The 56,588-nt window shown below is 62.3% G+C and carries 50 protein-coding genes and 1 pseudogene; 32 read left to right on the forward strand and 19 right to left on the reverse strand.

Annotated features, from left to right (window positions below; all coding sequences use genetic code 11):
• On the reverse strand, positions 1–1,379 hold a 1,379-nt coding region (locus B7L72_RS11500), incomplete at its 3' end, for an AbgT family transporter (protein ID WP_081194819.1).
• Between the two features lie 51 nt (positions 1,380–1,430).
• Complete coding sequence (locus tag B7L72_RS11505) at positions 1,431–2,600, reverse strand: M20 metallopeptidase family protein (protein ID WP_081194446.1); 1,170 nt, start codon at positions 2,598–2,600, stop codon at positions 1,431–1,433.
• 430 nt (positions 2,601–3,030) lie between these two features.
• On the opposite strand from B7L72_RS11505, the gene B7L72_RS11510 reads away from it, so the two are divergent.
• Positions 3,031–3,846, forward strand: a complete 816-nt coding sequence (locus B7L72_RS11510; protein ID WP_081194448.1) for an alpha/beta fold hydrolase — start codon at positions 3,031–3,033, stop codon at positions 3,844–3,846.
• A gap of 24 nt (positions 3,847–3,870) precedes the next feature.
• Here the strand turns inward: B7L72_RS11510 and speB are convergent, their stop codons facing one another.
• Entirely contained in the window at positions 3,871–4,776 is a 906-nt protein-coding gene (gene speB / locus B7L72_RS11515; RefSeq protein ID WP_081136031.1) for an agmatinase, read from the reverse strand.
• A 157-nt stretch (positions 4,777–4,933) separates the two neighbouring features.
• On the opposite strand from speB, the gene B7L72_RS11520 reads away from it, so the two are divergent.
• The 9 genes from B7L72_RS11520 to B7L72_RS11555 all read left to right on the forward strand — a co-directional run bounded on the left by B7L72_RS11520 (position 4,934) and on the right by B7L72_RS11555 (position 16,245).
• The gene (locus B7L72_RS11520; RefSeq protein ID WP_081194450.1) at positions 4,934–5,854 is read left to right on the forward strand and encodes a LysR family transcriptional regulator; all 921 of its coding nucleotides are present in this window, start codon (positions 4,934–4,936) and stop codon (positions 5,852–5,854) included.
• 197 nt (positions 5,855–6,051) lie between these two features.
• Positions 6,052–7,623 carry a Re/Si-specific NAD(P)(+) transhydrogenase subunit alpha gene (locus B7L72_RS11525; protein ID WP_081194452.1) on the forward strand — a complete coding sequence of 524 codons (1,572 nt, stop codon included), beginning with the start codon at positions 6,052–6,054 and terminating at the stop codon, positions 7,621–7,623.
• Between the two features lie 16 nt (positions 7,624–7,639).
• Positions 7,640–9,085: an NAD(P)(+) transhydrogenase (Re/Si-specific) subunit beta gene (locus B7L72_RS11530; RefSeq protein WP_081194454.1), complete on the forward strand. Its 1,446-nt coding sequence runs from the start codon at positions 7,640–7,642 to the stop codon at positions 9,083–9,085.
• A 336-nt stretch (positions 9,086–9,421) separates the two neighbouring features.
• Positions 9,422–11,575, forward strand: a complete 2,154-nt coding sequence (katG, locus tag B7L72_RS11535) for a catalase/peroxidase HPI (protein ID WP_081194456.1) — start codon at positions 9,422–9,424, stop codon at positions 11,573–11,575.
• A 260-nt stretch (positions 11,576–11,835) separates the two neighbouring features.
• The gene (locus B7L72_RS11540) at positions 11,836–12,084 is read left to right on the forward strand and encodes a helix-turn-helix domain-containing protein (protein WP_016915307.1); all 249 of its coding nucleotides are present in this window, start codon (positions 11,836–11,838) and stop codon (positions 12,082–12,084) included.
• A 3-nt stretch (positions 12,085–12,087) separates the two neighbouring features.
• A complete protein-coding gene (locus tag B7L72_RS18290; RefSeq protein ID WP_254893806.1) occupies positions 12,088–12,246 on the forward strand; it encodes a HipA N-terminal domain-containing protein in 159 nt (52 codons plus the stop codon).
• 101 nt (positions 12,247–12,347) lie between these two features.
• Positions 12,348–13,493, forward strand: a complete 1,146-nt coding sequence (locus B7L72_RS11545) for an RNA-guided endonuclease TnpB family protein (protein ID WP_081194458.1) — start codon at positions 12,348–12,350, stop codon at positions 13,491–13,493.
• 1 nt (position 13,494) lies between these two features.
• Complete coding sequence (locus B7L72_RS11550) at positions 13,495–13,902, forward strand: HipA N-terminal domain-containing protein (RefSeq protein ID WP_446718568.1); 408 nt, start codon at positions 13,495–13,497, stop codon at positions 13,900–13,902.
• 321 nt (positions 13,903–14,223) lie between these two features.
• Complete coding sequence (locus tag B7L72_RS11555) at positions 14,224–16,245, forward strand: PhoX family protein (RefSeq protein WP_081194460.1); 2,022 nt, start codon at positions 14,224–14,226, stop codon at positions 16,243–16,245.
• Between the two features lie 18 nt (positions 16,246–16,263).
• Here B7L72_RS11555 and B7L72_RS11560 read toward each other — a convergent pair whose 3' ends face one another.
• The 3 genes from B7L72_RS11560 to B7L72_RS11570 are packed head-to-tail and all read right to left on the reverse strand — an operon-like array spanning position 16,264 to position 18,658.
• Positions 16,264–17,208, reverse strand: a complete 945-nt coding sequence (locus B7L72_RS11560) for a 5-oxoprolinase subunit C family protein (RefSeq protein WP_081194462.1) — start codon at positions 17,206–17,208, stop codon at positions 16,264–16,266.
• Positions 17,205–17,909: a 5-oxoprolinase subunit PxpB gene (gene pxpB, locus B7L72_RS11565; protein WP_081194464.1), complete on the reverse strand. Its 705-nt coding sequence runs from the start codon at positions 17,907–17,909 to the stop codon at positions 17,205–17,207. The genes B7L72_RS11560 and pxpB overlap by 4 nt, the downstream gene beginning before the upstream one ends.
• Positions 17,906–18,658 (reverse strand): 5-oxoprolinase subunit PxpA, encoded by a 753-nt coding sequence (locus B7L72_RS11570; RefSeq protein ID WP_081194466.1) that lies wholly within the window; start codon positions 18,656–18,658, stop codon positions 17,906–17,908. The genes pxpB and B7L72_RS11570 overlap by 4 nt, the downstream gene beginning before the upstream one ends.
• Positions 18,659–19,070: 412 nt before the next feature.
• Between B7L72_RS11570 and B7L72_RS11575 the strand changes: the two genes are divergently transcribed.
• From B7L72_RS11575 to B7L72_RS11590, 4 genes are all read left to right on the forward strand, one after another.
• Positions 19,071–20,060, forward strand: coding sequence for a LysR family transcriptional regulator (locus B7L72_RS11575; RefSeq protein WP_081194468.1), 990 nt, complete (start codon positions 19,071–19,073; stop codon positions 20,058–20,060).
• Positions 20,061–20,077: 17 nt separating this feature from the next.
• Entirely contained in the window at positions 20,078–21,067 is a 990-nt protein-coding gene (locus B7L72_RS11580) for a TRAP transporter substrate-binding protein (protein WP_081194470.1), read from the forward strand.
• A gap of 64 nt (positions 21,068–21,131) precedes the next feature.
• Entirely contained in the window at positions 21,132–21,695 is a 564-nt protein-coding gene (locus B7L72_RS11585; RefSeq protein ID WP_081194472.1) for a TRAP transporter small permease, read from the forward strand.
• Between the two features lie 23 nt (positions 21,696–21,718).
• Entirely contained in the window at positions 21,719–23,023 is a 1,305-nt protein-coding gene (locus B7L72_RS11590; protein ID WP_081194474.1) for a TRAP transporter large permease, read from the forward strand.
• Here B7L72_RS11590 and B7L72_RS11595 read toward each other — a convergent pair.
• Positions 23,020–24,564: a diguanylate cyclase gene (locus B7L72_RS11595; protein ID WP_081194476.1), complete on the reverse strand. Its 1,545-nt coding sequence runs from the start codon at positions 24,562–24,564 to the stop codon at positions 23,020–23,022. The two genes, B7L72_RS11590 and B7L72_RS11595, sit on opposite strands and share 4 nt — an antisense overlap.
• Before the next feature lie 244 nt (positions 24,565–24,808).
• Between B7L72_RS11595 and B7L72_RS11600 the strand changes: the two are divergent.
• From B7L72_RS11600 to B7L72_RS11610, 3 genes and pseudogenes are all read left to right on the forward strand, one after another.
• Positions 24,809–27,481, forward strand: a pseudogene (locus B7L72_RS11600) (bifunctional diguanylate cyclase/phosphodiesterase).
• Between the two features lie 72 nt (positions 27,482–27,553).
• Positions 27,554–28,243 (forward strand): HAD family hydrolase, encoded by a 690-nt coding sequence (locus B7L72_RS11605; protein WP_081194478.1) that lies wholly within the window; start codon positions 27,554–27,556, stop codon positions 28,241–28,243.
• Between the two features lie 106 nt (positions 28,244–28,349).
• Positions 28,350–29,243 (forward strand): EamA family transporter, encoded by an 894-nt coding sequence (locus B7L72_RS11610; protein WP_081194480.1) that lies wholly within the window; start codon positions 28,350–28,352, stop codon positions 29,241–29,243.
• A gap of 9 nt (positions 29,244–29,252) precedes the next feature.
• On the opposite strand, the gene B7L72_RS11615 is transcribed toward B7L72_RS11610, so the two are convergent.
• From B7L72_RS11615 to B7L72_RS11630, 4 genes are all read right to left on the reverse strand, one after another.
• A complete protein-coding gene (locus tag B7L72_RS11615) occupies positions 29,253–29,996 on the reverse strand; it encodes a sulfite exporter TauE/SafE family protein (protein WP_026001876.1) in 744 nt (247 codons plus the stop codon).
• Between the two features lie 74 nt (positions 29,997–30,070).
• Complete coding sequence (gene mgtE / locus B7L72_RS11620; protein ID WP_081194482.1) at positions 30,071–31,429, reverse strand: magnesium transporter; 1,359 nt, start codon at positions 31,427–31,429, stop codon at positions 30,071–30,073.
• Between the two features lie 149 nt (positions 31,430–31,578).
• Entirely contained in the window at positions 31,579–31,917 is a 339-nt protein-coding gene (locus B7L72_RS11625) for a DUF6482 family protein (protein WP_081194484.1), read from the reverse strand.
• A 150-nt stretch (positions 31,918–32,067) separates the two neighbouring features.
• A complete protein-coding gene (locus B7L72_RS11630) occupies positions 32,068–33,084 on the reverse strand; it encodes a 1-aminocyclopropane-1-carboxylate deaminase (RefSeq protein ID WP_016915254.1) in 1,017 nt (338 codons plus the stop codon).
• 207 nt (positions 33,085–33,291) lie between these two features.
• Here B7L72_RS11630 and B7L72_RS11635 point away from each other — a divergent pair, with 207 nt between their 5' ends.
• Entirely contained in the window at positions 33,292–33,798 is a 507-nt protein-coding gene (locus B7L72_RS11635; RefSeq protein WP_081194486.1) for an Lrp/AsnC family transcriptional regulator, read from the forward strand.
• A gap of 69 nt (positions 33,799–33,867) precedes the next feature.
• On the opposite strand, the gene B7L72_RS11640 is transcribed toward B7L72_RS11635, so the two are convergent.
• The 7 genes from B7L72_RS11640 to B7L72_RS11670 form a co-directional block, all read right to left on the reverse strand.
• Positions 33,868–34,614 carry an ATP-binding cassette domain-containing protein gene (locus B7L72_RS11640; protein ID WP_081194488.1) on the reverse strand — a complete coding sequence of 249 codons (747 nt, stop codon included), beginning with the start codon at positions 34,612–34,614 and terminating at the stop codon, positions 33,868–33,870.
• Entirely contained in the window at positions 34,608–35,603 is a 996-nt protein-coding gene (locus B7L72_RS11645) for a FecCD family ABC transporter permease (protein WP_081194490.1), read from the reverse strand. Before B7L72_RS11645 ends, B7L72_RS11640 begins: the two co-directional genes overlap by 7 nt.
• A 47-nt stretch (positions 35,604–35,650) precedes the next feature.
• Positions 35,651–36,541 carry a heme/hemin ABC transporter substrate-binding protein gene (locus B7L72_RS11650; RefSeq protein ID WP_081194492.1) on the reverse strand — a complete coding sequence of 297 codons (891 nt, stop codon included), beginning with the start codon at positions 36,539–36,541 and terminating at the stop codon, positions 35,651–35,653.
• The gene (locus B7L72_RS11655) at positions 36,538–37,590 is read right to left on the reverse strand and encodes a ChuX/HutX family heme-like substrate-binding protein (RefSeq protein ID WP_081194494.1); all 1,053 of its coding nucleotides are present in this window, start codon (positions 37,588–37,590) and stop codon (positions 36,538–36,540) included. Before B7L72_RS11655 ends, B7L72_RS11650 begins: the two co-directional genes overlap by 4 nt.
• 14 nt (positions 37,591–37,604) lie before the next feature.
• Complete coding sequence (locus B7L72_RS11660) at positions 37,605–39,578, reverse strand: TonB-dependent receptor domain-containing protein (protein ID WP_081194496.1); 1,974 nt, start codon at positions 39,576–39,578, stop codon at positions 37,605–37,607.
• 85 nt (positions 39,579–39,663) lie between these two features.
• Positions 39,664–39,831, reverse strand: coding sequence for a hemin uptake protein HemP (gene hemP, locus B7L72_RS11665; RefSeq protein ID WP_016915235.1), 168 nt, complete (start codon positions 39,829–39,831; stop codon positions 39,664–39,666).
• Positions 39,832–39,895: 64 nt separating this feature from the next.
• A complete protein-coding gene (locus tag B7L72_RS11670; protein ID WP_039175059.1) occupies positions 39,896–40,930 on the reverse strand; it encodes a LacI family DNA-binding transcriptional regulator in 1,035 nt (344 codons plus the stop codon).
• Between the two features lie 186 nt (positions 40,931–41,116).
• Here B7L72_RS11670 and ltnD point away from each other — a divergent pair, with 186 nt between their 5' ends.
• The 10 genes from ltnD to B7L72_RS11720 all read left to right on the forward strand — a co-directional run bounded on the left by ltnD (position 41,117) and on the right by B7L72_RS11720 (position 51,400).
• Positions 41,117–42,055: an L-threonate dehydrogenase gene (gene ltnD / locus B7L72_RS11675; RefSeq protein WP_081194498.1), complete on the forward strand. Its 939-nt coding sequence runs from the start codon at positions 41,117–41,119 to the stop codon at positions 42,053–42,055.
• Entirely contained in the window at positions 42,052–43,347 is a 1,296-nt protein-coding gene (gene otnK / locus B7L72_RS11680) for a 3-oxo-tetronate kinase (RefSeq protein WP_081194500.1), read from the forward strand. The genes ltnD and otnK overlap by 4 nt, the downstream gene beginning before the upstream one ends.
• A complete protein-coding gene (gene otnC, locus B7L72_RS11685) occupies positions 43,344–44,003 on the forward strand; it encodes a 3-oxo-tetronate 4-phosphate decarboxylase (protein ID WP_081194502.1) in 660 nt (219 codons plus the stop codon). Before otnK ends, otnC begins: the two co-directional genes overlap by 4 nt.
• Positions 44,004–44,055: 52 nt before the next feature.
• Positions 44,056–44,853, forward strand: coding sequence for a 2-oxo-tetronate isomerase (gene otnI / locus B7L72_RS11690; protein ID WP_081194504.1), 798 nt, complete (start codon positions 44,056–44,058; stop codon positions 44,851–44,853).
• 46 nt (positions 44,854–44,899) lie between these two features.
• A complete protein-coding gene (gene denD / locus B7L72_RS11695) occupies positions 44,900–45,874 on the forward strand; it encodes a D-erythronate dehydrogenase (protein ID WP_081194506.1) in 975 nt (324 codons plus the stop codon).
• 103 nt (positions 45,875–45,977) lie between these two features.
• Positions 45,978–46,976 carry a TRAP transporter substrate-binding protein gene (locus B7L72_RS11700; RefSeq protein WP_081194508.1) on the forward strand — a complete coding sequence of 333 codons (999 nt, stop codon included), beginning with the start codon at positions 45,978–45,980 and terminating at the stop codon, positions 46,974–46,976.
• 99 nt (positions 46,977–47,075) lie between these two features.
• Positions 47,076–47,669 carry a TRAP transporter small permease gene (locus B7L72_RS11705; protein WP_081194510.1) on the forward strand — a complete coding sequence of 198 codons (594 nt, stop codon included), beginning with the start codon at positions 47,076–47,078 and terminating at the stop codon, positions 47,667–47,669.
• Positions 47,666–48,943, forward strand: a complete 1,278-nt coding sequence (locus B7L72_RS11710; RefSeq protein WP_081194512.1) for a TRAP transporter large permease — start codon at positions 47,666–47,668, stop codon at positions 48,941–48,943. The genes B7L72_RS11705 and B7L72_RS11710 overlap by 4 nt, the downstream gene beginning before the upstream one ends.
• Positions 48,944–49,046: 103 nt before the next feature.
• Positions 49,047–50,504, forward strand: a complete 1,458-nt coding sequence (locus B7L72_RS11715) for an aldehyde dehydrogenase family protein (protein WP_081194514.1) — start codon at positions 49,047–49,049, stop codon at positions 50,502–50,504.
• A gap of 23 nt (positions 50,505–50,527) precedes the next feature.
• Positions 50,528–51,400: an NAD(P)-dependent oxidoreductase gene (locus B7L72_RS11720; RefSeq protein WP_081194516.1), complete on the forward strand. Its 873-nt coding sequence runs from the start codon at positions 50,528–50,530 to the stop codon at positions 51,398–51,400.
• A gap of 18 nt (positions 51,401–51,418) precedes the next feature.
• Here the strand turns inward: B7L72_RS11720 and B7L72_RS11725 are convergent, their stop codons facing one another.
• Complete coding sequence (locus B7L72_RS11725; protein ID WP_081194518.1) at positions 51,419–52,072, reverse strand: TetR/AcrR family transcriptional regulator; 654 nt, start codon at positions 52,070–52,072, stop codon at positions 51,419–51,421.
• Between the two features lie 106 nt (positions 52,073–52,178).
• Between B7L72_RS11725 and B7L72_RS11730 the strand changes: the two genes are divergently transcribed.
• The 4 genes from B7L72_RS11730 (at position 52,179) to B7L72_RS18950 (ending at position 56,328) form a co-directional block, all read left to right on the forward strand.
• Positions 52,179–53,171: an efflux RND transporter periplasmic adaptor subunit gene (locus B7L72_RS11730; RefSeq protein WP_254893807.1), complete on the forward strand. Its 993-nt coding sequence runs from the start codon at positions 52,179–52,181 to the stop codon at positions 53,169–53,171.
• A 180-nt stretch (positions 53,172–53,351) separates the two neighbouring features.
• A complete protein-coding gene (locus B7L72_RS18940) occupies positions 53,352–53,936 on the forward strand; it encodes an efflux RND transporter permease subunit (RefSeq protein WP_254893808.1) in 585 nt (194 codons plus the stop codon).
• Positions 53,857–55,035, forward strand: coding sequence for an efflux RND transporter permease subunit (locus B7L72_RS18945; protein WP_254893818.1), 1,179 nt, complete (start codon positions 53,857–53,859; stop codon positions 55,033–55,035). The genes B7L72_RS18940 and B7L72_RS18945 overlap by 80 nt, the downstream gene beginning before the upstream one ends.
• A 30-nt stretch (positions 55,036–55,065) precedes the next feature.
• The gene (locus tag B7L72_RS18950) at positions 55,066–56,328 is read left to right on the forward strand and encodes an efflux RND transporter permease subunit (RefSeq protein WP_254893809.1); all 1,263 of its coding nucleotides are present in this window, start codon (positions 55,066–55,068) and stop codon (positions 56,326–56,328) included.
• The last annotated feature ends 260 nt before the right edge of the window (positions 56,329–56,588 follow it).

Consider the following 56,588-nt stretch of genomic DNA (forward strand, 5'->3'; position numbering starts at 1 on the left):
AGCCCCATGTCCGGTTTGTAACGCTGCATGTACACCAGTGCCACCGAAAAGTAGGGGCTCATGGGCGAGATGATGTTGGTGCTGGAGTCGCCGATGCGGAACATCGCCAGCACGAAGGCTGGGTCGAAGTCGATCATCATCAGCATGGGCACGAACACCGGTGCCATCAACGCCCATTGGGCCGAGCCGCTGGTCATGAAGATGTTGAGGGTGGCGCTCATGACGATGAACGCGCCCACCAGCGGTAGCCCGGTGAAGCCCGTGCTCTGGAGAATGTTGGAGCCCTCGATGGCGATATACTGCCCCAGTGCCGACCAGCCGAAATAGGCGATGAACTGGGAAATGGCAAAGAACAGCACCAGCGTGGGGGCCAGGTCGCTGGCAGATTCGGCCATGCGCTGCGGGACGTCGCGACTGCTGGTGATCTTGCCCGTGGTGATGCCATACACCAGGCCAATCGTCACGAAGTAGAGAAACATCAGCGGCACGAGAGAGCTCAAAAACGGCGAGGGAATCAAACCGCCGTCATCGTTGCGCAGCGGCGAGGCCTCCGGCAGCACGGCCAGTAACACCAGCGCGATGTACGCCAGTGTTGCCAGCCCCACGCGCTTGAGCCCCCGGCGTTCCGAAGCGGTCAACTCAGGCGTTACCACGTCGGTCTTGAAGTCCTTGCTCATGGGCAGCGTGCGCTGCAGGCGGGGCTCCACGACCTTGTCGATCAACAAGGTGCCGACCATCGCCAGCACGAAGACCGAACAGGCAACGAAGTAGTAGTTGTCGACGGGCGAGACATACGCCTCTGGGTCGACCAGCCGCGCTGCTTCCGTGGTGATGCCCGCGAACAGCGCATCCCCGACGGTGATGAACAGGCTGGCATCGAAGCCGGCCCCGGCGGCGGCATAGGCCGCCGCGGCTCCGGCCACCGGGTGGCGGCCAACGGAGTAATAGACCATGGCCGCCAAGGGGATCAAAATCAGGTAGTTGGCATCTGATGCAATGCTGCCGCAAATGCCGGCCATGAAGACACAAAACGTCAACAGCGATGGGGGAGCCTTGGCCACGCTGACCTGCATGAGCGTCGACATCAAGCCCACCTTGTCGGCCAGGCCGATACCGAACATCACCACCAGAATCAGCCCCAGCGGCGGGAAGTTCACGAAGTTGCTGACCACGCTGGTCAGCATGAACTCGACCCCCTCGGCCGATAGCAGGCTGCGCACGACGACCTCATCGCCGGTTTGGGGGTTGATGGCCGAGACGCCCAGTACCGACAGCAGGGCCGAGACCACGACCACCAGAGCGGCGAGCACCGTAAACAGAATAAAGGGGTGCGGCAGCTTGTTGCCCACCCGTTCAATGGAAGTCAGAACACCTTGCATGATTGAATCCTAATTGAGACGTTGTTATTGCAATCGTGTTGGGAGTGCCGCTCAGCGGCGCTGGAGCAGTGAACGGGCCAGCGCTACGAACATCCCGGCGGCCACCGGCAAGATGGCATCGTTGAAGTCGTAATGTTCGTTGTGGAGGTACGCGCTGTCGCCATTGCCCACGAAGAAGAAGCAGCCAGGCACCTCTTGCAGGTAGAAGGCAAAATCTTCGGCGCCCATGGTGGGCATGTAATCGAGCTGTTGGATGTCTGGGCTTACCCCCTGCTCGGTAGCGATGGCCAGCACCTGCCGTGACCACTCGGCGTCGTTGACCAGCGGCGGAATCTGGTGCTGATGCTCCATCGAGAAGCGGGCGCCGTGGGCGGCACACACCCCGGCCACCACTTGTTCCAGTTTGCCCACTAGGGCGTTGCGCGAGCTTTCACGGTCGCTGCGAATATTGACCAGCAGCTCTGCCGTGCCCGGAATGACATTGGCGGCATCGCCCGCATGAAAGGCGGCCACGGTGATCACGCCAGCTTCCAACGGTGATTTGTGGCGGCCCACCAGCCCTTGCAACTGCTGCACCAGCGACGCCCCCACATAAATGGGGTCGACCGCCAGATGCGGCATGGCAGCGTGGCCCGATACGCCCGACAAGGTGATCTTGAAGGTATCGTTACCGCCCATGGCCGGGCCGGGTTTGACGAACAGCTGCCCTGCGGGAAAGCCTGGGCGGTTGTGGTAGCCAAAAATGGCCTCTACCTGCGGGTGCTGGAGCACGCCGGCCTTGACCATTTTATCTGCACCGTTGCCGCCTTCTTCACCCGGTTGAAACAGCAGCTTGATGTAGCCGCAAAGCTGGTCGCGCTGGGCGATGATGGCTTCTGCGGCCAGCAGCAGCGTGGCGGTGTGCCCGTCGTGGCCGCAGGCATGCATTAGCCCATCGCGCTGGGAGCGGTGCTCGAACGCGTTGGCTTCCCTGATGGGCAGGGCATCCATATCAGCCCGAAAGGCGATCACGGGACCGGGGCGGCCGGTATCCAGCTCGGCCATGACGCCGGTGGTCGCCAGGCCTTCGGTCACGTGATACCCCAGGTCGCGCAAGCGCTGGGCCACGAGGCGGGCGGTCTGCGTTTCCTCGAACTTCAGCTCTGGGTGTTGGTGCAACTGGTGCCGGATGGCAACCGCTGCGTCGACCTGTGCGTCATCGAAAAAGGGGGTATAAGGCATTTCCTGTCCTCTGGTGCCGTTGTCAGTGTCGTTATGGGCATCTATCACGCTAAGCGACTTGGCGGGCAGGAACGAGTACCAGAAAACGTTGGGATTGTTGCTTGTGGAGCAACACTCGGCGTTACCGAGCAGGCTGGCTGCCAGCCGCTCGCTTCATTAGGCTGCGGATGTGCGTCGTTCAGGAACGTGTTTTTGGTACTGCCGTCCCGCGAAACCGCTTGGGGAGTTTCGATGAAAGGTGTCGCGATCTTAGTGGGCAGCTGGAGCAGGCGAGAAACAATCGTTCACGATTTCGGAGTGTCCACCGCCATTTCGTTATGTAACGATGGCATGGACAAGGTATGAAGGGTGGCGGGCATGACCGGCAGGTGGGGGGGCAGGCCCTGAAGTGACCATCGAGATGGCGCGGTGTGCCAACAAGCGAGGACCTATGCTGACCAAAGAGCGGGTGATGTTTCGTAATAACGTCAAAGTCATGGGCAGCGGCGACACCACGCTGATCCTGGCCCATGGGTTTGGCTGCGATCAGAACATGTGGCAGTACCTGGTGCCCAGGTTGAAAGACACCTATACCCTGGTACTGTTCGACTACGTCGGGTCGGGGGATTCGCTGAAATCCGACTTCAACGAGGTGCGCTATAGCACGCTGGATGGCTATGCCCGAGATGTCATCGAAGTGTGTGAAGCGCTGGAATTGACCGATGCGGTGTTTGTCGGCCACTCCGTCAGCAGCAATATCGGTTTGTTGGCTGCCGCACAGGCGCCTGAACGGATTACCCGGCAGGTGATGGTGTGCCCTTCGCCGTGCTTTTTGAACATGCCCCCCGACTATTTCGGTGGGTTCGAAAAGGCCGACCTGGATGCACTGATCGACTTGATGGAGAGCAGCCATACCGGCTGGGCCGAGTACCTGGCGCCTATCGTGGTGGGGGAAGAGGGCACCGAAGACCTCGTCGGCGAGCTGTCGGAGAGTTTCTGCTCCTCCGACCCGACCGTGGCCAAGACCTTTGCCGTGGCAACGTTCTTTTCCGATTATCGTTACCTGCTGCCCATCTCGGAACACCCGACGCTGATCCTGCAAAGCGAGGATGACAAGCTGGCCAGCGTGGCCGTGGGTGAGTTCGTGCATCAGCTGATGCCCAACAGCCTGCTCAGCGTCATGCCTACCAAAGGGCATTGCATTCACATGACCCACCCGGACGCCGTCGCCGAGCAGGTCATTAGCTGGCTTCACAAAGCTGCCTGAGCGATGGCCCAGGCGGCTTTGCCATCACTTGACGGGCTTGGAAGCCGCCAGCGTGTAGAGGAATTCCAGCCCTAACGTGGCGGCAGCCAGCGAGGTGATGTCGCCGTGATCATAGGCCGGATTGACTTCCACCAAATCCATGCCCACCAGCTCCATGCCGACCATGCCGCGCACCACCTTGAGCATCAGGTCCGTGGAGAGACCACCGCATACGGGGGTGCCGGTGCCGGGCGCAAAGGCCGGGTCGAGGCCGTCGATATCCAGCGTCACGTAGGCGGGGTGATGACCAACCCGCGCGCGAATGCGCTCCAGCACTGCCGCCGGGCCGTGGTCGTTCACCCAGTCGGCGTCCAGCACCTCGTAAGGGTGGTTGTGGCGGTCGTAGCTGGTACGAATACCAATCTGCAGTGAATGCTCCGGGACGACCAGGCCTTCCTTCAGTGCATGATGGAAGATGGTGCCGTGATCATAGCGTGTGCCTTGCTCGTAAGTATCGGTGTGAGCATCGAAATGAATCAGCGCCAGCGGGCCGTGTTCACGGGCATGGGCACGCAGCAGCGGCAGGCTGATGTAGTGGTCGCCGCCCAGCGTCAGCATCTTTTTGCCCGCTTTCAGCCAGCGCATGGCGTGGCTTTCCAGGTTGTCGATCAGGCTATCCGGTTCGCCGTAGGCGTAGTCCAGGTTGCCGGCATCGCAGACCCGCAAGCGCTCTTCCAACGCAAAATCCCACGGCCAGCGCTTGCCTTCCCAAATCAGGTTCGCCGTGCTTTGGCGAATCGCATTAGGCCCCATGCGCGTGCCCGAGCGTCCGGAGCAGGCCAGATCAAACGGCACACCGCTGACCACGACTTCGGCGTCGGTAGCGCTTGGGTCGGTGGCTTTGGGTACCCCCATGAAGGTGGAGATGACGTCACCAAACAGGCTCGGCATGATCTGCCATGGGTTCACCTAATGTGTTCTCCTATCAGCGTGCAGCGGGGGAAACGTGGGTTCGCGAGGCGAGAAAGCGCGACGATAAGGAATTTTTGGCGATGAATGAAATGAATGTTTAGAATGAAATTATTCATCTTGTGGATAGTGAGCCCTCATGCGTTCGTTACGCCATTTTGACCTGAATTTGCTGCTCGTCTTCGAGATGCTGATGCGCGAGCGCCATGTCACCCGTGCGGCGGAAAAGCTCCATTTGAGCCAGCCCGCCCTGAGTCATGCGCTCAAGCGCCTGCGTGAAGCGCTGGATGACCCGCTGCTGGTGCGTTCCGGGCAAGGGCTGCAGCCGACCCCCCGTGCCTTGGCACTGTTGCCGGTCGTGCAGCAATCCCTGGCCGCCCTGCAGGCGGGTCTGGCGCCCCCCGCGACCTTTGCGGCCGCCACCAGTACGCGGCACTTCACCCTGGCCACCACGGATTATTTCGAGGAGGTCATGTACCCGGCGTTTTTGAGCCAGCTGCTGCGCAGTGCGCCCGGTCTCAGTTTTTCGATAGAGCTGATTACCCCCGACGTGCTGAACGAGGCGCTGGAGCAGCGCCAGGTGGATATGGTGGTGGGGCTGGATCGCCAATCGTCGTTGCCTAGCGGAGTCGTGCAAACGCCCTGGCTGCATGAGCAGCTGGTGTGCCTTGCGGCGCAGCACAACCCCCACGTGGGAGATGCGCTGACGCTGGAAGCGTTTGCTCAGCTGGCGCACGTCGAGTTGGCCGACATCAGTGGCTTGCTGCCCAGCCCCATCGAGAACTGCCTGGCTCAGCACGGGCTGACGCGCCGTGTCATCTCCAGAAACTTGAACTACATTGCCGCTGCCCGCGTGGTCGCCCTCACCGATGCCATCATGACCCTGCCACGCCAGATGGCCGAGCGCTTCGTGGCCATGCTGCCGGTACGCATGGTGACACCTCCCGCCGCGCTGCCCGCCCTCAACATGACGCTGATCCAACATCAGCTTTACCTCAATGCCCCAGCCAACGTGTGGCTCACCGATCAACTGATGGCCTTTGCCAGCAGCACCCGCTAGCAGTGCCCCGAGATGTCGTCGCTCTACAACCGGGTTGAATCGAAGGTTGAATGGCCACTGGCGGGCCTGGCGTTAGATCCTAAACTGCTAACGAGCAACGCCATGGCGTTGCCATGACACGACGGCGTACCCGCTTCTGAGGTTGGCAATACACGGGGAGAGGCGTGCGCAGGGCGGGCTAACCAGGGAGAACGCGTGTGAAAATAGGCGCACCAAAAGAGAGTGCTAAAGGCGAGGCGCGGGTCGCGCTGACGCCGGACAGCGCACAGCAGCTCCACAAGCTGGGCCATGAGTGCCTGGTAGAAGCGGGTGCGGGGGCAGGGGCCGGGTTCAGTGATGAGGCGTACCGGGCGGCTGGCGTCACCGTGGTCGAACGCGCCGAGGCGCTATGGCAAGAAGCCGACGTGGTCGTCAAGGTACGTGAGCCCTCCGAGCAAGAGGCGCAGTGGCTGCGCGAAGGCCAAACGCTGATCGCGTTCTTCTGGCCAGCCCAACACGCGGCGCTGCTGGAAACCTGCAAAGCTCAGGGCGCCACCGTGATTGCCATGGACATGGTGCCGCGTATTTCTCGGGCCCAGAAGATGGATGCGCTCTCTTCCATGGCCAACATTGCGGGCTATCGGGCGGTGATCGAGGCGGGCAACAATTTTGGCCGCTTCTTTACTGGCCAGGTGACCGCTGCGGGCAAGGTGCCCCCTGCCAAGGTGCTGGTGATCGGGGCGGGCGTGGCGGGGTTGGCGGCAATCGGTACCGCTACCAGCCTGGGGGCTGTGGTGCGCGCCTTCGATGTACGCCCGGAAGTTTCCGAGCAGATCGAGTCCATGGGCGCCGAGTTTCTGTTCCTCGATTTCGAAGACGCCCAGGACGGCGCGGAAAGCGGTGGCTATGCCTCGCCCTCCAGCCCTGAGTTTCGGGAAAAGCAGCTGGCATGTTTCCGCGCGCAGGCGCCCGAGGTGGACATCGTCATCACCACGGCACTGATTCCTGGCAAACCCGCGCCCAAACTGTGGTTGGACGACATGGTGGCGGCCATGAAACCCGGCTCGGTGATCGTCGATCTGGCCGCCGAAAAGGGCGGCAACTGCGACCTCACCCAGCCCGATGCGCGCGTGGTGAGCGATAACGGCGTAGTGGTGATTGGCTATACCGACTTCCCCTCACGCATGGCCACCCAGGCGTCGTTGCTGTATGCCACCAACATTCGCCATATGCTCAGTGACTTGACGCCGGAGAAGGATGGCGTGCTCCACCACAATATGGATGACGACGTGATTCGTGGGGCCACGGTGACCCACCAGGGGGAAATCACCTTTCCTCCACCTCCGCCCAAGGTCAAAGCCATTGGCGCGGCCAAGCCGAAGAAGAAAGAGAAGCAGCCCTCGCCGGAAGAGAGGAAGGCCACCGAACAGGCGGCTTTCAAAGCACAGACCAAACGCCAGGTCGGCCTGTTGGCGGCAGGCGGTGCCGTGATGCTGCTGCTGGGGCAAGTCGCGCCAGCGTCGTTCATGCAGCATTTTATCGTCTTCGTGCTGGCTTGCTTCATTGGCTTCCAGGTGATCTGGAACGTGAGCCACTCGCTGCATACGCCGCTCATGGCGGTGACCAATGCCATTTCCGGGATCATCATCCTGGGGGCCATCCTGCAGATGGGGTCGGGGAGCGGTGTGGTGAGCGTGCTGGCGGCGATTTCGGTACTGATCGCGTCTATCAATATCGTGGGTGGCTTCCAGGTGACACGCCGGATGCTGGCCATGTTCCAGAAATCCTGAGCGGCGGAGAAACGATATGCTAGGACAAGGGTTCGTATCTGCCGCGGCCATTGCGGCCAGCGTGCTGTTCATTCTTTCGTTGGGTGGGCTGAGCAACCAGGAAAAGGCCAAACGTGCCGTATGGTACGGCATCGTCGGGATGGCGGTGGCGGTGCTGTTCACCGCCTTCGGCCCCGGTATTGGCGGCTATGGGTGGCTGATCCCGATGATGGTGATCGGCGCCGGGATAGGGATTTACGTGGCGGGCAAGGTCGAGATGACCGAAATGCCTCAACTGGTCGCGGCGCTGCACAGCTTTGTCGGGTTGGCGGCGGTGTTCGTGGCCTGGAGTGCCGACCTGGAGCGTCGCCGAGTGATGACCGCGCGGGCTGCCGATGGCGTGATGCAGGAGTTTTCTGCGTTTGCTGCGCTGGTGGCCACCAAGGCACCGGACGAGCTGACCTTTCTGCAGATCGAGGTCGTGTTCGCCATCTTCATCGGCGCGGTGACCTTTACCGGCTCCGTGGTGGCCTTTGGCAAACTGGCAGGCAAGGTGGACGGCAAACCTCGCCAACTGCCCGGTGGACATAGGCTCAATGCCGGAGCGGCGGCGCTGTCGCTCTTGCTGGCGATCCTGTACCTCAATGGCGCGGGCTTCTGGACACTGCTCCTGCTGGCGGCACTGGCGTTCTTCATTGGCTACCACCTGATCATGGGCATCGGCGGGGCGGACATGCCCGTGGTGGTGTCGATGCTCAACAGCTACTCCGGCTGGGCGGCGGCGGCGGTGGGCTTCACCCTCTCCAATGACCTGTTGATCGTGACCGGGGCCCTGGTGGGTTCCTCCGGTGCCATTCTCTCCTACATCATGTGCAAGGCGATGAACCGCAACTTCATCAGCGTGATTCTGGGGGGCTTTGGGGGCACTCAGGGGCCTGCCGCCGAGATCGAAGGCGAGCAGGTGGCCATCGATGCCAGCGGCGTTGCCTCGGCCTTGAACGACGCCGACAGTGTCATCATCGTGCCCGGGTACGGTATGGCCGTGGCGCAGGCGCAGGCGGCGGTCAGCGACCTGGTACGCAAGTTGCGCGCTGCGGGTAAAACCGTGCGCTTTGCGATTCATCCGGTGGCTGGGCGTTTGCCGGGGCACATGAACGTGCTGCTGGCGGAAGCCAAGGTGCCCTACGATATCGTGCTGGAAATGGACGAAATCAACGACGACTTCGCCACCACCGACGTGGTTATCGTCATCGGCTCCAATGACATCGTGAACCCTGCCGCCGAAGAGGACCCCAACAGCCCCATCGCGGGCATGCCGGTACTCAAGGTGTGGGAAGCCAAGCAGGTGTTCGTCAGCAAGCGTGGCCAGGGCACCGGCTACTCGGGCATCGAGAACCCGCTGTTCTTCAAGGAGAACACGCGAATGTTCTACGGCGATGCACGGGATAGCGTGAATGCCCTGCTACCGCTGGTCGAAGGATGAGTGACGCCAAAAGATGAACTCGGGGAGCCCATGGGCTCCCCGATTTGTTGGCGGGTGTTGATGAAGATCGTGACATGCACTTGATAGTGGCTATCTTGGAAAGAGATGATGGAGCGCGTTCGATGCCCAAGGCATTGGCACGCTTGGGATGATTTTCAATAGTCGAGAGCTATTGGTCTGGTCGTAAAATGCAAATTGTGGCTATTAGCAAGGTGCTATAAAACTGTGACACATCAATAATGCATCCGAGGCGTCAGCAATCATCGTCTTCAGCGCAGATGCACTGTACTTGTTCCCTTGGTCATTCCAAGGCATAGAGCAATAAGGGAGAGAGCTATGAGCGGTAAATGTCCTGTCATGCATGGCGGCAACACATCGACTGGTACTTCCAATAAGGATTGGTGGCCGGAAGGTCTGAATCTGGATATCTTGCATCAGCAAGACCGTAAATCGAACCCGATGGACGCAGACTTCAATTACCGTGAAGAAGTGCGCAAGCTCGACTTCGACGCACTGAAAAAAGACGTTCATGCGCTGATGACCGATAGCCAGGAGTGGTGGCCCGCTGATTGGGGACACTACGGCGGCTTGATGATTCGCATGGCGTGGCACTCTGCAGGCACCTACCGCATCGCCGATGGCCGTGGGGGCGGTGGCACTGGCAGCCAGCGTTTTGCGCCGCTCAACTCCTGGCCGGACAACGTCAGCCTGGATAAGGCGCGTCGTCTGCTGTGGCCGATCAAGAAAAAGTACGGCAACAAGATCAGCTGGGCCGACCTGATGATCCTGGCAGGTACCGTGGCCTATGAGTCCATGGGCCTGCCCGCCTACGGCTTCTCGTTTGGCCGTGCGGATATCTGGGAGCCGGAAAAAGATATCTATTGGGGCGACGAAAAAGAGTGGCTGGCGCCCTCCGACGAGCGCTACGGCGATGTCGAAAAGCCCGAGACCATGGAAAACCCGCTGGCGGCCGTTCAGATGGGGCTTATCTATGTGAACCCGGAAGGCGTGAATGGCCAGCCCGACCCGCTGAAAACCGCTCAGCAAGTGCGCGAAACCTTTGCTCGCATGGCGATGAACGACGAAGAAACGGCCGCGCTGACGGCGGGTGGTCACACCGTCGGTAAATGTCATGGTAACGGCGATGCCGGTGCGCTGGGTGCCGAGCCAGAAGCGTCCGATGTCGAAAACCAGGGCTTTGGCTGGAATAACCCGCACATGGACGGTAAAGCCAGCAAGGCGGTCACGTCGGGCATCGAAGGGGCGTGGACGACCAACCCCACCAAGTTCGACATGGGCTACTTCGACTTGCTGTTCGGCTACGAGTGGGAGCTGAGAAAAAGCCCCGCCGGTGCCCACCAGTGGGAGCCGATCGATATCAAAGAAGAAGACAAGCCGGTCGATGCCACCGACCCCTCCATTCGCCATAACCCGATCATGACCGATGCGGACATGGCGATGAAGGTGGATCCGACGTATCGCGCCATCTGTGAAAAATTCATGGCGGACCCGGAGTACTTCAAGCAGACCTTCGCGAAGGCCTGGTTCAAGCTGACCCACCGCGACCTGGGCCCGAAAGCGCGCTACATCGGCCCGGAAGTACCGGCGGAAGACCTGATCTGGCAAGACCCGGTGCCCGCAGGCAGCACCGACTACTGTGAAGAAGTCGTCAAGCAGAAGATTGCGGCCAGCGGTTTGTCCATCGGCGAGATGGTCGCGACGGCCTGGGACAGTGCCCGTACCTATCGTGGTTCCGACATGCGCGGTGGCGCCAACGGCGCGCGTATTCGTCTGGCACCGCAAAAGGATTGGCAGGGCAACGAGCCCGAGCGTTTGGCCAAAGTGCTCAGCGTTTACGAGCAGATTTCAGCCGACACCGGTGCCAGCGTGGCGGATATCATCGTGCTGGCGGGTAGCGTCGGTATCGAGCAAGCTGCCAAGGCGGCGGGCTACGATATCCGTGTGCCCTTCCTGAAAGGCCGTGGCGACACCACTGACGAGCTGACCGATGCGGACTCCTTCGCACCGCTGGAGCCGCTGGCCGATGGCTTCCGCAACTGGCAGAAGAAAGAGTACATCGTGAAGCCGGAAGAGATGTTGCTCGACCGTGCGCAGCTGATGGGCCTGACAGGCCCGGAAATGACCGTGCTGCTGGGTGGCATGCGTGTGCTGGGCACCAACTACGGTGGCACCAAGCACGGCGTCTTCACGGACCGTGAAGGCCAGTTGACCAACGACTTCTTCGTCAACCTGACCGACATGGCCAACACCTGGAAGCCGGTGGGCAGCAACGCCTACGAAATTCGCGACCGCAAGACCGGTGCCGTGAAATGGACCGCCTCGCGGGTGGATCTGGTGTTTGGCTCCAACTCGCTGCTGCGCTCCTACGCCGAAGTGTATGCCCAGGACGATAACGCCGAGAAATTCGTCAAGGATTTCGTGTCCGCCTGGACGAAGGTGATGAATGCGGATCGCTTTGACGTCGCGTAATCACTATTAGTGCCAGCAAAAACCCCGCATCTCAAGATGCGGGGTTTTTGTATCTGCAGCCCTCGAGTCTTTACGTGCCAAAGTCCTTTCTGAGGTGCTCTGAACATGCTACGGCCAACAGGCATATCAAGAAATCCTCTACAGCGGATAATTGCGAAAAATCCTTTACAGAGGATAAAATGCGTCTTATCCGCTAAAAGGGATAGATCCAAGGGGCCGTCCTGAGGAATCGTTCTGAGACATCGTTCTGAGACATAGCCATGAAAATTACCTCACCCGATATGCTGGCCAAGGCCTTGAAAGAAGCCCGCTCCCATAATGGCATGAGCCAGAAAGATGCCGCCGAACAGGTCGGCATCAAACAAGCCACCGTCTCCGCTTTCGAGAATCACCCGGAAAAAAGCCGCGTTGAAACGCTCTTCAAACTGATGGCTGCCCTCGGGCTAGAATTACATGTGGCAAAGAGAGAGAGTAAGCAAAGTGAACAGGTGTGGGATGAGGAGTGGTAACCAGTGGCTAACCTGACGGTAGCACTCAACGGTATCGAGGTAGGCCGACTCAGCCTCGGCCGTTCCGGCGCCATGGCTTTCCGCTATCTGCCTGAATGGCTAGACCGCCCCGGCGCACGCGCTATTTCATCAGTCTTTGCGCGAGAAACCCCGCACTTCTAGTGCGGGGAGGGATAGCGCGTCGTCCGTCAGGACGACCCTGTTCTCGCTGCCTCCCTCTCTGGTGGTTGCCATCTTACAGCTAATGGCATATTTTGTGAGGCATGACGAAACGCGCCTACAAATACCGCTTCTACCCGACGCCTGAGCAGGAACAGCTCCTGGCTCGGACGTTTGGGTGTGTGCGCTTCGTCTACAACGCAGTGCTTCGCTATCGCACCGATGCGTTCTACGCGCGCAAGGAAAAGGTCGGCTACGTAGCGGCGAACGCCGAGTTGTCGCGCATGAAGAAGGCTGACGATACCGCGTTTCTCAACGAGGTCAGCTCGGTCCCGCTTCAACAGTGCCTTCGCCACCAGCAGACGGCCTTCAAGAACTTCTTCGAGGGCCGAGCCAGGTACCCGAGCTTCAAGAGCAAGCGGCACCGCCAGTCGGCGGAGTTCACTCGCTCGGCCTTCAAGTACCGCGACGGCAAGTTGTTTCTTGCCAAGTGCAAGGAACCGCTGGCGATCCGCTGGAGCCGTGAATTGCCCAGCGAACCGACCACCGTCACCGTATCCAAGGACGCCGCAGGGCGCTACTTCGTCAGCTGCCTCTGCGAGTTCTCGCCCGAGACGCTGCCCGTGACCCCGAAAATGGTGGGCATCGACCTCGGCCTGAAAGACCTGTTCGTCACCAGCGACGGGCATCGAATCGGCAATCCCCGCCATACGGCGAAATACGCGACCCGGCTGGCCAGGGCACAGCGTCGGCTGAGTAAGAAGCAGCGCGGCTCGAAGAACCGTGCCAAGGCCAGGCAGAAAGTCGCCCGCCTTCACGCCAGGATCTCCGATTGCCGGATGGACAACTTGCACAAGCTGTCCCGCCAGATCGTCAACGAGAACCAAGTGATCTGCGTCGAGTCCCTCAAGGTGAAGAACATGCTGCGCAATCGCTCGCTGGCCAAGTCGATCAGCGATGCGGGCTGGGGCGAATTCGTCCGGCAGCTGGCGTATAAGGCCGACTGGGCGGGCCGGCAACTGTCGGCCATCGACCAGTGGTATCCCTCCAGCAAACGCTGTTCTGGCTGCGGGCATGTGATGCCCGAGATGCCGTTGCAGGTTCGGACCTGGACGTGCCCCGAGTGCGCCGCCGATAACGACCGCGACATCAATGCCGCGCTTAACATTAAAGCCGCCGGGCTGGCGGTGTTAGCCCTTGGAGAGAATGTAAGCGGCATGGAGCCAGTCTCCGTGTCCGATTCTCGTTGAATTGGGAATCCTCGTCCTTCAGGGCGAGGAGCAGTCAATATCCATGCCGTTATCTTCGGCAAGCTATCGTGGCGCGGTGGTTTACAACTTCTTCGATAACCTGCTGCCCGACTCCGAGGCGATTCGCGCCAGAATGCAGGCAAAATTTCAGCTGGCGACCGGACACCCCTTTGACCTTCTCGCCGCCGTAGGCCGTGATTGTATCGGCGCTATTCAGCTGTATCCCGAGACAGACACCATACCCAATGTTCGACAGATCACAGCAGAGCCGCTGGATGAGACGGATATCGCGACATTGCTCAGCGGCTACCAAGAGTTGCCGCTTGGCATGCATCGTGATGGAGACTTCAGAATCTCGCTCGCCGGGGCGCAGGAAAAAATGGCTCTGCTTTGGCACAGGGAACGCTGACCATCATACAGAGCATACTCGCACAGGCTGACGTAGCCATGAGCCGGGTAGCGGCGCTGCTGCCGGATGATTTTCCTGACACCGTGAGTGCCCCCATCATGGAAGGACTGGGTCGACAGCTCAAGAGACTGGAAAAGGATATAAACCAATGACACCTGCTCCCTGTTCAGGTGCTATTCAGGCTTCGTCAAACCTTCACTCAACTGTCACGAGCATGACATGTTGCGCGCCGATGCTGCTGAGCAAGCCATATTGGCTGTTTCTCATATAAGCCAGCAAATGGTTAAGCCAGCAGTGGGCCGCTCATCAGGGAGATGTATCATGACGAAGAAAACCGTGGCAGGCAGTGTCGATAGCGTAATGGCTCAGGGGGATGAGCCGCTCAGCAACCGTTCCAGCAATGCCTATTTTGGCGATATTCTGGAGCGTCGCTTGAGCCGCCGAGGCGTCCTCAAAGGGGGGCTGGCAACGGTGATCGCGGGCCTGATGGCGACCAGGCTGCCGTTGACGCAAGCGCTGGCCGCCAATGCGGGCGCGGGTTCACCCACCATGGGATTCAACCCGGTAGGTATCAGCGCTGCTGATAACGTCGTGGTGCCTGCGGGCTATCGCGTGCAAAGCTTCATCCCCTGGGGAACGCCCATCACGGGCGATATGCCCGCGTTCAGCCTGGAAGCTTCCGGGGAGCAGCAGGCGCATCAGGTGGGCAGCCATCACGACGGCATGCACTTCTTTGCGCTGAACGGCAGCTCCACCGACGGCCTGTTGGTGCTCAACCATGAATACGTGGAACCACGCTTCTTGCACGCAGCGGCCAGTGGCCTGGCGCTGGACCGCAATGGCTTTCCTCAGCATGACGATGGCAGCCGCGATGCCGATCAGGTGATCAAGGAGATGAATGCCCACGGCGTGAGTGTCGTGCGCGTTCGTGCCAATGAGCAAGGCGAGTGGGAAGTGGTGCAGGATGCCCTGAACCGCCGCATTACTGCCCAAACGCCCATGCAGCTCTCGGGCCCGGTGGCGGGCACGGAGCACCTGATTACCCAGTACAGCCCGGAAGGCCTGATGACGCGTGGCACCTTGAACAACTGTGCCCACGGGGTCACGCCCTGGAACACCTACCTGGCAGCCGAAGAGAACTGGGCGGGCTATTTTGCTAACACGGATACCGACATCGATCGTCGCCAGGCGCGCTACGGGATCGAAACCCGCGACACCGGTCGTTATCAGTGGCACCGTGCCGATCAGCAGAGCGATCAGTTCAGCCGCTTCGATGCCAGTAGCCGAGGAGCCAGCCCGGCAGAGGACTTCCGTAACGAACCTCATACGTTTGGCTGGATGGTCGAAATCGACCCGATGAACCCCGATTCCGTGCCGGTCAAGCGTACCCACCTGGGGCGCTTTGCCCATGAAGGCGTCATCTTTGCCCCTGCGGTGGAAGGGCAGCCCGTGGTGGCGTACTCCGGGGACGACTCGCGCTTCGAGTACATCTACAAGTTCGTTTCACGGCGCCCCTTCGACGCCGCGACGGCGGACGGCAGCCTGTTGGATGAAGGCACGCTTTATGTGGCCAGGTTCAACGATGATGGCAGCGGCGAGTGGTTGGCGCTGGCCCCCGGCCAGAACGGCCTGACGCCCGAGAATGGCTTTGCGGACCTGGCGGATATCCTGGTCAATACGCGCAGTGCCGCCGACCATGTGGGCGCCACCAGGATGGATCGCCCGGAGTGGGGCGCCGTCGACCCGCAAACCGGCGACGTCTACTTCACGCTGACCAACAATACGCGCCGCGCAGAGGGCGACGAGCACCCCGCCAACCCGCGCGCCAACAACAGCTTTGGCCATATCATCCGCTGGCAGGAAGAGGGCACTCACGCAGGCGAGCGCTTTGTCTGGGACCTGTTCGTGCTGGCAGGCGACCAGGACGATAGCCGCGACCTGGCGGGCAATGCGCTGGTAGAAGACAACATCTTTGCCAGCCCCGACGGCCTGTGGATCGATGCCGACCGCCGAGTATGGATACAGACCGACATCAGCGAATCCGAAATGAACACCGGTATCTACGAAGTCTTCGGCAACAACCAGATGCTGGTCGCCAACCCGGAAACCGGCGAGATCAAGCGCTTCCTGACCGGGCCTGTGGGCCAGGAAATCACCGGCGTGGTGACTACTCCAGACCAGCGCACCATGTTCGTCAACGTCCAGCACCCTGGCGCCACCACCACCGAAGACGCCTTTGCCGAAGGCCGCTTCACCAGCCATTGGCCGGAGGGCGGCAGCGCCATCCCGCGTTCCGCCACGCTGGTCATCACCCGTGAAGATGGCGGCATTATCGGCGCGTGAGTAGTGCTCTCAACGCCCTCACAACCAGGCATCCAGCAGGCGGCGATACGCCGCCTGCGCCTGGGTTGCGCTGATGGGTTGCAAGCGCACCTTAGTGCCCGGTAAACACTGCGCAAGGCGGGCGCAGGCCATGGGCGTGAGGGCGCCTAAACGCGGGTAGCCCCCAATGGTTTGGCGGTCGTTCATCAGGATGATCGGCTGGCCATCGGGGGGGATCTGCACGGCCCCTAAAGGAATCCCTTCCGAGACGATGCCGCCCAGGCGGCTGTTCAGCGCTTTGCCGGTGAGCCGAATGCCCATGCGGTCGGCGCGCTGGTCGACCGTCCAGGGCTGGTTGAAGGCATCGAACAGGCTGCGCCCGGCAAAGTGGGCGGCCTGGGAGCCCAGAACCATATCGAGTCGTAGCGTTTGCGGCGTGCTAGAAATCGCAGCCGTTGGCAGCTCAGCGTGGGCGGGCAGCGTGTGCACCGCTGCCGAAATGCCTTTCCAGGTTAGCCTATCGCCCGCCTTGAGCGGCTGGCCATCTTCATGCAGCCCGCCGATCTGCTCTCGGGCGGTGCATGCTCGGCTGCCCAGCACAGCGGGTGCATCGAGCCCGCCAGGGAAGGCGAGATACGCGCGCAGGCCTTGCTTTGGCTGACGAAAAACCAGCGTTTGGCCCGCCTGCATCAGGAAGCTGGCGTTGGGGGCAAGGGGCTGGCCGTCCAGTGTGGTGGCCAAGTCGGCCCCGGTCAAAGCGAGGCGTACGTCCTGGTTGGCCACCAGGGTCAGGTTGCCGCCCATGACGATTTCCAGCGCGGCGCTCTCCAGCGGGTTGCCCAGCAGCCAGTTGGCCCAGCGGAAGGCGATCCAGTCGGCGGCACCGCCCTGGGTAACGCCCAGGTGGCCAACGCCGAAGCGGCCTGCATCCTGAATCAGCGCCAGCGGCCCGGCTTGCTTGACGGTCAACATGGGCTGGCTCATGGGCGCTCCTCCAGCGGGGTGGTGTCGCCGCCGGCCGCTTCGAACTCGGTTTTTGAGATCGCTTTGAAGCGCACTTTATCGCCTGGGCGCAGCAGCGGTTCGCCGCGTTTGGCGTGCTCGAACAGCGGCACGGCGGTTCTACCCAGAATGTTCCAGCCGCCCGGGGAAAGCAGCGGGTAGATGGCCGTTTGTCGGTCGGCAATGCCGACGCTGCCCGCCGCGACGCGGCGGCGGGGCGTTTTCAATCGTGGCGTGGCAATGGCCTCGTCCACCAGGCCCATGAAGCCGTAGCCAGGCGCAAAGCCCAGCGCAAACACGCAGTAATCGTGGCTGCAGTGGCGCTCGATCAAGGCATCGACGCTGAGCCCGGCGCGCTTTGCTACCGATGGCAATTCGGGGCCAACGCTTTCGTCGTACCACACGGGAATCTCGTGCAGCTGTCCCTGCTGGGTGTCGGCAGGGGTGAGATCGTGCAGCGCGCTGCGCACCAGCGTCGTGGCCTGGCTAAAGGTGAGCTTCTGGCAATCGTAGTGCACCAGCAGAGTGGTGTACGAAGGAATCAGGTCGATCAGCGCATGAGCAAAAGCGCGGCGTAGTGCATCGTCGGCGGCCATGATCCAGGCCATATTACGTTCATCGATGGCGTCGAACAGGCGCACCGTCAAGGCGTCCATGGCGGCGGTTTCCAGGCGGAGTTTCACGCGGACTCCAGCGCCGTAAAGGCCTCGCGAATGGCGCGCACGGCAGCCACGGATTCGGGGTTGTCGCCATGCACGCAGAGCGTGTCGCAGGGCAACTGCAAGGCGCTGCCATCCCGGGCGGTGAGGGCTTCCCCTTTGGCCAGCGCAACCGCTTGGGCGACGATGGTGGTCTGGTCGTGGTGCACGGCCCCCGCCAGGCGACGAGAGGTCAGATGACCGTTGGCCTCATACGCGCGGTCAGCGAAGGTCTCGAACCACAGCGTGACGCCCATTTTTTCCGCTAGCTGACGGTGCGGTGCTGGGTCGGCAGTGGCCATCACCATCAGCGGCAGGCGGGCATCGAAGGCTTTCACGGCGCGCATGGCGCCTTCCAGCAGCGCCAGGTTGGCGGCCATGTCGTTGTACATGGCCCCGTGGGGTTTGACGTAGCTCAGCGCGGAGCCTTCCGCCTGGCAAATGCCCGCCAGCGCGCCGATCTGGTAGAGCATCATGTCTTCCACTTCATCCGCTGTGCAGGCCATGGAGCGGCGGCCAAAGCCCATGAGATCCGGATAGCCCGGGTGCGCTCCGATCTTCACGCCGTGCTGCACGGCCAGCGCCACCGTCTTGCGCATCACATGGGGGTCGGAGGCGTGGTAGCCGCAGGCAATGTTGGCGCAGTCGACGTAGGGCATGACCTCCGCATCCAGGCCAATCGACCAGTTGCCGAAACTTTCGCCCATGTCGCAGTTGAGAAGGGGAATGGCCATAGCACCTCCAGCAGATGGATTATGTTTTTGATTGTGCAAATCAATATATGGAGACGCGATATCAAGTGCCAATCGTTTTTAGCGATACTTAATATCGGCCCTTCCTATCATGCTGTTATTTAGTGGAAAAATGGTTGACGCTAGAGCGCGATACGATTATCAACTAAATAAAGCACCTCAAAAAAACATAAAAGAAACGCTCAGGCAGGATTCGGCAACACGTCATCGCGACGCAGAACAATAGCCGCCCACGAGTGATTTCCCAGGAGTGCATCATGCGGTCGTCGCCAGCCCCGCGACAGCGCATCCGGCATTGCCCGGACGCGTTGAAAATACATGCTTCATACAGCCCCCTGTGCCTGCCTTGCGGCGTGGCATTCTGTGGCTGTCTCGATATGGCTGGTTAGGCATCATGCTCGATTTCAAGGAACTGGACGCCTTCGTCTGGGCGGTCAAGCTGGGGTCCTTTCGCAAGGCGGCCTTGCGCTTGCACATCACTCAGCCGTCGGTGTCCGAACGTATCTCGCGGTTGGAAAACAGCGTGGGCGATATCCTGCTGGAGCGCTCGGCGCGCCCCATTCAGCCCACCATGCGCGGCCGCGAGTTCTATCTCCATGCAGAGCGTTTGCTGGCCCAGCGCGAGGAAGCCCTCAAGCTCTTCGACAACGACGAAACGTTTTCGGCGCCGCTGAGGCTGGGCACCATCGAAACCATTGCCCACAGCTGGTTCCCCACGTTCATGCAGCAGCTCACGGCGCGTTACCCTGCGCTGATCATCGAGCTGACCGTGGATTACTCCCCGGCGCTCAACGAGCGGCTGCTCTCCAATGAGCTCGATGTGCTGCTGGCCATGAACGGCTACCTGCCCACCGAACAAATCGAGTACGACACCCTCAGCCCCTATGAAATGGGCATGTTCGTGTCGCCCCGTCATGCGCGGCTGTTGGGCGAGCACCCCGGTGCCTGGGCAAGTAGCCTGCCGTTCATCTCGTTTGGCAAGTTGGCGCGCCCTTATGAAGAGCTGCTGCGCTACTTGAGCGACCAGGGCGTTCGTCAGCCGCGTATTCACAGTGTCAGTACGCTGATGACCATCGTGCGACTCACCGTGGAAGGGCTGGGCATCGGTGCCCTGCCGGTGGCCACGGTGTTGGAGGAGTGGCAGCGGGGCGAGCTGTATCGGCTGGCGCTGCCCGCGCCGCTGCCTGCCATGCACTACGACGTCATCTGGCGCACGGCCAATCACTCCCGGTTTTGCCGCCGCGTGGGCCGTCTGGCCCAGGAGTGCGCACAGAGCTACGCCCACGACAAGCAGAGCGAGATTCGTCATACCGCTTCTACCGGCCGCTGGGTGACCCCCGGCGTGCTTCCTTCCCACCCCGTTGCAACATCCTTATCAAAATGAACAAGAGGATCACTCCCATGCGTACACGTTTTGCGACTCCGCTGTTACTGGCCACTGCCTGTAGTCTTGCCGCCGCTGCCACGGCGCAAGCCGCCCAGTGGACCATGGCCACGCCCTATGGCGATGCCAGTTTCCATACTCAAAACACCAAGCAGTTCGCCGAAGACGTGGCCGAGGCCACCGGCGGTGAGCTGACCATCACGGTACACAGCGGCGGCTCGCTGGTATCGCATGGTGAGATCAAGCCGTCAGTGCGCCGCGGTACCATCGATGCCGGTGAAGTATTCCTGTCGGTACTCTCCAACGATGATCCGATTTTCGAGGTCGACACTCTGCCAGGCGTCGCCGGTAGTTACGACGATGCCTACGCCCTGTGGGAAGCGACCAAACCGATGATCACGGAGCTGTTCGCTTACGAAGGATTGATTCCGCTCTACGCCGTGGCATGGCCCGCCCAAGGGATCTATACCGCCAAACCGCTGACCGACCCAGCACAGTTCGAAGGGCTGCGCGTGCGTGCGCCCAATATCAACACCCAGCGCTTCGTCAACAACCTGGGCGGCAGCCCCACCGAAACCGAAGAGTCGGACATCCCCACGGCGTTCAGCACCGGCCGCGTGGATGCCATGATCACCTCCAGCTCGACCGGTAACTCCATGGCCGCCTGGGACTATGTGTCGGACTATACCGATGCCAACCTGTGGCTACCGAAGAACATCGTGTTCATCAGCCAGCGCAGCTTTGACCGCCTGGACGAGGCCACCCAGGAGGCGCTGATGGAAGCGGCAGCCCGTGCCGAAGAGCGTGGCTGGCAGATGAGTCGCGATAACAACGACACCAGCCTGGCAGCGCTGGAGGAGAACGGTATTAACGTTGCTCAGCCCAACGACGCCGTTGCTGCGGCATTACAGGAAGCTGGCGATGCGCTGTTTGCCGACTGGCTGGCCCGTGCCGATGACGAGGCCAAACAAGCGCTGGAAACCTATCAAGCCCAGCGCGGCGAATAAGCTGGCTCCACGTGGGGCGGCGTGACCGCCCCTTCTTCTCTGCGCACTGAGCGAGACTGCGAACATGACGTTTAAATTCGACAAACTCTACCGCCTGGGTGCCTGGGGAGCCGCCGCGTGCATGGTGGCGATTTGTGCGCTGATCGCCCTGCAGGTCACCTTCCGGCTGGTGGATGCACTGCTGGTGCTGGTGGGCCTGGGGCGGCTGGGCATCAGCATTACCGGGGTCTCGGAAATGGCCTCTTACCTGTTGGTTGGCGCCACCTTTCTGGGACTGGCCTACACCTTCGTTCATCACGCCCATATTCGTGTCACCCTGCTGATTTCGCGACTGCCTTCCGCCATTCGCGTCTGGTTTGAAGTCTTCGGTCTCATCGTCGCGCTGGCCATCAGCCTGCTGCTGGGGTACGGGCTGATCGAACTGGCTAGGGAAAGCCTGCAATACAACGATGTGTCTTCCGGCTTTTTGGCCATTCCGCTGTGGATTCCGCAAACCGTGCTCGCCACGGGCGTGGGGTTGCTGTGTCTGGCGCTGGTAGAAGCGCTGATCACGGCACTGCGCATTGCCGCCCGCGACCCGTCCAGCTTCCGCGAAGCGACGGCCACCGATGACAGCGAGATGCCCTAGCTCGGCTACTCTGGAGAATTCCTGTGCTACTACTTAGCTTGGTGACGATGTTGGCCCTGGTGCTGCTGTTGGGCAGCGGGGTATGGATCGCGTTTGCGCTGATTGGGACGGCGTGGATCGCGTTGGAGTTTTTTAGCCCGTTTTCACCGGGGCCGATTCTGGCCTCCGATTTCTGGGGTGCCAGCTATGGCTGGGATTTGACGGCGCTGCCCATGTTCATCTGGATGGGGGAGATTCTGTTTCGCTCGGGGCTGGCCGACAACATGTTTCGTGGCCTGTCGCCCTGGTTGAACCGCCTGCCGGGCCGTCTGCTGCATACCAATATCATCGGCAGCGGCATGTTCGCGGCGGTGTGCGGTTCGTCGGCAGCCACCTGCGCCACGGTGGGCAAAATGACCCTGCCGGAGCTGGAGCGCCGAGGCTACGACAGCAATATGGCCATTGGTACGTTGGCCAGTGCGTCCACCCTGGGCCTGCTCATTCCTCCTTCCATCGTGCTGATCGTGTATGGCGTAGTGACGGAGCAGTCGATCTCACGGCTGTTCATGGCCGGTATCGGGCCGGGCCTGATGATTCTGGCACTGTTCATGACCTATCTGGTGCTTTGGGCGCTGCTCAAGGGCAACCGGGAGCAGCTGACCGGTGCTGACGAATCGAGCATGAGCCTGGCGGAAAAGCTGCGCAATACCTGGGCGCTCATGCCGATACTGCTGCTGATCGGCGGCATTATCGTGTCCATTTACGGTGGTTTGGCGTCGCCGACGGAAGCCGCCGCCGTGGGGGTCGTGCTGTCGATGGTGATTGCTTACTTCAACGGCCACTTCAACCGAGCCATTTTCACCAGCTCACTGTTTGCGGCGGTGCGGACGGCGTGCATGATCGCCTTCATCATTGCCGGGGCCTCGTTCCTGACCTCGGCCATGGGCTTTACTCAGGTGCCCATGCAGCTGGCCCGTGCCATTGGGGAAATGGGGCTGTCGCCGACGGTGCTGCTCATTGCCTTGACGGCTCTGCTGCTGGTGATGGGCTGCTTTCTGGACGGTATTTCACTGATTCTGCTGGTGACCGCCATCATTATGCCGGTGGTCAGTGCGGCGGGCTTTGATTTGATCTGGTTCGGGATTTATCTGGTGATCGTGGTGGAAATGTCGCAAATCACGCCGCCCGTCGGTTTCAACTTGTTCGTGATTCAGGGGCTCACTGGCAAGGATATCCTGACCATTACCAAGGCAACGCTACCGTTCTTTCTGCTGATGATGCTATCCATTGCCTTGATGCATATCTTCCCTGAGATTGCGCTGTACCTGCCGCAGGCGATGAATCGTTAACGAGAGGGAAGATCACGCCCGTATACGGCAATACCGCCCCGACCAGCGCGTTTGATGGTATACATGCTCTGGTCGGCGGCGTCGATGATCTCTCGTTCGTTATCAAACTCGCCATCGTCGAGGCACGCGATGCCGATCGAGACAGAAATGTACAGAGACTCATGGCCCACCTGAACCATGGGGGACGCCTGCAAACGTTGAGCTATCCGTTCGGCAAAGTGTTCGGCTGTCCTGGCCGTTTCGTCGGGGAGGAGGACCAGGAACTCTTCACCGCCATAGCGGCCCGCCAGGTCACCCGCCCGAGTCAAGGCAGACAGCGTACTGCCGAACTGGGCAAGCACCTGATCTCCTGCCTGGTGACCGTAGCGGTCATTCAGCACCTTGAAGTGATCCAGATCGATGAATACGACCGAAAGCGTGCGTTGTTGGGCACGGCATAGCGCGAAGCGCTCACGCAGTTGTTCTTCCAGCCAGGCGCGGTTGGCAAGTTGAGTCAGCGGGTCGATGCGGCTGCGCTGCTCGAGCTGAGTGTAATCGTTGAGTAGCGCTTCACTGCTTTTTTGCTGTGCTTCCAAACGGGTACTGAGCATCAGCGTGTGCTCGAACAAGCGCTGCTGAGCTTGCTCGAGCAACGAGAAACTATCCACGGCCAGGGCCAGCGGAATGCCTAGCGATTGAGACAGCGGCGGCAACGTTTGCTGTAGGTAGGTGAGCAGTGTATCAAGGGCCAACGGCTCAGGTAGCTTCATCAGGTTTGACTGGCGTATCAGCAGCGCCAACGCCTGAGAGGGGTCGGGGGATAGCCAGGCATCGGCGACCAGGCCCGACAAACGGATGCACAGATCCGCCAGGTTGTCGGTATCCAGCGGACCATGGCTTTCATACACGCTACGCGCCAGTGTCTCGTGTGCACCCCACTTCAACAGTAGCCATGCACCCACCAGCGCGTGATCGCAGCCAAACAGGCATTGCTCGGCCTGTATGACCTGTTGATGTGTCACGCCTTCATGACCATAAAGAGGCTCCGCATCTGCCGGGAAGGCTTTCTGCAAGGCAAGCATGCCAATGTCCTGCAACAGCGCGGCTGTGAACACCCGTCCTGCCTGTTCAGGGCAGTGCTGTTGGGCGAAGTAGCTGGCCGTAACGGCCGCCGTAAAGGCGCGCTGCCAATAAAGGCGCTGGCTAGGCGTACCATTGTGCTGTTCAAATAGCTTGAAGCTGAGCACCGTTGCCAGAGTGGCATCGGTGCCCAGCCGTTGGGTCGCTTCGAAACAGGTCAAGGGCGGCTGGCTGGCGCGCAGGTAGTGCGCGCTGTTGGCCACGCTCAGCACTCTGGCCGTCAGGGCAGGGTCATGTTCGATGGTCGTGGCATAGTCCGTCAGGGTCGCCTCAGCCGTGCTGGCAACTTCCAGGACACGCATGGCGACCATGGGCAGTGAAGGAAGGCCCTGACACTGTAGCAGCGCGCCTCCCAAGGCAGGGGGCATCTGATCGGCAAGCTGGCGGTAAAACGTTTCGCTGATGGCGGCTGAGCCCGTCATGTGATCTCCTCGTACGCCGAACAGCGGAGTGGGCGACTTATCGTATAGGGAAAGCTATTGTTTACCATAGTGTACGCCGCACCGATATGGCGGTGGTACCGCCTCTATCCCTAAGACCCTGGTTTATGCTGTAAATGTCACTGTGTTTTTTTACCTGAATTCAGGTTAAAAAGAGTCAAAGCCGAGCTGCTTAAAAATGACACAAGCGAGTGCCGTGATGCACACCAGACAAGAAGCAGCAGAGATGTTTCGCCAACTGGCAGAGGGGCTTGGGCATAGCCATCGGCCCTCCTTCTTCGACGCGCTGGTGGAACAGCTGGCGCGCCTGCTGGCAGTGGAGCATGCCCTGATTGCTGTGATCCGAGAGCCTAATATAGCGGAAACCTTGTCCGTGTGGTCAAGCGGCGCGCTCGCAGGCAATATCCGTTACTCGTTGACGGGGACACCCTGCGAAACCGTCGTGGGCCACCAACCCTGTCTCTACCCCTGCAACGTGCAGGCGCTTTTTCCAGAGGATGAGCTGCTGGTACAGTTGGGCGCCGAGAGCTACATGGGCTTGCCGCTCTTTGCTGCCGATGGCGCGGCCATAGGCATCATGGCGGTATTGAGCAATCGGCCACGGGCATTCGATGGGCTCGAGAACGAAATCCTGCGTATTGCGGCAGCCCAGGCGGGGGCTGAGCTGGGCCGCCGCCAGGCCGAAAGCGCCTTGCAGGCAAGCGAGCTGGCAGCCAAAGAGAGCGAGCGGCGTCTGGATACCCTGCTCAATCACCTGCCCGGCATGGCGTATCGGTGCCAAAACGACCGTGACTGGACCATGCTGCTGGCGAGCCAGGGCGCCACCGCTCTGACGGGATATCACCCGGATGAGCTAGTGGGGAGCCGTGTCATTAGCTTTGCTGAGCTGGTGCATCCAGATGACTTTCCGCTTCTGGTGGCTGCCTCGCAGAAAGCCATCGAAGAGCGTTGCCCTTTTCGGGTGACCTATCGGCTGCGGCATCGCGATGGCCGAGAACGCTGGGTCTGGGAGCAGGGCCAGGCCATTTATGCGCAGAGCGGCGAGCCGCTCTGCTTTGAAGGCTTCATCACCGATGTGACCGATCAGCAAGTGTCACAGCGGGTACAGCAAGCCGTGGTGGAGGTGGCGTCCACGGTGACCTCGCGGATCGGGGATGACTACTTCCTTGAGCTGATCACGACCCTGACGCGCCTGCTGGAGGCAGATGCAGGCTTGATTGCCCTGCTGGAGCCCCCTCTGCCTGGCGAAGGCTTGCCTGATGCAACCGATGCCATGCCGGTACGCACCGCCAGTCTGGTCAGTCTGGTCGTGGACGGCCAGGCCCAAGCGAGCGAGCACTTTGCCTTGCCTGGCACGCCCGCAGAACGAGTGGTCCTCGAACAGGAAAGTACCGAACTGCACGGCGCTGACTACTGGCTGCCGGGTAATGCCCTGAGGGCCGAGGCCTGGATCGGGAGGCGGCTGGATAATGCCCAGGGCGATGCCATTGGGGTCATGATGGTGTTCTACCGACAGCCGCTTTCTACCAACGCCTTCGCCACGTCGGTGCTGCAAATACTCTCGACCGGTGCGGCGGCCGAGCTGGAGCGGCGCCGTGACCACCGCCGCATTCACCAGTTGGCCTATACGGATACCATCACCGAGCTGCCCAATCGTGCCCATTTCATGGAGCTGTTGGCGACGCTGGGCGCCCAGGCCCAGTGCGAGCGTAAGTCGCTGACACTGGTGCTGCTGGACCTGCGTCGTTTCAAGGAGATCAATGACCTGCATGGCCATCAGGTGGGAGACGCGTTGCTGGCCACCGTCGCCAGGCGTCTCCAGCGGCTGCATGACCTGAGCGGCCACTGCGCGCGGCTCTCCAGCGATGAGTTCGCACTACTTCTGCCGCAGCATCAGGGAGTCGCACTGGAAGCCTTCATCAGGCAAGTGATCGAGGCCATCAGGCACCCGATTCATCTGGAGCACCGTGAGTTTCAGTTGGATGCCAGCATCGGTTTTGCGCGCTACCCCAGCGACGTGGCCGCCCCCGCCGAGCTGTTCAACGCCGCCAGCATTGCGCTGCACGATGCCAAGCAGCGCGATGCGGGCATATCTCCCTATACGCAGACCATGCGCCGCACGCTGGAGCGCCAGCAGTGGATGACCGAACGCTTGCACCGCGCCATCATCGAGCGTCGTCTGGAACTCTACTTTCAGCCGCAGGTAGACCTTGAGACCTATGCACTGACCGGTGCCGAAGTGCTCTGCCGCTGGCATGATCCGGAGTGGGGTTGGGTCAGCCCCGGCGAGTTCATCCCCCTTGCCGAACGGCGTGGGTTGATCCGCCTGCTGGGCGATTGGGTATTGGAAGCATCGGCGCGTCAGTGGTCGGACTGGCAGGCGGCGGGTACCCCGCTGCCTGGGCGCCTGTCGATCAACATGGCCGCCCAGCAGTTTGCCGACCCACGGCTGACCGAGCACGTCGCGCGGCTCACCCGAGGAGTGCCGCCGCAAGCGCTGGCCCTGGAGCTGACCGAAAGCGACTTCATGCGGGACCCGGACCAGGCGGTCATGATTACCTAGGCCATGCGTCAGGCGGGGTATGCGCTGCTGATCGATGACTTTGGCACCGGGTATTCGTCGCTCTCCTACTTGCGCCGATTCGAGGCGGATGCCTTGAAAATCGATATCTCTTTCGTGCGCGACATGCTGGACAACCCCCATGATCGTGCCATCGTGCAGACCATCATCGCCATGGCCAACGCGCTGGGCATGAAAACCCTGGCCGAGGGTGTCGAGCAACAGGCCCAGGCCGAGCTGCTGGCCCAGCTGGGCTGTCATCAGGCTCAGGGGTATTGGTTTGGGCGGCCTCTGCCAGCGGCTGAGTTTGCCGCCACTTGGCTAAGCCGCCAGGGCTAGCCGCGCGTCATCTTGCTGTCATCATCCATGGCATACCCTACGCGCGCCATACCGCGACGAGAGGAGTTTGCCATGCGCCTGGCCCTGTTCGACCTTGATGACACCCTCCTGGATGGAGACTGCAGCGACCGCTGGAATTTATGGATGATAGAGCAAGGCTGGGTCAGCGATGCCGAAGGTTTCATGGCCCGCGCGGAAGTGATGCAGCAGGCTTATCATGCGGGCAAGTTGAAGCTTGACGAGTACCTGGCGATGACGCTGGCGCCGTTGCGTGGCCGCCGGGTCGACGACGTTCAAAAAGAAGTCGAGCGCTTCGTGGCCACTCACCTTCAGCCACGCATCTTCGAGCAGGCATGGCGCTGTCTCGATGCGCACCGACAGGCGGGCGATACGCTGGTCTTGATCTCGGCGTCGGCCTGCCATCTGGTCGCGCCCATAGCGGCCATGCTGGGGATCGACCACGTGCTGGCGGTGGAGCTGGAGCAGGACCGCTTGCCAGGCGGCGCCATGTACACCGGGCGCAGCGTGGGGGTGCTTTCCTACCGTGGCGGCAAGGTCACGCGGCTACAGCAGTGGCTGGCGGAGCAGGGCGTCGAGGCGTGCCATACCACGTTCTATTCCGATTCCCGCAACGACTTGCCGCTACTGCAATATGTCGATTGTGCGATTGCCGTCAACCCGGACCCGGTGTTGGCGGAGGTGGCTGGCGTCGAAGGCTGGCGACGCTTAGACTGGCGGGCCGATACCGAGCAGAGTATTTAGCTTTGTGAACCGCCAACCCACCACGCATTTGCCAGCCCATGACGCACGACCTGCCTGATTACCGTTTCATCGAACACCCCGCTGATCCTGCCCTGGTGGCTTCCGTATGAGCCCCACCGCGCTCGCCCTGGTGCTGGTCTCGGTGTGCATGCACGCCGGGTGGAACGTGCTGGGCAAGCGCAACGCGCCCTCGCTTGGGGCGTTTGCGCTGGCCTATGGCGCTGGGGGGGTGGCGCTGTTGCCGCTGCTGGTGTTAGGCCCCTCCTTGACGGCGCTGCCCAGTGCCTTCTGGGGCTGGCTGGTGCTGTCCGGGTTTTGCCAGATGCTCTATATGGGAGGACTTGCCTGGGCCTATGCCCGGGGAGAGGTGAGCGTACTTTACCCCATTGCCCGTGCCTTGCCGGTGGTGATGGTGCCACTGGTATCGATTGCCTGGCTGGGCAATCGTGGCCTTGGCCTCTGGGATGGCGTCGGCATGCTGCTGATCATGCTAGGGGCGCTGGGCTTGCCGCTCAGCCGACCCGAGGCCCGCCGTCTTGCTTCGTATCTTTCCCCCGCCATGGGCTTTGCGCTGCTGGCGGCGGTGGGCACCGTGGGGTACTCGCTGATCGACAATCAGGCCCTGGGCGTCATGCAAGGCGCTGGCCATAGCAGCCTGACGGCAGGGGCGGTCTTCATGGTTCTGCAGGCATTGATGACGCTGCTGTGGGCGCTCCCGCTGTTGGCCGTGTTGCCAGCAGAGCGCCGCCGATTGCCTGCGCTGCGACAGCAGGGGCTGACGATGCTGGTGGCCACGGGCTTGATGATGACCTGCACCTATGGGCTGGTGCTCATGGCCATGGCGCTGACTGACGAGGTCAGCTACGTGGTGGCGCTGCGCCAGCTCTCGATTCCGGTTGGCGTGCTGATGGGGGTGCTGTGGCTCAAGGAGCCTGCCTCCAGCGCCAAGACGCTGAGCACGCTGGTGATGCTGCTGGGGCTGTTGATCGTGGCGCTGTAATGCTTGCCGCTAGCGCAACGCCTGCCAGACCAGGTTGAGGCCCACCACGAACATGGCCATGATCACCAGACGATAAAACAGCTTTTCATTGACACGGCTCTGCAGCCAGAGGCCGTTGCGCACCCCGATCCAGGCAACCGGTACCAGCAGCAGCGAGGCCCAGGCGCTGGTCATGTTGACCTCGCCAAGCCAAACATAAGGGCCCAGCTTGATGCTGTTGACCACGGCATAGGTCACCGTGCAGGTGGCAATGAACGTCTCCTTGGAGAGCTGACGAGGCATGAGGTACATGTTCATGGGCGGTGCCCCCGCGTGGGCGATGAAACTGGTAAACCCGCAAACGCTGGCGGCGGGCAGGGCCCAATGGGTGGAAATGGGTTTCTTCGCCACGGGCTTGAGCAGCATGTAGGCCGCAAAGGCCACGGAGAGAATGCCCAGCACCAAACGCACGCCCTCTTCGCTGAGACTGCCAAACAGCAGCGTGCCGACGGTCACCCCAATGAACAGGCCCGGCACGAAACGCCATACCTCCGCGCGGGAGTGCTTGCCCCACCATGCCTTGACGGCAAAGGCATCCATGACCAGCAGCAGCGGCAGCAGCAGCCCCGCCGCCTGGGTAGGGCTGATTGCCAGGGCCATCAAGGGCACCGACAGCGTGCCGAACCCGCCTGCGAATCCGCCCTTGGACACCCCGGTCAAATAGACAGAAAAGATGATCAACAGCCAGGCGATGACGGAGTAATCAGGAAGCATGGGCGCCTCGAATGCTTGGGTTGGTTAAAGGTTAGCGGGCGAAGGACATCTTACCCGATAGACCGCTTGGCTGATCACAAAATGATCAGCGTCGCGAGTCCCAGAAACGAGAGGAATCCCACTACATCCGTCACGGTGGTCAGAATGACCGCGCCAGACAGCGCCGGGTCGATCTGCAGGCGCTTCAGCACCAGCGGGATCAGTACGCCCGAGAGGTTGGCGAGGCTCATGTTGATGAAGATGGCGAGGGTAATGACCAGCGTGATCAGGGGCTGGCCAAACCACAGGTAGGAAATGCCGCCCACCACCAGGGCCCATACCAGGCCGTTGCTCATGCCGACCCAAAGCTCCTTGTTATAGAGCCAGCGTTTGTTGTTACCGGCAATTTGCCCCAGGGCCAAACCGCGTATGACCACGGTCAGGGTCTGGCTTCCGGCAATCCCTCCCATGCTGGCCACGACCGGCATGAGAATGGCGAGTGCCACGATCTGATCCAGCACCGCCTCGAACTGGCCAATGACGAAGGCTGCCAGAAAAGCCGTCAGCAAATTGATGCCCAGCCAGATACCCCGGCTTTTCGCGCTGCGTACAATGGGGGTGAACACTTCTTCTTCATCGCTGACGCCGGACATGTGTTTCAGCGTCAGGTCTGCGTCATCCTGGGTGATTTCGAGTATGTCGGCGGCATTCAATTGGCCCACCAACTGCCCTTCGCTGTTGCACACGGGCACGAAGTGAAGCTCTTTCGAGCGCAGCAGGCTGGCAGCGTCGCTGACCTTCATCTGGTCATGCAAGGTGTAAGGCGCGCTATCCATGAATTCGTCGACGGAGCACTCCTGCGACTGCTTGACCAGGTCGATCAGCGTCAGCGTACCGAGCAGGCGTTTATCCTTGTCGGTCACCATGACCTGCTGAGAGTCGACATCCAGCAGCCGATGGATACGAATGTAGCGCTGAACGGCTTCCAGGGAGACGCCTTGTTTTACATTGACCGTTTCCGGGTCCATGTAACGGCCCACCATGTCCTCTTCATAGGTGTAGAGGTTTTCGACCTGGGCGCGAATCTCCTGGTCCAGGCTGGCATAAACGGAAGTTTTGATCTCTTCGTCCGCAACATCGAGAACCTCGGCGACTTCCTGAGCGTCCAGGCCTTTGACGATCTGCTCGACATCGCTGGCGGTCAGGTCTTCGATGTAGTCGGCGCGGATGTCTTCGTCGACTTCCGCCAGCACCTCACCAATGATGGTTTCGGGAATGTAGTCCCATAGCTGGTCTCGGGTTTTGGCAGGGAACGACTCGAGGGTGCGCGCGATGGCCAGAAAATCGAGCTCATTGAACAGTTCGTGCAGGGCTAGGGTGTCTTCGTCATCCAGCAACTTTTGCAGGTACAGCAGTTGTTCTTCGGTATTGGTGTACTTCTCTTCGTCACGCATAGAGCCCATCCTCTGGGAAAACTTTTTGAAACAACTGCTTGGAAGCCCATGATGGCTCATTGACCATCTTATCGGCAGGTCAGGTTGAAAGCCACGAGGGGATTGCCCCTTGGGCAGGGTCGACCGCGATGGCCGCGACGGGTGACGCCTCAATGCCGCGTGGCAAAGGCCACGCGGACGCCCTGCTGAAGGCGCTGTTGGTCAGAGACGGGGGGCATGGGGTGGCCAATCATTTCATCGGCAGCCTCTGCCCAGGTCAGCGTGCCATGGGTAAAGCCCAGGGGCGCCAGGGCGCGGCTGACCCACTGGGTGCCGCTGAAGCGCTGAGTGTCGCCTTGGGCCGTGCTGAGCAGGCTGACGGAGTCGTCACGATGGAGCCGGACGATATACCAGCCCATGTCGAGCCCGTGCAGTTCGACCTCGGGCCGCGGTTCGGCCAGTTGGGCCAGTTCGTCCAGGGTCAGGCGAAGGGGGAGTGGCGATGGCATGGTGTCACCTCATTGGCTTGCAGGCATGCCAGATGAGTCTAATAGATGTGACATATTTGTATAGCTTTTGTTGGGTTGGCCACCCCTCGCCAAAAAGCCCGAGCAGTTGCCCGCTCGGGCTTGGGCGTGGCCCAACCGCACTCGGTCTGGTCAGCCGTTGCGGAACAGGAAGCTGTAGGCATTGAGCGCGGGTACGCCGCCCAGGTGGGCGTACAGCACTTTGGATCCCGCCGGAAACTCGCCGTTGCGCACCCTATCGATCATGCCGTGCATGGATTTGCCTTCGTACACCGGGTCGGTGAGCACGCCTTCCAGGCGGGCACAGAGGCGAATGGCCTCTAGCGTGCCTTCATTGGGCAGGCCGTATTCGGGGCCGCCGTAGCGAGTGTCCAGGATCACGTCGTCATCGGCAATGCCGCCTTCCAGTTCGACCAGCTCGGCGGTATGGCGGGCAATCCGCAGAATCTGCGCCCGGGTTTGCTCGGGCTTGGCCGAGGCGTCGATGCCGATCACCCGCTGGGCGCGGCCATCGGCGGCAAAGCCCACCACCATCCCGGCCTGAGTGCTGCCGGTCACCGAGCACACCACGATGTAGTCGAAGGTGAAGCCCAGCTCTTTCTCCTGCTGGCGTACCTCTTCGGCAAAGCCGACGAAGCCCAAACCGCCGTAGGGGTGTTCGGAACAGCCCGCGGGAATGGGAAACGGCTTGCCGCCCTGCTGGCGCACATCCTCCATGGCCTGCTCCCAGCTAGGGCGAATGCCGATATCGAAACCGGCGGCGTCCAGGCGAACGTCGGCCCCCATGATGCGCGACATCTCGATATTGCCGACCCGGTCATAGACCGCATCGGAGTAGTTCACCCAGTTCTCCTGCACGAGGACGCACTTCATGCCCAGGTGCGCCGCGACGGCAGCCACCTGACGCGTCTGGTTGGACTGGATTCCGCCAATCGATACCAGCGTATCGCAGCCCTGCTCCAGCGCTTCGGGAATGAGGTACTCCAGTTTGCGGGTCTTGTTGCCGCCGAAGGCCAGGCCGCTGTTGCAGTCCTCGCGCTTGGCATACAGCTCGACCTCGCCGCCCAGATGGGCGCTCAGCCGTTTGAGAGGTGTGATCGGGGAGGGGCCGAACGTCAGTGGATAACGGGGGTAGCGTTCAAGGTTCATGGCAAGCTCCTGCATTGGCAGTCAACGCGATAGACAAGGATCGCTGGGTAACGGTGGTTGGAACGTTGGCGTGCTCCCTGAGGTTTATAGTAGGCGTTTGCCTATCCTGGCGGGTTGCGAAATGAGGGCTTTATAAACAACAATGGATTGTCTAGTTGCGTTTATAGGTTTGATTGATTCGTAAATTCGTTATTTGAGTAAATAATAATGTGTGCCAAGCGAGCGGGAGGGGCCTCGGAGCCCCATGCCATGGGCGGTGAGCTGGATCGTATCGACAAGCGTATTCTCAAGCTGCTTCAGGAGGATGCAACGCTTTCCAATGTGGCGCTGGCCGAGCAGGTGAACCTCAGCCCTGCGGCCTGTTTGCGGCGCGTCGAAAAGCTGAAGCGGGAAGGGGTGATCAGCCGAATCGTGGCCCACCTGAACCCGGAACCCCTGCAGGCAGGCATGGTGGTGTTGATTGGCGTGGTGCTGGACCGCTCGACGCCAGAATCTTTCGCGGCGTTTGAGGCGGCGGCTCAAAAAGTATCGGGCTGTATGGAGTGCCACGTGGTCACGGGGGAGTTCGACTACTTCATGCTGGTGCGCACCAGGGACAGCCAAAGCTTCAACCGGCTACACGCCGAGCAGTTGCTCTACCTGCCCGGCGTGCGCCAGATTCGTTCGTTCATGGGGCTGCGGGAAGTGGTATCGACCCACAAGGTACCTGTTTAGTCTCTGTGCAGAAAGCTCTGGAAAGGCGCATCAGGCGGTAGGTTTGCCTCAAAGTGTTTGGCCTGGGCATCAAGCCGCCGGGCTAAATAGCGCTGTAGAAGGAGGAGCCAGCGTCACCTCATAGACACGACTGATGTGCGCGGTAGTAAGCACCTTTGCCGGAGGCCCGCTCGCCACCCGCTGCCCGCGATGCATCAGCCATACGTGGTCCGCGAAGATGCTGGCCAGGTTCAGGTCGTGCAGGACGCAGGCGATGGCCATCTGGTGTTGGCTGGCCCAGCGGCGTAGCTGGCGCATGAGGCGTTGCTGTTGGCCAATGTCCAGTGCGCTGGTGGGTTCGTCCAACAGCAGCAGGCCGCCGTCGGTGGCGTCGGGCAAGCGGCGTGACAGCAGTTGGCAGGCACCTCGGGCAATCATCACGCGCTGGCGTTCGCCGCCGGATAGCGAGAGGACGCTGCGGCGAGCCAGGTGAGTCAGGTCCAGCTCGTCCAGCAACTGTGCCACCAGTGCCTTCGACGGCTGGCTGCCCAGGCTCACCAGCTCTTCGGTGTGCCAGTCAAAGCCTGGGGGCTCCTGCTGGGCGACCAGCGCGCGACGGTTGGCCAGTGCCGCGATGGGCCACGTAGGCAGGGGGTAGCCATCGAGCAACAGCTGCCCGGTTTCGCAGGGACGAAAGCCCGAGAGCAGGCTGAGGAGCGTACTTTTGCCTGCGCCGTTGGGGCCGACGATGGCCAGTAGTTCTCCCGGCAGCAGCGTGCCGCTGAGCGGTGTAAGGGCGGGGGCACGCAGCAGGCCTGCGTCGCAAAGCGTCAGCATGGTCGGTTCCGGCGCATCAGCAAATAGAGAAAGTAGGGGCCGCCCAGCAGGCTGGTGAGCAGCCCCACGGGCATTTCGGCCGGTGCCCCCAGCGTGCGTGCCAGGGCGTCGGCCGCGACCAGCAGAATCGCACCGCCCAGCATGGAAGCCGGTAACAGCAGGCGATGCCCTGGGCCTAGCCATAGGCGCAAGCAGTGGGGCACCAGCAAGCCAAGAAAACCGATGACCCCGGTCAAGGCCACGCATAGGCCGACCCCAAGCGAGGTAGCGATCACGACCCGGCGCTTCAGGTGCGCGATTTCCAGCCCGGCAGCGTGGGCGGTGGCTTCGCCCAGCTGGAGTAAGTCGAGCTGCGTCGCGCTGCGCAGCAGTAGCCAAAGCGAGAAGGCCACCACTCCCAGGGCAACGGCGGTAGTACGCCATAGCGCATTGGTCAGTGTGCCCATGCCCCACAGGCTAAGCTGGCGCAGCTGCTCGTCGCTGGCCAGAAAGGCCAACACTCCGCCGCCAGCGCCTGCCAGGGTATTGATGGCCAGCCCCGCCAGCAGCAGCGACATCACCGCCGCACTGCCGCCGCCTTGACGGCTGGCGATACCAAAAATCAGCAGGCAAACGCACAATGCTCCCAGAAACCCTGCGGCAAACTGACCATACAGGCTGCTGGCAGCGCTGCCCTGTACCAGCACAATCCAGAGCGCCACGAACAGACCGGCTCCGCTGGCCAAGCCCAGCAGCGTGGGGTCGGCCAGCGGGTTGCGAAATAGCCCCTGCATGGCGGCCCCGCTGCCTGCCAACATGGCCCCCACGGCCATGCCCAGCAGGAGCCTGGGCAGGCGAAGTTGCCACCATACTTGCAGGCTCAAGGGGTCTGCCGTGCCGCTCAGCGCTGCCCACGGGGAGATGCCGAGCACGCCGGTGCTGGCGCTGATGGCCAGCGTGGCTACCAATGCCAACGCCAGGCCGCTCAGAACCCGGGTGGAGCGGCTCATGGTCGGTCGGCCTGGGCGCACGGAGATATAAGCGGGTTGTCGTGGGTTCATCGGCTGGCCTGTGCGGCGTGGTGACTGAGCAGGGCTTCCACCTGCTGGCGCAGCGTCAACAGGGCCTCGGGCGTGCGAGGGCCAAACCCCAGCAGTGCCTGATCATCCACCACGATCAGGCGCTGTTCGCTCCCCGCCGGGGTCATGGCCATGCCGGGCAGGCTCCAGAGTGTCGCCTCTCCGCCGAGTGCCTCCAGGCCTCGTGTGGACATGACGACGACCTCAGGAGAGCGCTGCACCAGGGCTTCTGCCGACACGTTGTGGTAGCCCGTCATTTCCGCAAAAGCATTGTGCAATCCCACGGCTTGCAAAGCGGTATGGGCGGCTGTCTCACGTCCGGCAGCCCTCGGGGTCAGGCCGCTGTGTTGCAGGATGAACATGGCTTGAATATCGGGCAGTGGGGGCAGGGCGGCCAATCGCTCAAGGTCGCTGGTCAGCGACTCCGCCAGCGCTGAGCCGGCCTGCGGTTCGCCGATGTATTCACTGATATGGCGCACCTTGTGGGCAATGGCCTCCAGTGAGGCCGGGGCACTGACGACCTCTACCGCCACGCCCACCGCAGCCAACTGCTCCAGGACTTCGCGGGGGCCCGCCTGCTCGGCGGCCAGAATGCGTGTAGGCGAGACGGAGAGCACGCTTTCTGCCGAGAGCTGACGCAAATAGCCCACGGAGGGCAAGGCCGCCATCTCGGGAGGGTAGACCACCGTATCGTCCCGGGCGACGACGTGCTGCTCGGCGCCCAGGGCGCTCAGGGTTTCGGCGATATCGCCTCCCAGTACCAGCCAGCGCTCGCTGGCCAGCGCGGAGGCGCTCAGCGCCAGGCTCAGCAGAGCGACTCCCATGGCTCGAAACGGCCTGAATGCAAAGGCGTGGCCTACGAGTCTCATGCCACGGCCTCACGCTGGCTCAAGGTGTTCAAGAGTTGCCGCCACTCCCGCCGTTCGCTGCGCCCTTCCTGACGCTCTGCGTAGAGCTGCAGCACCAGTGAGCCCTGCGCATCGAAGGCCTCGACACTGGTGACGCCGCCATCGCGGTTGGGTTTGTTGACTACCCATAGCTGCTCGATAGCCGTGTCGTTGAGGTGCAGCGTGAACTGCTCGCCAAACAGGTTCAGCCAGCCTCTGGCGCGAACGGCTGCGGGCAGCGTGCCCGTTCGGATCTGCACGCAGCCTGGGCTGGCCACAAATAGCATCAGCGGTAGCGCTTGCCGGTGCGCCTCCTGGAACAGAGTCTCCAGCGCATGGGCAGGGAGCGTGTAGGTGTATTGGCCTTCCATGAGCTGATTGGCTTCCAGCCGCTCCAGGCGATGGCGCTGTAACAGAGCAAAGAACTGGTGGACGTCGCTCATGGCCGCCCACTCCTGGGCTAGGGTGGGGGCGCTGGGGAGCGGTCGCTGGGGGCGCGGCATGCTGTGAGTAAAGGCCGGGGTGTCCAGTGTGCCCAGGGCGGCCAGCGTCTCCCAGGCCTCGGTGCGCGGTTCGTCCAGTGCGAAGCACTTATGAATGGCGCAGCCGTGCTGATCGAATACCTGCAGGCTCCAGCGGTGCGTGATGGTGCCTGTATCGGTAGGCATGGGGTCGCGTATCAGGCAGGCCCAATGCCAGTGGCTGTATAGCAGGCGCAAATCCAGCCCGCCGGGGTCGAGCATCAAGCCGGTGTGGGTGCCTCCCGCCAGGCTTGGGTAGGTGCCGTGCTGCTCCAGCACGGCCAGCCGCGAGCGGGTCAGTGCCTTCACGTGGCCCAACTGATGCCACCAGGCCGCCAGCGCCTTGGGGGCGAGTGGCAGTGTCCATACTTCCCTGCCCAGCCGGGCGGCCTGAAGCTCGCCCTCACTGATGCCAAGCCGTTCGGCGATCTCGATGGCCGGTAGGCGGGGTTGGGCAGCCCGTGCGCTGCTGAAGGCTTCCAGAATCGCGGTTTGTTGGGGGTGTGTCATGGTCGGTCTCCTGATTACCACTGCCAGTTCAGCGTGGCGAACAGGCTGCGGCCATCGCCCAGACTGCCATCCGGGCGGTACCACTCCTTGTCGCCCACGTTGGCCAGGCGCAGCGATGTGTCGAGGGCAGGGGTGACTTGCCAGGCCAGATGCAGGTCGTGCAGGCCATATCCTGGCAGCCGTTCGTCGCTACTCTGTTTGTCGAAGTCGCGGGCGAACCGGCCCTGCCAGCCCATGCGCAACGCGCGGTCGTAAAGAGCCAGTTCGCTGCCCAGGGTCATTTCCAGAGGCGTCTGGCTGCCCAGCGCTTCGCCGCTGTCGCGGTCCTTGCCCGAGACCTCGGAAAGGCCTGCAAAGCTGGTGAGTAGCGGGAAGGCGCTGGGCTGCCAGGCAAGGCGAGCGTCGTATCCCCATAGTTGGGCACGCTGCACGTTGACCGCCTGGGTGGTGCCCGCCATGATATCGACTTGGGTATCGATGAAGTCGTCTGCCCGCGTATCGAAATAGCTGGCGCGCGCTTGCCAGTCGCCCTGGTGCCATACCACGCCGCTCTCCCAGGTATGGCTGGTTTCCGGGGCCAGCTCCGGGTTGGGGATCCAGAAGTTGTCCGGAGTACAGAAGAACGGGCCTGCACAAAAGCCCGCAAAGTGCCGCTCACTGGCGTACAGCTCGGACAGGCTTGGCGCGCGGAAGGCCTCTGCATAACCCGAGAACAGCATCACGCCTTGCTGCGGTCGCCAGGCCACTCGGAAACGTGGCGATACTCGGTCGTGGACGCTGGCATCGCTGGCTTGGCCTGAGGCGTCGTAGCGGTCATAGCGCGCGCCCACACCCAAATCCCACTGCCCGGCGCCGCCCTCTGCCAGATAACGCCCCGCCGTGAGGGTGGTATCCAGATAGGCCGCTTGCGTGTCGATGTCGGCATGCGGGAAGCCGTTGGCACTGCCTTCCGGACGCTGGCGTGCCTGCTCCAGTTCGGCCCCGAAAACCAGCGTTTGTGATAACCAGCCATGCTCCAGGCGGTGATAGCCGTCGCTTTGCAGGCCTACGCGCTCCAGCGTGCGGCTTGTCTGAGGCTCGCTAATCTCCTGCTGGCTGAAACTGAGGCGTGAGGTGATGTCGGTTACCGGGCTGGGCTGCCAGCGATGACCCAGCTGCAGGTTATGGCTCTCCACCTCGCGATCACGCAGCGGATTGCTGGTGGTGACATCGCGCTGCTGAGGGTTGGCGGGCTGGGTAGTGTCCTCATCGTAATACTGCCAGCCGATGAACAGCCGGTGCTCGTCGTTGGGTTCCCAGCCACCTTTGACGAGCAGGCTGTTGAGGCTGGCATCCTCCTCGGCCTTATCGCCCCCCGCCCGACGTATATCTCCCGACTCGCTGCGCCCCACGGAGAACAGTCCATCTACCTGTCCTCTCGATGTGTCCTGTCGGCCAAAGGCGCTCAGGTTGCCGCGCAGTTCACCGCTGGCGGTCGCCCCGCCCACTGACAGCCGAGCCCCGCTGTTTTCCCCAGCGGCCAGTAAGTCGCTGGCTTCCACCGTGGTGAAGCTCACCACGCCTCCCATGGCATTGCTGCCGTACAGGCTGGAGAGCGCCCCCCGCGCCACCTGCACCTCCTGAACAAGGGCCGGGTCAAGGAAGAAGTTGCCAATGTGGCCTGTGGTAATGTCCTGGCGCACGCCATCCAGCCGCACCAACACGCCATTGCGCCCAAAGCCGCGCATGCTCAGGGTCTGGCCGTTGCGACGCCCTTGGCCTGCCACATGCAAGCCAGGCTGACGGCTGAGAATGTCCTCCACGCGGCTGGCGGTTGCGAGTTCCGTATCCGTGCGGTCAATGATGTCGATGATCAGCGGAGCGGAGGAGAGGTCTGTCGGTGCCCGTGTACCGGTGACCGTCACCAGATGAAGCGACGAGTCGTCAGCCTGTACCGAAAGCAGCGGCAATAGGGTGAGGCAAATGCCCAGAGAGTAGGATGGTTTCATGAGCCAGCAATATCCAACGTAGCGTGATGGAGTAATTCGCTGGCTGGGTACGCAGGTTACCTGGCTGGCTGAAGCAAAAGGAAAATCAAGCGGTCAGGATCAATTTGCCGCTTTTCGTACGACGAAGCACATAGCGCCGCTGTTCGTGATGAATTACCAGTTGGCCATCCTGATCGAGCAGTGCCTGACTGGTAACCTCACGGGGCGAGCCAGATGAGCCTTCTGTCGGGGCATCTTTTTTATCGGGCTGCATGAGAGGATATTCCCTGTGTTAATGATAACTATTGCTATTAAATTAACAGGGTTTGGCAATCGGCTCAAGTGCTCCCGCCTACCTGCAGCGTGAACCCTACATCGTGTTGGCGGCGGTAGACGTTTTTACCGCTTAGCCTACGGATCAGCTCTTTGGCGGCCAGCCGCCCCATCTCTTCTCTGGGCGACAGAATGGTGGTGAGCGGCGGGGTAACGTGTTGGCCAAGGGGCAGGCCGTTGAAGCCTGCAATGGCGATGTCGCCCGGCACATCGAGCCCCTGGCGCTGCGCAGCCAGCAGCGCACCGGCGGCCAGGTCGTCGTTGGCGAAATGGATGGCCTGGGTGCGCGGGTAATGCGCCAGTACCTGGGCCAGGCTGTCTGCGCCCGCTTGCAGGCTGCCCAGCGTGTCCAGCTCCACCAGCGAGGCGTCCAGGCCGTGGGCCGTCAACACCGCCTTGTGCCCTTCGTAGCGCATGCCCGCTCGGTAATCCTGCGATAAGCGTGCGCCGACATAGACAATATGGCGATAGCCTCTGTCGATCAGGTGGGTAGCCATGCAGCGCCCCGCCGCCACGTGGTCCAGACCGACGTTCAAGTCCATGCCCTTGCCCAGCTCCATCACCTCCATGATGGGATGATCCCAGTTGTTCAGCAGGGTCTGGCAGGCGTGGTTATGGCGCAGCCCTGCGGTAATCAGGGCCGAGCATGACCAGCCCAGAAAAGTGCGCACTAACTGATATTCGCGGTCCAGGTCATAGTCGGTGTTGCCCAGCAGTATCTGATACCCCTCGGCCTCCAGAGTCTCTTGCAGCCCCTTGATCACTTCCACGAACACGGTGTTGATCAGGGAAGGCACGATGACGGCGATCAGCCTGGAGCGTGAGGAAGCGAGGCTGCCCGCCACCAGGTTGGGCACATAGCCCAACTGTTCCACGGCATCGAGCACGCGCTCTCGGGTCTGGTCGCTGACTTTCTCGGGCGTGTTCAGCGCCCGTGATGCGGTGATCGGCGAAACACTGGCCAATTCAGCCACCTGGCTGAGGGTGATCTGGTCCGTGCGGCGGCGTGCTCTCGCTGGGCTGGAAGCATCTTTAGACATTGGTCGCACGTCCCTATCGTTCAGCTTGTGATGAGAGAAAGAATAATCTAAAACGAATGTTAGCGCTATCATGACAGCGCTAACATATGCCGCCGTGAGCATGCCCTTGCGACCACGGCGCGCGGTATTCAGAACGATGCTGCAGTCAAAACAATATTTAAAATAACAACAGTGAGGTAGCCGCCGGTGAGTCACGATACACAGCAATCCCCGTCAGTCGGTGTGATCGGGTTAGGTGCCATGGGAATGGGCACCGCTACGGCGCTGCTGGAGCGCGGCTTCAAGGTCATCGGGTGCGATATTTCAGCGGCTGCCCGCGAAGCCTTCATCGCGGCCGGTGGGCACAGCGTGGCCACGCCGCAAGCACTGTCGGGGTGCGAGGTGGTGCTGGTCATCGTGGTCAATGGCCAGCAGGTGGAAGACGTGCTGTTTGGCGAGCAGGGCGTAGTGCCCCACCTTGCGCCCGGGAGTGTGATCGTGCAATGCGCCACGGTAGCGCCCAGCCAGGCCAGGCAACTGGGTGAGCGCTTGGCTGCAGCGGGCATGGCGATGCTGGATGCCCCTATCAGTGGCGGTGCCGCCAAGGCCAGAAGCGGTGATTTATCAGTGATGGCCTCCGGCCAGCCGGATGTGTTCAAGAAGGCCCAGCTGATACTGGATGCCATGGCCGCCAAAGTGTATCGCCTGGGTGACGCGCCTGGGGTGGGTTCCAGCATGAAGCTGGTCAATCAGCTGCTGGCCGGGGTGCATATCGCCACTGCCGCCGAAGCCATGGCGCTGGGCATCCGCATGGGCCTCGACCCCGAGGTGATCTATGAGGTGATCACCCACTCGGCGGGCAACTCCTGGATGTTCGAGAACCGCGTACCGCACATCTTGAGCGGCGACTACACGCCGCTGTCTGCCGTCGATATCTTCGTCAAGGACCTCAATATCGTCCACCAGACGGGCCGTGAGCTGTCACTGGCCACGCCGGTGGCCGCCAGCGCATTGCAGCAATTTACCGCGGCCAGCGGCGCAGGCTTCGGGCGCGAAGATGACTCGGCGGTGATCAAGGTCTATCAACGCCTGTCAGGCATCGCCTTGCCAGACGCCGCCAACGACGCTGAAGGGGGCGCGCCATGAGCTACCGGGGAATCGTGCTGGGCGCCATCGCCGACGACTTCACCGGCGCCACCGATCTAGCCAATAACCTGGTGCGCGGCGGCATGCGCTGCCTGCAGGTGATCGGCGTGCCGCAAGAAGCGGTGGACCTTCGCGACATCGATGCGGTTGTGGTCGCGCTCAAGTCGCGCTCCTGCCCGGCGGAAGAGGCCGTGGCCGACTCCCTGGCCGCCCTCGATTGGCTGCGCGACCAGGGTGCTCGCCAGCTGTTCTTCAAGTACTGCTCCACCTTCGACTCCACCGACGAGGGCAACATCGGCCCCGTGGCCGATGCCCTGCTGGAGGCATTGGGCGCCGCTCAAACCGTGATGGTGCCTGCGTTTCCGGTCAATGGCCGCACGGTGTACCAGGGGCACCTGTTCGTCGGCGACCGTTTGCTCAACGACAGTGGCATGCAGCACCACCCGCTCAACCCTATGCAGGATGCCGATCTGGTCCGCGTGCTCTCCCGCCAAACGCCACACCCAGTGGGCTTGGCCAACCGGGCCGTACTCGCCAAAGGGGCAGAGGCAACCCGCTCTCATTTGTCGGCGCTCGCCGAGCAAGGCGTACGCCATGTGATCTGCGATAGCTTGGATGAGCAGGATTTGGACGTGCTGGCCGAAGCCACCGTCTCGATGGCGCTGGTCACTGGCGGTTCAGGCCTGGGGCAAGCGCTGCCCGCTCAGTACCGCGCATTGGGTTGGCTGGAAGACATTGCAGAGCCGGGGCGTTTAGCGCCTGCGGCGGGCGGGGCGCTGGTACTGTCGGGTAGCTGTTCACGGGCCACGCTGGCGCAAGTGGCGGATTTCGTTGCCAAGCATCCCGCCGGCGGTTTCGCGCTTGACCCGCTGGCGCTGGCAGAGGGCGAGCAGCAACGCCAGCAGGCGCTTGCGTTTGCGCGGCAGCGGCTATCCGACAACGCGCCGGTCTTGATTTACGCCTCCGCCGATCCAGAAAAAGTGAAAAATGCGCAAGCCTCGCTCGGCGTGGAGCGAGCAGGGCACCTTGTTGAAGAGGCATTAGGCCAGTTGGCGGTAACGCTGGTGCAGGAAGGCGTGGGCCGGTTATTGGTAGCGGGCGGCGAAACCTCCGGTGCCGTGGTCTCCGCGTTAGGCGTGACGACCCTGCGCATCGGTGAGCAGATCGACCCCGGCGTGCCTTGGACCCAGACCCCGTGGCCAGGCCGCGAGGCGCCGCTCTCGCTGGCGCTGAAGTCCGGCAACTTTGGCGGCGTGGACTTCTTCACCCGGGCCTTCGAGGTGCTGGCATGAGCACGCCCCTTCGCCACCGACATCAGAACGCCCTGCGCGAGCAGATCAGCACGCTCGGTAAATCCTTGTTCGACCGCGGCCTGACCATGGGCTCCAGCGGCAACATCAGCGTGCGGCTGGACGATGGCGGCTGGCTGATGACCCCCACTAACGCCTGTCTGGGGCGGCTGGACCCGGCCCGTATCTCGCACCTGGACCCGCAGGGCCAATTGCTCAGCGGTGATGCGCCCACCAAGGAGCAGTTCCTGCACATGGCCATGTACGACGAGCGCCCGCAATCTGGCGCCATCGTGCACCTGCACTCCACCCACTCGGTGGCGGTGTCGTGCCTGCCGGGGGTAAACCCCTGCGACTGTATTCCACCGCTCACCGCCTACTACGTGATGCGGGTGGGCAAGCTGCCGCTGGTGCCTTATCACATCCCGGGCGACCCCCAGTTGGGCGAGGCGGTACGGGGCCTGGCAGGCAAGCACAGCGCGGTGCTGCTGGCCAACCACGGCCCGGTGGTGGCGGGCAAGACCCTCGAAGCGGCGGTGTATGCCACCGAAGAGCTGGAAGAGACCGCCAAGCTGTACCTGCTGCTGCGAGGCGAGAACCCGCGCGGTCTGACGCCGGAGCAGGTTGCCGAGCTGGAAGCACGTTTTCCCAGGGATTAATGACGCACGTGGACCCCTTTCACCAGGTACTGGATAACAACAAGAGCACGCCATGATTCGATTAGCCGCCAACCTCAGCATGCTGTTCAACGAACACGCCTTTCTCGACCGCTTTGCTGCTGCCGCCGAGTCGGGTTTCAAAGGGGTCGAGTATCTATTCCCCTATGCGTTTGCCGCGCGTGATGTGCAGCACGCGCTCAAGGATGCCCAGTTGGAGCAGGTGCTGTTCAATATGCCGCCAGGCAATTGGGACGCCGGTGAGCGCGGCTTGGCCAGCCTGCCGGGCCGGGAAGCCGAGTTTCGCGATTCGGTCACGGCGGCGCTGAGCTACGCCGAGGCGCTCGGCTGCCCGCGGGTTCATGCCATGGCGGGGCTGTTACCGGACAATGCCGATGCCGCGACCCAGACAGAGCACCACGCCACGTATATCCGCAATCTGCGTTTTGCGGCGAACGAGGCGGCCAAAGTGGGCCGCGACATTCTCATCGAGCCGATCAATACGCGTGACATGCCGGGCTTTTTTCTCTCTCGCCAGGCCCAGGCTATGGCGGTACTGGAAGAGGTCGGTGCCAAGAATCTCAAGCTGCAGTTCGACCTTTACCACTGCCAAATCATGGAAGGCGACCTGATTCGCCATCTCGAACGCCAGTTCAGCGCCATTGGCCATGTCCAGATTGCCGGGGTGCCTGATCGTCACGAGCCCAATGTGGGCGAGGTGCACTACCCCGCCATTTTCGAACGCTTGAGCGCGCTGGGGTATCGCGGCTGGGTTGGCTGTGAATACCGCCCCCAGGCGGCCACCCGAGCGGGGTTGTGGTGGGGAGCACCCTGGGGGTTGACCCCACGCTGAGCTCTTCGAACGCCAACAATAACAACGCCATATCAGGAATCACATCATGCATATTGCCATCACCGGCGCAGCGGGTTTTCTAGGTCAGCGTCTTACCCATCAGCTGATCCAGCGGGGCGAGCTTCGCCAGCAGCCGATCACCCAGCTCACGCTGATCGATCAGGTAGAAGCCCCCGCGCCCGATGCAGGAAGCATCACCGTGTCCTCGCGCGCCGTGGACATTACCCAGCCCCAGGCCCTCGACGACGTGCTGGATCAGCGCCCTGACGTGATCTACCACCTGGCGGCCGTGGTGAGCTCCGCCGCCGAAGCCGATCTGGAGCTGGGCATGCGGGTCAACTTCGATGCCACCCGTGCCTTGCTGGAAGGCTGCCGCCTGCGCGGCCTGCACGCAACGCGCTTGATCATGGCCAGCTCCGTGGCGGCCTACGGCGGGGCGCTGCCGGACGTGCTCGATGACATGACGGCCTTGCACCCGCAGAACTCCTACGGTGCCCAAAAGGCCATGTGCGAGCTGCTCATCAATGACTACAGCCGTCGTGGCGAGATCGATGGCCTGGTGCTGCGCCTGCCCACCATCGTGATTCGCCCTGGCCGCCCCAATGCGGCAGCCTCCAGCTTTGCCTCCAGCATCTTGCGGGAGCCGCTCAATGGCGAAACGGCCATTTGCCCGGTGCCCACCACCCTTGAGATGTTCGTGATGTCGCCGGGCAAGGTGGTCGACGCGCTGGTGCATGGCGCCCAGGTGCCCAGCACAGCGCTGGCACCGTTCCGTGCCTTCATGCTGCCCGGCATCACGGTGAGCGTGGCCGAGATGCTCGATGCCCTGCGCAGCGCCGCAGGCGAAGACGCGCTCTCGCTCGTTCAGCATGCGCCCGACCCGCGTATCGAAGCGATTGTGGCCAGTTGGCCCCCACGCTTCGAAACCGCCAAGGCGCGCCAGCTCGGTTTTGTCGGTGACGACGACTTCACTCAGATCATCGAACGCTTCATGGCCGAGCAGCACCATGAACGCGCCTGATGTGGCTGCTTTTCCATCTGCCTGGCAAGGCAGGTAACCCATAGGAAGGCCCTGCGCCTTCTTGAAACACCCACCCTCACAACAACACCAAGAGGGATACATCATGACCAAGCGCTTCACCCGACATGCTCTCGTGACCGCTATGAGTGCCGTGGCCACCGCCAGCATCGCCCTGCACGCCCAGGCCGCCACCGATATCAGCCTGGGGCATACGCTCTCTTCTACCTCCCACTACTCGGTGGGCGCCAAGGCGTTCAAGGAGACACTCGAACGTTTATCCGACGGTGCCTTTACCGTCACCGAACACGCCTCCGGCTCCCTCGGCGGTGAGCGTGAAATGATCGAAGGCCTGCAGATCGGCACCGTGGATGTGGTGATCACCTCCAGCGGCCCGCTGGGTAACTTCGTCCCCGAAACCTACGTGCTGGACCTGCCGTTCCTGTTCGAAAACTACGACCAGGCCCGCTGCGTGCTGGATAGCGAGATCGGAGACGAGCTGCTCGAGAAGATGAGCGACCATGACCTGGTGGGCATGGCCTGGTCGGAGAACGGTTTCCGCCATCTCACCAATAGCCAGCGTGAAGTCGCCAGCCCCGAGGATGCCAGTGGCTTGCGGGTACGCACCATGGAAAACACGGTGCACCAGGAAGCTTTCCGGCAGTTGGGCGCACGGCCCACTCCCATGGCCTTCCCTGAACTCTTCACGGCGCTGCAGCAGGGCACCGTCGACGGCCAGGAAAACCCGATCACCGTCATCGTGGCCACCAATTTCTGGGAAGTGCAGGACTACCTCTCCCTGACCGGACACGTCTACTCCCCGGCCATCGTGCTGGGATCGCCGATCCTGCTGGATGGCTTGAGCGATGAAGAGCGTGACTGGTTCATGCAGGCAGCAGCGGCATCGGTGGACGCCACCCGTGAAGAGGTCTCGCGCCTGGAGCGTGAAGGGGTAGCGCTGCTGGAAGCCAATGGCATGCAGGTGAAAACCGATATCGACCCGGCACCTTTCCAGGCGGCCGTAGAGCCCGCCTACGAGATCTTCACGTCGCAGTACGGTAGCGAGATGCTCGAACGCATCCGTGAAAAAGCGGGCAGCTGCTGAGCAGTTTATCGACGCGCTTTCTTCTGGAACGTTCTCCTAGAGCTTTCTCAACGTCGGCCTCTGGCAGTGCTAGAGGCCATTCAAGCAGGGTGATCCTTTATGCTATCGGTCTTGCTCCGTATCGAGCATCAGTTAACCCGGCTGGCCCTGATGGTGGCGGTGCTGATGCTGGTGATCTCGGTCACGCTGAGCTTCTATCAGGTGTTGACCCGGTTCGTGTTCAATGCGCCTTCCACCTGGACGGAAGTGGCGTCCCGCGCCTCCATGATCTGGTGCGTGTTCATGGCCGCAGCGGCCACCTTCAGAGGTGGTTACATGATGGCGGTAGAAGTGATCTATAAATGGCTGCCGCGCCGAGGACTGATGTTGCTAGAAGTAGCCATCGTCGCCTGCTGCCTGCTGGTCCTGGGGGTGATGTGCTATTACGGTATCCTCATGACCTTGCGAGTCAGCAACCAGGTGATGTCGGGCATGAACATCTCCATGTCCTGGGCCTACGCCGCGATCCCGACCGGTGCGACCTTCGCCATGATCTCGGTAGTGGCCAGGCTGGCCGCGCAGCTCAGTGGACGTGAGCCCGTGGGGCCGGAAAACAGTGAGGTGCTGCCGGAAGTTGCCATGCTGCAACCCGCCGAACAGCCGAACGCTGAACAGACCAACGCTGAACAGACCAACAAAGGGACGCCCCTATGAACATGGTGATTGGCCTGTCGCTGATTATTCTCTTCACCTTCGGCGTGCCCATTGCGATCTCCATCGTGCTGGCCTCGATCATCGGCATCGAGTTCTTCACCCGGCTGCCGCTGTTGCTGGTGCCGCAGCAGATGTTCATCGGGATCGACAAATTCCCGCTGATGGCGATTCCGTTTTTTATCCTGGCGGGTAACTTGATGGCCGCCGGGGGCATTTCCCAGCGGCTGGTGGACCTGGCCAAATCCATCGTCGGGCGGGTGCAAGGCGGTCTGGCCATGTCCTGCGTACTGACCTGCATGATGTTTGCGGCGGTGTCGGGCTCCAGCGTGGCCACCACTTTTGCCATTGGGGCCATCCTGATTCCGGCGATGGTCAAGCATGGCTATCCCAAACCGCTGGCCGCTTCCATTCAAGCGTCATCGGCGGAGCTGGGCGTGCTGATTCCCCCCTCCATTCCGCTGATTCTGTACGGCGTAAGTACCGATACCTCCATCGGGCAGCTGTTCCTGGCAGGCATTGGGCCAGGCATCTTGATTGGCATGGCGTTGATCATCTTCCTCTACCTGTTCTGCAAAGTGCGTGGCTACGGCAAGGACGATTACAAGGACAGCACGGGTTTCATGACGTCGCTGAAGCGTGCCTGGGTGGCGCTGCTGATGCCGGTGGTCGTAATTGGCGGTATCTACGGCGGGGTGTTTACGCCCACGGAGGCCTCGGCGGTGGCGGTGTTTTTTGCCCTCATCGTGGGTGCGTTCTACTACCGTGAATTAAAGTTGGCGGACCTGGGGCCTATCCTGCGCCAAAGCGTGATCTCCACGGCGGCCGTCATGTTGATCATTGCCGCTGCCGCGCTCTTCAGCTTTTTATTGAGCCGTACCGGGTTGCCCGCGCAAATTGCCACGCTGGTGACCAACACCATTGAAAGCCCGATGATGTTCTTGCTGGTGGTCAACGCGCTGCTGCTGATCGTCGGCATGTTCATCGAAACTTCGGCGGCCATCCTGGTGCTGGCGCCCATCCTGACCCCCATCGCCATGCAGTTCGGCATCCACCCCGTACACTTTGGCTTGGTCATGGTGGTCAACCTGGCGCTGGGCATGATCACCCCGCCGTTGGGCGTCAACCTGTTTGCCGCCTGCGCCGTGGCCAAAATCTCTATCGATCAGATGCTGCCGTGGCTGGTGCGTTTCGTGCTGGTGGTGCTGGCATGTCTGATGGCGATTACCTACATGCCATGGATTTCCATGGGACTGGTCAATCTCTTCTATGGTTAAAAGACGTATGAGGTTAAAAACGTGCGGGGTTAAAAAACGTTCGGGATCAAAGAGCCGTCTGTGTTAACCGTAATGACCACAATGACAATAAAAGGAGCTCCTGATGTCGCATACCATCGGTCTGCTGTCGCAGCAGGCGCTGATTGGAGGAGAGTGGGTCGATACCGCGCAGACCCTGCAAGTAGATGCCCCCGCCACGGGGGAACCGTTGACCCGCATCGCCCGGTGCCAGGCCGAAGAGGTAGATGCCGCCGTGCAGGCGGCCCGCAAGGCCTTCGCCGGGGAGCTTGGGGAGTGGGCACGCTGGTCGGCGCGCCAGCGCGGTGAATGGCTGCTGCGCTTCGCCGAGGTGATCGAGTCACAGCATGAGCAGCTGGCAGCGCTGGAGTGTGCGGATACCGGCAAGCCCATGACGCAGGCCAAGGGAGACATTGCCGCCTGTGCCCGCTATTTCCGCTTTTATGGCGGCGCCGCCGACAAGCTGCACGGCGAGACGATCCCCTTTGAGACGGACTTTGCCGTAATGACGCTGCGCGAGCCCTACGGTGTCTGCGCCCAGATCATTCCCTGGAACTACCCGGCCCAGATCTTTGGGCGCTGTGTCGCCGCAGCGCTGGCGGCGGGTAACACGGTGGTACTCAAACCTGCCGAAGATGCCTGCCTGAGCGTCATGCGCCTGGCGGCGCTCGCGGTGAACCATGGGCTGCCCGAAGGCGCTCTGAACGTGGTGCCGGGGCTGGGCGTGGAAGCGGGTGCTGCGCTGGCATCGCACCCCTGGATCGACCACCTCTCGTTTACCGGATCACCTGAAACCGGCACCCGTGTGGCGCAGTTCGCCGCCCAGCACCATGTCCCGATTACCCTGGAGCTGGGTGGCAAGTCGCCGCAGCTGGTGTTTGCCGATGCCGACCTGGAAGCCGCGCTGCCCGCCGTAGTGCGGGGCATAGTGCAGAATGCCGGGCAAACGTGCTCGGCGGGTAGCCGACTGCTGGTGCAGCGTGAGATCGCCGATCAGGTCGTCACGGCCCTCGCCCAGCGTTTTGCCGAACTGCGCTGCGATGCGGGGGAAGCCGATGCCGACTGCGGCCCGCTGATCAACGAGCGCCAAAAACTCAAGCTGGAAGCCCGCCTGGCCGCCGCCGAAGCCGATGGCATTCAGGTGGCGGGGCAGGGGCAGTTGGCGCCGAGTGCGCCTGCAGGCGGACATTTTGTGCTGCCACGGGTGCTGACGAACATTCCGGAGGGCCATGACGTACTGCGTGAGGAGCTGTTTGGGCCGGTGCTGGTGGTACAGGTGTTCGATGACGAGGCGCAGGCCTTGGCGCTGGCCAACGCCACCGACTTTGGCCTGTGTGCCGGGGTATGGACCCGTGACGGAGGGCGCCAGCTGCGCCTGGCCAAGGGCATTCGCAGCGGCCAGGTCTTCATCAATAACTATGGCGCGGCAGGCGGTGTCGAGCTGCCGTTTGGCGGGGTCGGGCGCTCGGGCCACGGGCGTGAAAAAGGCTTCGAAGGGCTGCGCAGTTATACCCGCATCAAGACCGTGGCCATCAAACATTGAGCGCTATCAACCAGGAGAGCACTATGACGACCGTTTATCGGGTAGGGCTTGTCGGCGTTGGCTTGATGGGCCACGGCATTGCCAGCAGCTTGCTGCGCGCGGGGCATTCGCTGTGTTTTCTGGAGCACGCGGGCAACCAGCCCGTGGAGGACTTGGTGGCGGCAGGGGCCGTGCCGCTGGCCAGTGGGCGGGAGGTTGCCCAGCAGGCCGACATCGTCATTCTGTGTGTGACCGGCTCACCGCAGGTGGAGGCCGTCCTGTTCGAACCCGACGGAGTGCTGGACGGGCTGCGCCCCGGCAGCGTGGTGGTGGACTGCTCCACCGCCTTGCCCAGCTCGACGGCCCAGGTGGCGGCCCGTGTCACGGCGGCAGGCGGGCGTTTCATGGATGCCGCCATGACGCGCACGCCCAAGGAGGCGGCCGAAGGGCGTCTCAACCTGATCGTCGGCGCGCCCACGCCGCTGTTCGAGGAGCTGCGGCCGTTACTGGCAGCCTTCGCCGAAAACATCGCCCATGCCGGTGACGTCGGGGCGGGCCACACGCTGAAGCTGCTGCACAACTTCGTCTCGCTGGGCTTCTCGGCGGTGCTGGCGGAAGCCACGGCAGCATCGCGCAAGGCAGGCATCAGCGCCGATGCCCTGCTGGAGGTGCTGGGCGCGGGTGGCGGTGGCGGCGTGGTGCTGGAGCGCCTGCGCCCCTACATCGCCCACGACGACCCCTCCGGCTTTCGGTTTTCGGTCGCCAACGCCAGCAAGGACCTGGGCTACTACCACACCATGACCCACGAGCTGGGCGTGACTGGCGACATGGCTGGCGCCGTGCACGCACTATACCGCTCGGTGCCGGACCAGCAGCTGTCGATTCCTGAAGTCATCGGTGTGCTGGAGCAGCGCTGACCCCGCCTATGGCGAGTCTCACCGCTTGCCATAGGCGGCCAGAAACACGTCCACTGCCCCGGTGATCTGCCGCTTCAGCTCATCCTCCGAGGGCGGCAGGCGAACCCCCATGCGGACTTCCTTGATCAGCATTCCCTGCCACATGCTGCATAGCTGGTCGGCGGCCTGGGAAGGGGCTGGCAGCGAAAGGTGCCCTGCGCTGGCCAGGCCCTCCAGCTTTTCCTGAAGCCATTGGCTCATGGCCCAGGGGCCTGCTTCGAAAAAGGCCTGCAGCAGCCTGGGGTGCTGCTCGCCCTGATTGCTCATGACCCGCTCCACGGCCAACACGTGGGGTTCCATCAGAAACCGCACCATGCTGATGCCCACCTGAATCAACGACTGGCGCACGCCATCATGGGTGTCCGGCAATTGCTCCAGCCCCTGGCGAATCGACGCGGTTTCCCGACGAATGACGCTGCCGAACAGTGCTTCTTTCGTATCGAAGTGCCCGTATACCGTCACTTTGGAGACCCCGGCTTCCTTGGCCACGGCTTCCATGGTGACGGCATCCGGGCCGTTGCGCAGAAACAGGCAGGCGGCGGCATCCAGCATGGCATCGCGTTTGGCCAAGTCCTTGGGGCGGCCCGCGCTGCGTTTCTGGCCAGCCGGAGAGGGGGGAGAAGCACTGGTCATGCCATTCATCCATGGGTTGAAAAAAGTGAAAAATAATTATTGAACGTTGCCGTACACATATTATAGTTGAACGCCAACGTTCAATAATATACCCGTCGAGGCCAGCATGGGCACGCACAACTTGGGTACGCACCACCTGGGCAGGCACACTAAAACAAGGCGATATTGGCTGGGCAGCGTGCTGGCGGCCCTGCTGACCGTGGGCGCCACCGCCGCCGTGGTCGTCGTGCTCACCAGTCAACACACCAGCGCCCAGCAGCTGCGCCAGCAAGGGGCCGACAACGCCTTGCTCCAGGTGGCTACCCAGCCCCTGCAGCTGGCCACTGAAATGCGCCGCGAGGTGAAGCTGACCGGGCGAGTAGTGGCGCGCCAGTCGGTGTCACTGGCCTTCGAACCTGCCGGGCGGGTCATCGACATCCGCGTCGATCGCGGTGACCGAGTGGAACAGGGCGAGGTGCTGGCTCGCCTGGACACCCGCCGCCTGGAAAGCCGCCTGGCCGAAGTGGCGGCGCGCAGCGAAGAGGCGCGTGCAGCGCTGGCGCTGGCCCAGCGCCAGGAAGAGCGCGAGTCGCAGCTGAATCAGAGCAACTTCGCCAGCCGCACGGCCTTGGACCAGGCGAGAACCGAGCGTCTCAGTCAGCAGGCGCGGCTGGCGGCTCTGGCCGCCGAACAGGAAAGCCTGTCGGCGGATCTGGCGGACAGCACGCTGACGGCGCCGTTTGCGGGGCAAATCGTGGCTCGGCAGGTGGACGTGGGCAGCCTGGTCAGTAGCGGCACGGCGGCCTTCGATCTCGTCGATACCCGCCAGTTGGAGGCGCACATTGGCCTGCCCGCCAGGCTGGCGGGCACCCTGGCGGCGGGGGACACGGTGACGATCACGGTGCATGGTCAAGCCTTCGAAGGTGACGTGCGCGCCCGGCTGGCCCAGGTGGACAACGACAGCCGGACGCAAACGCTGGTCGTGGCACTGGCGAACCCCGAGAACGTGGTGCCCGGCGATTTGGCGACGCTGACCTATACGCTGGCCGAGCCCGCCGAAGGGTACTGGGTGCCGCTGTCGGCCCTGCTGCTAGCGACCGAGGCCTGTGGAACGTCCTGATTGCCGAACCGCTGGAAGACGAGCGTTACCGCGTCGCCACCGCCAGCGTCGAGCTGCTGCATACCGAAGGCGACCGCGCTTTCGTGCGCGGCACGCTGCTGCCGGGCATGCAGCTGATCACCCAGGGGGCTCACCGTATCGTGCCCGGCCAGCAGGTGACGTTAGCCAGAGGCATTGCCCATGCCGCGCATTGAATGGCTGTTCAACCGGCGCTTGCTGGCGCTGACACTGGGTCTGCTGGTGGTGGCGGGCCTCTCGGCGATCAATACCCTGCCCCGTGCAGAAGACCCCCACCTGGTGGCGCGCATGGCGACCGTACTGGCGCCGTTTCCGGGCGCCACGCCCGAGCAGATCGAGGCGCTGGTGGCGCGCCCCATCGAAGACGAGCTGCGCACCATTGCCGAAATCAAGGTGCTGGAGTCGACCTCGCGGCCGGGCATCGCGGTGATCAGCCTGGAGTTGGAGGATAGCGTCACCCAGGTGGTGCCGATATGGAGCCGGGTGCGCGACAAGCTCAGCGATATCGCCCCCTCCCTGCCCAGCGGAGTACAAACTCCCGAGCTGCTGGATGATCGTGGCTACGCCTTCAGCCTCGTGGCCGCGCTGCGCTGGACACAGGATACGCCCCCCCAACGCCCAACTGATGGAGCGTTACGCCGAGCGGCTGGAAGACCAGTTTCGTCGCGTGGCAGGCACCGAATATACCCATCGGTTTGGCGTGGCTGGCGAGCAGATCGACGTGCTGGTGGACCCGCTGGAGCTTAATGCGCTGGGGCTTTCGGTGGGCCAGTTGGCATCGGCCATTGACGCCAGCGACGGGCGCCGCACGGCGGGGCAGGTCATCACCCAGCAAAACCGCCTCACCGTGGGCATGAGCGGCGAGTTCGATGCACTGGACCGCCTGCGTGACGTGAGCATTACGACCCGCCAGGGGCAGAGTGTCCGGCTGGGCGAAATCGCCGAGCTGCGCCGTGGTGTCCAGGACCCGCCTGCGGCCGTCGCACTGTTGAACGGTGAGCGAGCCGTCTTCATTGGCGCACGCATGGCGCCCGGCCAGCGTATCGACGCCTGGGTCGAGCGCGCCCAGCAACGACTCGGTGATGTGGCGCTGAGCCTGCTGATGGGGCTGGTTCTGGTGGTGGCCATCCTGTTTCTCAGCATGGGCTGGCGCTCGGCGCTGACCGTCGGGCTGGCCATCCCGGCCACGGCGTTGCTGACCCTGGCGTTCTTCCGCCCGCTGGGCATGGAAATTCACCAGATGAGCATCACCGGTATTATCGTGGCGCTGGGGCTGATGGTGGATAACGCCATTGTCATGACCAGCGCCCTGCGCGAGCGCTTCCTGAAGGGTGACTCGGTGCTGGCGGCCACCCGCGATACGCTGCGTCACCTTGCCGTGCCGCTGCTGGCCAGTACGCTGACCACCATTCTGGCCTTCATGCCCATCGTGCTCATGCCCGGCCCTGCCGGGGAGTTCGTGGGGCCGCTGGCCATGGCCGTCATGGTCGCGCTGGTCAGTTCGTATCTGGTGTCGCTGCTGCTGGTGCCGGCGCTCTTGCCGCTGCTGCTGGCCAAAGTGGCCGATAGCGCCCGTGTGCCCCGTGACAATGCCATCAAACGTGCCTTTCGCGGGACGGTCGCCAGCGCGCTGCGCCACCCGGTCGCCGCCATGGTGATGACCCTGTGTGTGCCGCTTGGCGGGATGGCGCTGATGCCGACCCTCGACGTGGCGTTTTTCCCGCCCGCCGACCGCGACCAGTTCCATATCGAGGTGAGGCTACCGGCGGCCAGCAGCATGGCCAATGCCCAGGCGCTGGCCCAGGAGGTGGAGCACCAGGTTCGCGAGGTTCCCGGCGTCGTATGAGTATCGGCCTTCATCGGCGAAAGCGCGCCAATGATGTACTACAACGTGATGACCCAGGAGGACAATAACCCGGCGTTCGTTCACCTGATCGTGGATACCACGTCGCTGGACGTGACCAACCGCGAAGTGCCGGGCCTGCAGCAGGCGCTCGACCAGCACTTTCCCCAGGCCCAGATCGTGGTGCGAAAATATGAACAAGGCCCGCCGTTCAAGGCACCCATCGAGCTGCGGGTGTATGGAAATGACCTGGAGGTGCTGTCGCAGCTGGGACAGGAGCTGGCCGGGTTGATGCACCCGTTGCCTCAGGTGACCCACGTCCGTGCCGGGATGCAGCGCGACTTGCCCAGGCTGACGCTGCAAGTAGATCAGGCGGCCCTGGGGGATGTGGGGCTGACGTATCAAAACCTGGCCGATCAGGTCAGCGCAGCGCTCTCCGGCCAGCCCGCAGGCCAGGTGCTGGAAGACACGCAGCAGCTTCCCGTGCGGGTACGCTACGCGGCGGAGTGGCGCAGCGATGCCCAGCAGCTGGCGGCGCTGCGTCTGATCAGCGACCAGGCCAGTGAGGGGCTGCCCCTGGCAGCCGTTGCCGATACCGCCCTGACGCCTGCCTGGAGCGTGATTACCCGGCGAAATGCCGAACGTGTGCAGCTGGTGCAAGGCTTCCTCGTGGCCGATGCGCTGCCAGCGGTGTCCATGGCACAGCTGGATGCCAAACTGCAGGCCGCCCAGGCGGATGGTACGTTGGTGCTGCCCCCCGGGTACCGTATCGAGACCGGCGGTGAAGCTGCCGAGCGTGACGAGGCGGTGGGCCAGCTGCTGGCCTCGGTAGTCTTGCTGGTGATCGCCATGGTGGCCACCGTGGTGCTGGCCTTCAACTCCTTCCGTCGCGCGGCCATCGTGTTCATTGCCGGGGCCCAGGCCACCGGCATGGGAATCGTGGCCCTGTTGCTGAGCGGCCACGCGTTTGGCTTCGTGATCATCGTGGGCATCATGGGGTTGGTGGGGGTGGCTATCAACGCGGCCATCATCCTGATGGCTGCCCTGGATGACGACCCGGCCGCTCGCCAGGGTGACCTGTCGGCCATGCTGGCGGTGATCAGCGGCCCGACCAGTCGGCACATCGTATCGACCACCATCACCACCTTTGCCGGGTTGATCCCGCTCATGTTGGCGGCTGGGGGGCTATGGCCCCCCTTCGCGCAAACCGTCGGGTTTGGGCTGTTGCTCGCCACCCTGGTGTCGTTCTTCTTCACGCCCGCGCTGTATCGCTTGTGGGTGGCGAGGGCGGCCTGAATAGCGTTACTTTCCGCTTCCTGGCCCCTGAAACCTCGCTGCAGCAGGCCACCAGGCTCGCCGAAAAGATTCGTCGAGGTATCGCCAGTACTGCTTTCCAGAAAGCCGGACGCGTCACTGTCAGTCTTGGGGGTGCTGAAGCCACGTTGAATGACACGCCCAAGAGCATGATCAAATTGCGCGTCAAACCTCGGCCTTTTAGGCCGGGGAAGGATAGCGCGGCATCCCCAGGATGCCTTTGCTGACGTTTTGTACAGTGC

The organism is Halomonas sp. BC1 (assembly GCF_002078135.1).
Taxonomy (GTDB): Bacteria; Pseudomonadota; Gammaproteobacteria; order Pseudomonadales; family Halomonadaceae; genus Vreelandella; species Vreelandella stevensii.

Excerpts from the sequence above, each read along its gene's own strand:
- B7L72_RS11520 (WP_081194450.1), top strand. The coding sequence starts at position 4,934 with ATGCGTTCGTTACGCCATTTTGACCTGAATTTGCTGCTCGTCTTCGAG.
- B7L72_RS11640 (WP_081194488.1), bottom strand. The coding sequence starts at position 34,614 with ATGCTGACGCTTTGCGACGCAGGCCTGCTGCGTGCCCCCGCCCTTACA.
- otnI (WP_081194504.1), top strand. The coding sequence starts at position 44,056 with ATGATTCGATTAGCCGCCAACCTCAGCATGCTGTTCAACGAACACGCC.
- B7L72_RS11575 (WP_081194468.1), top strand. The coding sequence starts at position 19,071 with ATGCTCGATTTCAAGGAACTGGACGCCTTCGTCTGGGCGGTCAAGCTG.
- B7L72_RS11725 (WP_081194518.1), bottom strand. The coding sequence starts at position 52,072 with ATGACCAGTGCTTCTCCCCCCTCTCCGGCTGGCCAGAAACGCAGCGCG.
- B7L72_RS11700 (WP_081194508.1), top strand. The coding sequence starts at position 45,978 with ATGACCAAGCGCTTCACCCGACATGCTCTCGTGACCGCTATGAGTGCC.
- denD (WP_081194506.1), top strand. The coding sequence starts at position 44,900 with ATGCATATTGCCATCACCGGCGCAGCGGGTTTTCTAGGTCAGCGTCTT.
- B7L72_RS11510 (WP_081194448.1), top strand. The coding sequence starts at position 3,031 with ATGCTGACCAAAGAGCGGGTGATGTTTCGTAATAACGTCAAAGTCATG.
- B7L72_RS11670 (WP_039175059.1), bottom strand. The coding sequence starts at position 40,930 with ATGTCTAAAGATGCTTCCAGCCCAGCGAGAGCACGCCGCCGCACGGAC.
- B7L72_RS11505 (WP_081194446.1), bottom strand. The coding sequence starts at position 2,600 with ATGCCTTATACCCCCTTTTTCGATGACGCACAGGTCGACGCAGCGGTT.
- B7L72_RS11650 (WP_081194492.1), bottom strand. The coding sequence starts at position 36,541 with ATGAGACTCGTAGGCCACGCCTTTGCATTCAGGCCGTTTCGAGCCATG.
- B7L72_RS11730 (WP_254893807.1), top strand. The coding sequence starts at position 52,179 with ATGGGCACGCACAACTTGGGTACGCACCACCTGGGCAGGCACACTAAA.
- B7L72_RS11705 (WP_081194510.1), top strand. The coding sequence starts at position 47,076 with ATGCTATCGGTCTTGCTCCGTATCGAGCATCAGTTAACCCGGCTGGCC.
- B7L72_RS11560 (WP_081194462.1), bottom strand. The coding sequence starts at position 17,208 with ATGAGCCAGCCCATGTTGACCGTCAAGCAAGCCGGGCCGCTGGCGCTG.
- B7L72_RS11635 (WP_081194486.1), top strand. The coding sequence starts at position 33,292 with ATGTGTGCCAAGCGAGCGGGAGGGGCCTCGGAGCCCCATGCCATGGGC.
- otnK (WP_081194500.1), top strand. The coding sequence starts at position 42,052 with ATGAGCTACCGGGGAATCGTGCTGGGCGCCATCGCCGACGACTTCACC.
- B7L72_RS11580 (WP_081194470.1), top strand. The coding sequence starts at position 20,078 with ATGCGTACACGTTTTGCGACTCCGCTGTTACTGGCCACTGCCTGTAGT.
- B7L72_RS11570 (WP_081194466.1), bottom strand. The coding sequence starts at position 18,658 with ATGGCCATTCCCCTTCTCAACTGCGACATGGGCGAAAGTTTCGGCAAC.
- B7L72_RS11655 (WP_081194494.1), bottom strand. The coding sequence starts at position 37,590 with ATGACACACCCCCAACAAACCGCGATTCTGGAAGCCTTCAGCAGCGCA.
- B7L72_RS18940 (WP_254893808.1), top strand. The coding sequence starts at position 53,352 with ATGCCGCGCATTGAATGGCTGTTCAACCGGCGCTTGCTGGCGCTGACA.
- B7L72_RS11605 (WP_081194478.1), top strand. The coding sequence starts at position 27,554 with ATGCGCCTGGCCCTGTTCGACCTTGATGACACCCTCCTGGATGGAGAC.
- B7L72_RS11595 (WP_081194476.1), bottom strand. The coding sequence starts at position 24,564 with ATGACGGGCTCAGCCGCCATCAGCGAAACGTTTTACCGCCAGCTTGCC.
- katG (WP_081194456.1), top strand. The coding sequence starts at position 9,422 with ATGAGCGGTAAATGTCCTGTCATGCATGGCGGCAACACATCGACTGGT.
- B7L72_RS11585 (WP_081194472.1), top strand. The coding sequence starts at position 21,132 with ATGACGTTTAAATTCGACAAACTCTACCGCCTGGGTGCCTGGGGAGCC.
- B7L72_RS11715 (WP_081194514.1), top strand. The coding sequence starts at position 49,047 with ATGTCGCATACCATCGGTCTGCTGTCGCAGCAGGCGCTGATTGGAGGA.
- mgtE (WP_081194482.1), bottom strand. The coding sequence starts at position 31,429 with ATGCGTGACGAAGAGAAGTACACCAATACCGAAGAACAACTGCTGTAC.
- B7L72_RS11530 (WP_081194454.1), top strand. The coding sequence starts at position 7,640 with ATGCTAGGACAAGGGTTCGTATCTGCCGCGGCCATTGCGGCCAGCGTG.
- otnC (WP_081194502.1), top strand. The coding sequence starts at position 43,344 with ATGAGCACGCCCCTTCGCCACCGACATCAGAACGCCCTGCGCGAGCAG.
- B7L72_RS11645 (WP_081194490.1), bottom strand. The coding sequence starts at position 35,603 with ATGAGCCGCTCCACCCGGGTTCTGAGCGGCCTGGCGTTGGCATTGGTA.
- B7L72_RS11615 (WP_026001876.1), bottom strand. The coding sequence starts at position 29,996 with ATGCTTCCTGATTACTCCGTCATCGCCTGGCTGTTGATCATCTTTTCT.
- B7L72_RS11720 (WP_081194516.1), top strand. The coding sequence starts at position 50,528 with ATGACGACCGTTTATCGGGTAGGGCTTGTCGGCGTTGGCTTGATGGGC.
- speB (WP_081136031.1), bottom strand. The coding sequence starts at position 4,776 with ATGCCGAGCCTGTTTGGTGACGTCATCTCCACCTTCATGGGGGTACCC.
- B7L72_RS11630 (WP_016915254.1), bottom strand. The coding sequence starts at position 33,084 with ATGAACCTTGAACGCTACCCCCGTTATCCACTGACGTTCGGCCCCTCC.
- B7L72_RS11610 (WP_081194480.1), top strand. The coding sequence starts at position 28,350 with ATGAGCCCCACCGCGCTCGCCCTGGTGCTGGTCTCGGTGTGCATGCAC.
- B7L72_RS11555 (WP_081194460.1), top strand. The coding sequence starts at position 14,224 with ATGACGAAGAAAACCGTGGCAGGCAGTGTCGATAGCGTAATGGCTCAG.
- B7L72_RS18950 (WP_254893809.1), top strand. The coding sequence starts at position 55,066 with ATGATGTACTACAACGTGATGACCCAGGAGGACAATAACCCGGCGTTC.
- B7L72_RS11540 (WP_016915307.1), top strand. The coding sequence starts at position 11,836 with ATGAAAATTACCTCACCCGATATGCTGGCCAAGGCCTTGAAAGAAGCC.
- B7L72_RS11545 (WP_081194458.1), top strand. The coding sequence starts at position 12,348 with ATGACGAAACGCGCCTACAAATACCGCTTCTACCCGACGCCTGAGCAG.
- hemP (WP_016915235.1), bottom strand. The coding sequence starts at position 39,831 with ATGCAGCCCGATAAAAAAGATGCCCCGACAGAAGGCTCATCTGGCTCG.
- B7L72_RS11710 (WP_081194512.1), top strand. The coding sequence starts at position 47,666 with ATGAACATGGTGATTGGCCTGTCGCTGATTATTCTCTTCACCTTCGGC.
- B7L72_RS11625 (WP_081194484.1), bottom strand. The coding sequence starts at position 31,917 with ATGCCATCGCCACTCCCCCTTCGCCTGACCCTGGACGAACTGGCCCAA.
- B7L72_RS11660 (WP_081194496.1), bottom strand. The coding sequence starts at position 39,578 with ATGAAACCATCCTACTCTCTGGGCATTTGCCTCACCCTATTGCCGCTG.